Here is a 57,671-nt window from a genome sequence, read left to right as displayed (position 1 = left end):
CAGCACAGGGAGCTGCTCCGCATGGAAGGCGACGCAATTGCCCATCTGATAGACGACCTGGTCGTATCCCTTGCGTCCCGTGAACTCATTCAGGCGGAATATCCGGATACCGCTTTCACCCGGGACAGGCTCTGTGCACGTGGTGTAAACGTCAACTTCGATTTTCTTCTCGGCCAAGCCGTGTGCGAGATCGAAAGCGTAGTCAGCGATCCCCGTTCGTTCACTTGGCCATGGTGTGATCAGAGCTAGTCTACGAAGCACGGCGACTCTCCTGTGTGATGAGTTTCCGGCCAACGATCACTTCCGATGAATCAGACTCGCTCTCTTGCCTCGATATCCCGCTTACTTGGCAGTCGAATCCGCAAACGCGAAGTGCCGATTCCAATCTCATGTTGTGCCAGTGATTGCCAACCATGCATCCAACAACGACATAACCGCCCTCCGCCAAAGCCTTGTAGGAAAGGGAAAGCAGCTGAATCAGCTGTTCATCTTCCATCTCGTGGATTGCCAGGTTGACGACGATCCCACCGCGAGAATTATCCAGGGAATTGGCTAGGACGTTTAGGGTGGAATCTCGCTTCGGCACGCTTTCTGAATTCAATACTGCAGGTTCTGATAAACCTCGTGAAGCTGGAACGGAGTCGACTTGGATATTGGCCGTTTGACACCCCTTTAGAATCGGCTGTGACGACTCTCCAACGATCAGCCAGTTTTGTTTATGTTGGCTTTCGTGCATCGTGTCCATTTCACGGCCCAGGCTGACAATGGCTTGTTCCAGCTCCCTGGAGGTTGCCTCTTGTAGCCTTTGGCTCACAAGCGCCTGGAGAGCAACGACTTGCCGATTTGTGTCTCGGTCGGAAGTTTCAACACACGCATCAAGATCACACTCGATTCTCTCAGCGATCTTGATGCCTTGGGATGCCAAGGTATTCACGTGCTGTTCTAGCCGGTTAAGTCTTTGGCTTATGGACGCCAAATTCCAGAGAGCCTTGCATGTCGAAAATGGGAAGAGAACATAGCGACGGATACGTTCCTGAAATCGTGACCTGCCCTTTGGACGCTGATCTGCGTTAACGAACAGGCGGACGTTCTTCTTTTGGCCTTCGCGAGAACGTTGAAGCTCAACGATTAAGTTCTCACGAGAGATTTCCCCTGACGTCAGTCTTTCCCGCCAGTGGAGCATGTCTGGGTAGTCGGTAGCTCGCCCCAAAATGAATTGATACGCATCACGCAGAAACTGGATGTCGTCATGCACACTAAGCAGGTCATCGATCGCCACCGCGGATGATGGCTGGGCACGCAAACGATCGCTCGGCCGAATGCCCGTGAGCAGTTTGGTTCGTACTTCTTTTAGCGTTTGATCGCTACACATTGCCGGATTCCTAGTGGCGTGATGAAGAGGTGGCAGGATCATCCAGCATTTGCGAGATGCGATATTGGTCTTGTTCGTGCTGACCAATAATCGAGACGGTGTAGGTCATGGAGTTTCTGAAGAACCACGATCCGAGGGCGGTTTTGATTGCGACATTATTCTCGGTCGCGTTGTCGAGCTTTTCGTTTCGATAGACGGGCATCGAAAACTCGTCGCTTGGCGTATGACGGGAAAGGAATTCCAAGACCTCGTTGCGTCTCTCTTCGTAGGTCGGCACAAAGCGGTACATCTCGAAGTCGTAGTTGTCGAGTACGAATAGGTCGACCTGGTCAGGCAATGGATGCTTGAACATGACAACGCGCTGCTGCTCTCTTCCTAGGGCGGACTGAAACCTCTCGGGGATGGCGATGACGGCATCTTCCGGTAAGGTAGCCATCTTTTCGCGCAGGGCTGCTTCCACTTGATAAAAGGAAGCAGGACCATGATTCAAAACGCGTGTCGCCAAGAAAGAAGTTCCGTTGATAAGCGTTACGCCGAGAATGGTGACGGCGACGAACTTGTGAAATCGTAGGCTCTTCGAGTCCAATGCCAACGCGCAATAAATCGCGATGGTGTAGAGAGTCAGGATGGGGGCATACGTTGGGTTGAAGTAGCCAGACAAGTAGAACAAAACGAGTGTGATCAGCGGAATCGAAGTGACAAATCTTGATTCCCAGCTGCGCATCAAAAGGGGCAAAGGCAATACGATCGCCCAGATCAGCGTCGCAATCATGCAATGAGAAACCATTGCCGGATTTTCCACTGGGATCAGGTAGTCCCACAGACTGGAGGTCGCCGCACGATCCGCTAAGGCAAGTGGGGTATGCCAATAGACGTGCCCTAGAAAACTTCCGATCGATGGTCGTGGCTGGGATGCTCCTCCAACATTCGGTAGGAGCTGAATCGTCGCACCGATCCACCAGGCTCGCAGGACTTGGTTCAGCAAATAACCAGCCCCAAGCATACCGAGCGAAAGGACCGTAAACCGGTTTCCGAGATAGTTCCTTCCGAAGGCTGTTAGGTAGATCACCAAAAAGAAGCAAGGAAACAGGCTCAGCAGATGATTCATCGGGAGAGCCAAAAGTGCCAATAGTAGGAGTGCTTGAAACGTCCGAGTCTTCTTAACGCGTAGTTCCGCCAAACACCAGCAAGCCAGGCTGCTCATTGCCAGCCATGATATTTCTGGGCGGACACGGAGAATCGTAAAGACTCCCTGATACGAGATTACGATCGAAAGGGGCACGAGTATGGCCAAGATGGCTGAGCGATCGGGTAAGAGTCGCTGAAGGGTTCGTGTGACCGAGAAGATCAAGAGGCACCCGAAAGCCAGTGACGTGCACCTGGCGGCCAAGGGAGTTGGGGCTCCTAAGCTGCCTGCAAGATAAGCGAGATGAAATACGAGTCCCGAATCTCTTTGGGTACTGACCGGAACCGCCGACATATAAATGGCTTCATCCGCGTGAAAATCAATTCGCGGACTAGCAAATGCTAGCAGTGCGGCACCAAGCCCCGTAACGAGGATGGGCAAAAGAACTTCGTAAAGCCAAGGTCGCCCCAAATTCTCATCGGAATGAGGCGATAGGCACGGATTCGCCGAAGCATCAGACAAATCGTGGTCCATCGCATACATCCTTGCTTCGACGGCAGTTGGGAACGGGTGACAATTGTGAATCTAGAATTGGGGCAAGCTATGCTAGAATAGGCTCAAAACTAGGTCAACCTGAATCGGAAATGTCACGGGAATTGCGCTCTTACCGCGTGACGGATTTGAGCCCCTGGGATGCCTGCTGAGCATCCGTGTCTTGCTCTCCATACGACGGCTGTTGAGTTGCCAATTCATAAACGAGTGTGTTCGACAAATCCAAGAGTTGGGTGTAGGTCGTTCCTGGTGGCGACTTCGGAATGATCTCTCTTTCGATGTAGTCTGACGTCTCCGCAAAGGCATGTTTGGAGGCTAACCGCTTGGACACGATCAGCAAGATCGCTTGTCCTTGTGTCCCCTTTTGGCCGAGTTCGAGAATCTTGATATAAGCATCGGACCGGATCCCAATCTCACGAGGATTCGGTCTAGTCGATGAAATGGATTCATTTGGGGGAAAGAATGCCAAGATTCTCTCCGGCGTTTGTTGAACCAATTTCGCGTTCGTCGAGTTTGCCAGGGCAAGTCCACCGAGATGAGAGACTTCCCAATAGTCGAGAACTAAATCATAGTCCTGTTTTGAGAGTAGCTGATTGATGGCACGCTCGACGTCAGCATGTTGAGAGACTGCTGTGGCCTGCCATGATTTCATCTGGTAACGCTCTATGATTTCGGGAACCTGAAACGCCAGGTTGATCATCACAACGATCGCCAAACCGGAAATGAGTTTGTGGTTGGGACGCGTTCCGTGGATGCTCCATAGAACGGCCATCAGCGTCATCGGGATCCAGCCGAACCAATACCATCCAAGAATGCCGCCGCTGCTAAGGATCATTCCCCAGGCACCGAGGAAGGAGATGGACAATACGAAGGAAACAAACGGGCTCTTACCCCATAACAACGCTACTAGCAGAATCAGAGCCAATGGGCATAGTCCCCATTGAACGAGACCACCGGCCATCACGCCGTCCCAATTCCATACGTCGTTGCTGAGCACCGTCTTGGCCGTATCCCATCTCCAGGCACTTTCGCTACGCATTCGAAGGATATTGTGCAGGAAGGTCGAAGGGTTCAGCACACAGACGGGGTTGATCAACACGAACCCGGCAAACATCAATCCAACCGCTTTAAGCATTCGATTGGCGATATCAACTCTTGGTTGATTCAGCCAAATGCTTGGTCGACCAAAGGTAATCAGGAAGGCAAAGAACGCTGTCGGAAGCGACGTCATTTTAATCGCGACAGCGCCACCAATGAGAATCCATGAGATCACCCCCAGCTGCTTGTGGTACGGTACGCGGTCTTTGAGTTCGTGACGCGAAGAAAGATAGAGCAGAACCACGCCCCACACCGCGAAGGCAAGGGAAAAGGTTTCAGGCCCGGTGATCTTTCCGCACCACCATGCCATCGGCATGGTCAGCCATAGCGCCGCCAATAAGTACCCCAGGTAGCGGATCGTCAGGTTGCCAGCAATCGCAATGGCAATCGGAAGAAATGCAAAGGCAACAAATGCGAATAGACGCATGACCCACAATGCGTTCGGGCCGAAACAATCAATGAGGTTTACGTAGACGGTCCAGTAGGTCGCTCCGTAGCCAGCACCGTTTGAGCGGAACAAGGAGGCCCAGGTCGACTGCGACGACGGATCGCGATACATGCCGTCCGCCCAGATATAGAAGGCAATTTCATCGGCAGCAAATGCTGGCAACGAGGCGATCCGAGCCCATGCTCCCACGGCAGCGATAAGCACAGCAATCCCTAGGACATGGATCCAATTGTCCCGCAACCAACTGGGTGAATTGCTGTACAAATTCATGAGAATGGCACTCCGTTTTGCCATTTCAAACAGGCGGTGAGTATCTCCGTTGAAGCGGATTGCTCACGGGAATATCAGGCCGTCAGTTTCCGTTGATTAGGGGCAAGTGTACTTTGCATGTTTGGGGTAGATGTTTTTGACGCTTGAAGGCTAAGGACTTGGTTTCGCAGCGAATTCCACTGAGCAAGCAAGTTGTCCGGCAGCTCGCTCTGGGCCTCGGTCATACAAGCTCTGACCTGATCTTGCCAAACCCCATCATTCGCAGCACCTTCGACGATCGATTGGGCAATCACGCTGGCGACTAAGGGGAGTGCTTTTCGTGGTTTCAGTGATCGTGAAATCTGATGCACAGGCACATCGACAAGTGTTTGTGCGCGATCCAACGAGCTTGGCGATTGAACGATAATCGATCTCGCCAGCTCTAATACTTGCCTGGCATTCTGTAGGGCACTATCGGACAAAATGGCAAGCCCCGGATACTGTTGCATCAACGGAGCCATGTAGCTGTGGTCTACGTCATCGACAACTTGGTAAATGAAGAGGTCGTACGCAGCAATCGAATTCCGTTTACTGACCTCTTGGTCCGTGATCACGAGAAACTGACTAGCGATGTGTGAGTCGACAATAGGCTGCTCGGAATCAACAACGACGTCGATGTCGTACTGATTGCCTAGCTGCGACAAGAGCTCCAACGTGCGATTTGCCAAGTCGGATTCCGGGGCGGTGATTGGCCAAACCCAGGCCAGCCGAGGACGTCTTTTCGGTGGGCGAGCAGTGATCGGTGAGTGCTCAAAGTGTCGGGCCGCGCTTTCGCAAGTTCGCTCCCAGGAAAACTGCTGGGCAAATTCGAGCCGCTCGCTCAGGTTACTCTCGCGAGGCTCCGCCAAGCACTTCAAAACCGCTTTGGCCAATTGTTGCGGTGAATAAGGATCAGCCATGTGGCTGACCTTGCCTCCAAATTCAAGCAGTGAGGAGCAATTGGAGCAAACAACAGGAGCACCACTTTGCATGGCTTCCAGTACCGGCAGGCCCAGGCCCTCGTAGAATGAAGGAAAGAAGAACAGCCGGCAAGCCTGGTACAGGGCCTTGAGTTCGTTCTCGGTGACTTGGCCAGTAAATACGACCGAGTCAGCAACGCCGCAGCGTTCGGCAACACTGGCATAGTGTTCGGTATAGGGAGACCACAAGCCACATGTAATCACGAGTTGGTGACGCTTGCGAAGTTCAACCGGAAGCTGCGCGTACGCCTCCAGGGTTCCTTCCATGTTCTTGCGATAGTCGCAGCCACCCACATACAGGATAAAGTCTTTTTGAACGTTAAGGCGACTCAGTTCTGCGTGAGGGTTTTCATCATCACGTGGGAGCCGGAAATCGCCATTAGTAGCCCCGCGGATGTTGACGGTATTGGGCGAATTAGCGACGCCCAGTCTAAGGAAATCGTCACGCGTCGATGCCGAGTTGGCAAGCAGATCGTCCATCTGGCAAAGCTGACGAAACCGATGAGGATAGCAATCGAGTTCGACGGAATTGGTCAGATACTGCTGGCTGAACAAGAGCGGAATCACATCGTGGATGATCGCTGCCGTTCGGGCCGGCCGTGAGGTCTTAAATGTGGGTAGAACGGCATCCTGCTCAAATAGGTTGCAGAATACGATCACGTCTGATTCTTGACTGCAAAGCCAATCGGCGTAGTAAGCCTCGTTGAGCGAACGGTTCGAGGTAAACTGGCGACCGCTCGGCAATGGAGGCGTAAATGACTTGATAGAAAAATTCCGACGCAAGTCTTCATCGACGGGCAGAAGGTGCGAATTCTCAACGAGTTCGATCTGCCAATCCAGGCGTACCGATCGAATGCCTTCGATGAAGGAACGGGAGTATCGACCGACGCCACGCGTACGTGAGTTGGTCGTCTGCAGTGCCTGGGCGTCGATCAGTAGTCGCACGTCTTACCCCTTCCCAGACGCGGCGCGATCAAGATCTTCCGGCGATTCAAGAGCGTGTTGTTCATACAAAGAGAGCATCCTGCGAAGCTCGATTCCGGGAGCCACATCAGGAGGGATTCGTGAAGCCGCTGACCGCTGTGGAGCATCTTTCGTTTCCCCTTCACTCGCTTTGCCAGAGAGCTTGCCGAAGGCTCGACGAAGTTCTCGCAGAATCTTCTGCGTTATAGAAAGTTTAGGGCGAGCGATACTCGAAAGATTTCTCCACGGAAACGAGTCAATATCAAGAACTCGGTAGACGCCTTCATCGGTTGGGGCACCGACTTGGACAAATCGGCGTGTCTCTAAGCCCAACTCGAATATCCGAGCAAGACGCATCGCATCGTCATGTGAAGGTCCAGAGCTTCGCGGATTCTCGGTCATACTGCGACTGATGTTGTGTAATTAGGCAGAGGAATTCTCCCGCACATGTCGCCGAATACGCGAAGCGGAATACCAAATTGAACCGCTATTACAAATTCGGTGGGGGGTGAGCATTCTAGGGCAAGCCATCCCTTGGGGGCAATGCGAGTTGCCACTGCCCAGCGATCTGGTCAGCAGCTCGAATCACTACGCCATGCTTTCGTTTGCCCAAATGCTCTCAACTACTCGGCTTGCGAACGTACCAGGAAGGGAATTCGCTTTCGACGATCTCTGGCTTTTCATCTGTCGTGAATAGTTCCAGGCCGTGGCGTCTTGTAAATTGATCGACCACTTCAACCGTCTTGGGCCATTTCGGGTGGTAATCATGGCCTGCAAAAATGCCGTTGGGTTTCAGTTTGTTCCACCAGGTTGTTAGTGTGCATTCCCCATCCTGGCCGAGATGGGCGTATCCATCGAGATAGATGAAATCAAACGCTGCGTCGGCGAACAGGTGGCTCGCTTCATCAAAGGTCATCTTCAAGACTGAACTGCGGACACTATGACGGGAAAGAAGCTGATGGGCGGCTCGGGCTTCGTTATCGTCGTGATGGTCCGTCCAACGATCGACGGAAAAGAGAACACGCAGATCACTGTGTTCCAGTAGGAAATCGGAGTAAGCGCCGGCTGCTACCCCCAGTTCAATTCCTAAGCCATTGAGTGAAAGTTCACGAAGGAGGTCTGGGAACTGTTCTCGTGATCGAAGTTCGCCAAGCTTGACCGGTGTCTTGCTCTTTACGTTGCTCTTGGCAACCACATCGGTATTCGTTGGCTCAGGCGGAGTCGGAATCTTTGCTTCGCCGATCTGAAACCACGGCATTCGCTTCTTGATGCTCCTCGCATACTTTCGTAGATGTCGCCAACTTTCCTTGGGGGGATTCGCTACGCTCATATCCTGGCCTGGTTGAGAAGGTGGTGAATGGTTTGATTCGGCGTGCGGTGAGGTCTTGAGCTGATAGTTTTCCTCGAGGGTATGCAGCAGTTCCAAGGCAAGGGTTCTCACTGCGATATCGATACCTCGAGGACAATAATCGCTTTGCTCGATGACATTTGAAATAACTTGGATAACCGATGACATAGACGTGCCATTATTGGGCACGCAGTAGTAATGCTGCACAAAATGGTCGTGTTGGGCATTGCTCTCATCATGCTTCAACAGAGAGGTCAATGCCTCGGTCATGTTGGCAATCGGCACGGTTTCGGTGCCTTCGAAGTGATTGGGATTGCCTGTTTCGAGAATAGCAAAGGGCTTGCCTGCCAAGGCGGCCTCTAACACAACCGTACTTAGCGTGCAGATCACCGCATCACACGCGTTTATCAATCGAGGCGTCGAGAGTTCCGCATAGAGACTCACAAATTCGTCGATGACCACGACGTTGGGAGGCATCTTGGCAAAAGTCTGGTCGTCATAGTCGTGAACGGGATGCATCTTGCAAATAAACAAAGTGCGAGGCATTTCCCTTGCGGTTTGAAAAAGCTGGGGAAGTACTTCGCTGCCCTGGCTATGCAAAGGCCAGTGTAAATTGGTCGCCACCACAACGCTGTGATCGAAATTGGTTGCCCACTCTCCTAAGAGGTTGGCGATATCGACACGTCCTCTGTCTGCATAGGCATCAAAGCGAGGGCAACCAACGTAATGCATCGAGTGGCGTGGAGGGGTGTTTGTCTCGGACTGATTTTCCAAGTCGAGGTGAAATGGCTTTTGACAATCCTCGGACCAAGCCAACAAGTGATCGCAGAAGACCGTATGCGTGTCCGGAAACTCGGCATGGGGCCAAAGACCATGCTGAAGTTGGAATGTCGGGATCCCCGCTGCGCGAGCACATTCCAGGATGGAGGAATTGATTAAGTGGTTTTTCGTAGCCGTCGAATCAACGGCAGTGACTAGTACTTCTTTCGTCGAATCGGATGTTTGCCATTCCACCTGATCAATCGACGTAAGGAATTCATAGTTAATCTTCCTGGCGTCAAGGTAAGCCAGGATCGACTGTAGTCTCCGCTCCTCAAGCGTTCTGTAGGCACCGCCACGAATAAGTACGCGGAATTGATCTTGGGGGATTTGATCGAAGAATGGCTGAAATAGCAGGAACTCCTGGTAGTGCCCAAGAAGAAACGTGAACCGAGCGTTCTTGGGTAAATCGGTGCGTTTCTTGGATTCGGCCCCCAGAATCGTACGAGCAAAGAGATCGAATTGCTCAAATGAGGTGTCTAAGTCGGCCTTCTTTTTCAGCAGAAGACATGTTGTCTTGCCACTTGCCGGGTCACGAAATGGGTTAAGCTTCTTCCAGTGCGTTACCGACCAAGTATCACCTCCGGCGGTATCACTGTTAGGTTGGGTGAAGTCCGTCCACTCGGAAAGCGACTCGACCTCAAATCCCAAGGCTTCTACCAGACGCAACCAGGCGCGTTTGGGTATCACCGTTTGATGCTGACGGTTGTAATCGTTTGAGGGGTCTGTTTCTATGGAGATTAACAGGTATTCCTGGCAGATCTCACGAAGATTCCAGAGGGCACTACTGACTTGGTCACGTCCAAGACCCGGAAGCGTGCATAAACAACTGGTCAGGTAGCCAGCGGAAAGTTCGGGCATTTCCGCCAGCATCATTTGGATTTCAGAGCCGGTGGCTACCTTTTTAAGATCGAATGCATAGGACTTTGTGGTCTCATCTTTATAAGATGATCCAATCGCGATGCATGCCGTAGATTCCGCCTTGAGTTCCTCAGTGACTTGGTTTCCGCCAACGCCAACCTCAACGACCTGATTCAGATCTAGCTTTGAGAGCGTTTTCCGGATCACTTGCCCGATTGTACCGCCGCGAACATGAAAACGTCGCTCGGGGCCTTGCAGTGATTTGTGATCAACGATCATTGATGACTAGAAAACCTCTTGTTTGCGCACCGAGGTTTCCTCTTGAAACCCTCTACGGAAAAAATTTTCCCTATCGGTTTAGCGTTAAAGTGCGGTCCAAATCAATAGAGAATTGAATTACGATCTCACAAAATGAAGGGGTGGTTAGACCTGTTTTGAAAGGTAAGTCGCCTTCAGATGTCTAAAATGGGAGGACGGACATTCGAGATTTTTCGGGTGAAGTGTGGTACCCCTCCAGAACAACGATCTCTTGGGAATCTGGTTTTCACCGCGAACAAAGTCATTCGATAAGTTAGCGGTTATCCGAACATGATCGATTCTTTGATTCCCAACACCAATCTGCAAGACCGGCAGATTGGTGTCATGCTAGCACTCGATCAACTTTTCACGAATCACCGCGGCGTAGATTGGGCAAGTGATTCGCTTTTTTGGTTGACGCTGCCAGGTGGCTGTCTTGAACCTTTAAAAGTCGTTAAGCATCGACTCCAGTTCGCTTTCGATATCCGTTTCCAGGCGGTCGATCTTGTTATTAATCGGAGTGTTCTCTTCCTCTTTATACCAGTCCGGAGCTGGCGGAAATTTGGGGGAGATCTTGGAGACCGTAGACGTATTCTGCAGCACGATTCGATCTCCCTGGTCGACATACGTAACGATTTCATAGGTGTCCAGCTGGCCATGAACCGGCTTCATGGTCGTTGGACCGCGTTGGATACGCCCATCCGGTAAGTAGGTCGTGTACGTCCCCTCATATTCCATGCGGGTAAAAACGTGACCCGTGTTCAAGCGGAATTGTACCGGGACGTGTTTCATTGTGCTGACCGCCTTTCCGCCCGCGCTGTTACTGACGTAGACGTTGAAGTGATATGCGTCGGTTTCCTCGATCCTGATTTCCTGTTTTCCACCGTGGACACGATAGCGACCACTGAGCTCGCCCGCATGCAGAGCAACTGCACTGCTGATTCCAAAAGCGAAGGCCAAGGCCACGATCCGTTGTTTTGTAAAAGGTGACATGATTCGTTCCCCCGAGTGTGTTGAACTGTTTGACTTGTCGTACACCAGAAGATTCCCGATGCTGGCAACTTCCGGACAGACTTTCTTGAAAATCTGTGATTGGGTTCTTCTACTAAATGGCAAAACGAAAAAAGCCCTCCTGCTCGTGTGAACAGGAGGGCTCAGGATGGTTGCTGTTGTGTCTCTTATGGGTCACCGATCAAGTCTTTTCGCCACTGATCCCAGATGTCGTTGGGCTCTTCACCGGTGAGGTCTCCGCCGGGCTTAATCGGTCGAACCGGCTTGACTGGTTGAGGCGACGGATTCTTTGCCAGTGGTTTGTCGTACTCGCTCGGTTTGGTGTGCCTGATACGCAGATGTCCATCGACGAGATAGACGTGAAGGTGCTGCCCCGGCTTGTACTTGCCTCGTTTCAGGAATTCGAGCGCAGTCTTCATATCCGATTTGACCGCGTCCCCCCACACAGTGATCGTGGTCTTGGGATACTTCGCATTGACCTCGTTTTTCCACGACTGAACCTTGCGATGGAGACGAGTTAGCCTGTCCTGGGCTTCGGCCGTCTGTCCCCGCCGCTTGAGCTGGGCGATATCACCCAGTTCTTCGCGAACGCGGTCTTTCATAATCTGGCGAATCTTTTCGGCTTCCGCCGGAAAGATATTGCTGAACTTGATTTCGTACGAGGTGAACCAATCGTACTTGTCTTGCTTGACGTGCTTGGGCGGAAGCGTCAGTAGATTCTGTGCCATGGCCGAGCTGGATAGGCTGATGGCCATGACAAGTCCTAGAATGATTGCTTGCGTTTTCATTGTTTTCCCCTGTGTGAATTTCGTAGTGATTTGTGGTTTCACTAGGGAGATTGCCAAGGGGCGAGATATCCGGACAAGGAATCTGAGAAAAATCTGGGAGGGGAATCATTCGGGCGCTGAGGGGGGCGATTTGCCTGTTTTTTCGGTAATTAATGTGGCAAGCTGTTCTTTCCAATGTTCGGCATCTGCCGCTCGCTCGTCCGTTTCATAAGCCTGAATCAGTCTTTCGCAAGCTCGTTGGGCATACCACTGGCGATTCACTGGTAGCCCTGGAGTAAGTTCGACCAGGCGATCGTAGGAATCGACCGCCTCTTTCTCAGTTGCTTCGTTCAAGGTATTCAGTTCTGCCTGACACAGGGCATACATGATCTTGCAGCGTGCCAGGTCCTCTGGGTTGATCTTGCTTGAGAACAAGACGATGGCGATTTGTCCCATTGCCAACGAGTAGAGTTCGCTTTCGATGGATGACGAAGCCATATCCGCCATGGTCCGATTAAATTCAAATCGACTTTGCATATTGGTAACGGGCGTCAATTCCAGACGATAGGTCAGATAGCGTTTGGAGCGGGTGCCGTCCTTGATCCACAAGAGATCGGGAATCAGTCGATCGACCACCTGCAGCACTTCAAAACGCGTCGCTTCGTTCTGCAACTCGGCGTTCTCAATGTAGGCTTCTAGGAGTTCCACGGCACGTTCTGGCCGGTTGGACGCTTCACAGGCATACGCAAGATAAGAGCGGGCAAGCTGGGTCTGCAGCGCATCCTTTCCATGAATTTTGATGCAACCTGCGATATTCCGTTCTCCCAGTTCGATCGCCTTGTCATACATGCCTTGGGCATAGTAGCACTCGGCAAGCTTGCCCAGTGTCGCTATCGTCTCGTGATGATTCTCGCCAAAGGTCTGAATCTGTAGGGTCAAGAGGTATTCGTATTCGTATGCCGCCGCTTCCCAATACGAGTAGCTCTTGAGATTGTCGCTAATGTGCTTCTGCAAGTTGATGACTTCGTACGTTCGTCCATCTTCCAGGTAGACCTCGCGGAGATTTCTCCCGATCGCATAAGAGTCTGGGTGATTTAACCCCAGCGATTCCTTCGCACGCCTATACAACGCTTCCAGAATCGTTCCGGCCTTCTCATACTTCTTTTGCCTTTGGTAACTAAGGGCCAGGTGTCGCCAAACGACATACCGAATGTAGTCGGCTTCGTCGAAATGTTCTTGGACGACCTGCTGTGCCTCTTCCAGGAGTTTCGTGCCCTCATCCAGTCTTCCAGCGGCCGACATCGCACTTCCGAGGGCGCTCATTGAAGAAACCGTTCTGGTGTCCGACTTCCCAAGTAACTCGACGCGCTTGTCGAAACTTTCCTGCAGCATCGGGATGGCTTCGTCATGCCGTGCAACGTGATCAAGGCATACCCCGGTGATATGTTGTAGGGCAACTAACTGAAGCTGTTTGTCGAGGCTGTCTTGTTGTTTCTTCAGGCGTGCGATGCGCTGGTTGCCGAGCTGAATCGCTTCGTCGATTTTGTTGAGATGTCCCCAGGCCCACATCAACGCCAGGTTCGCCTTGTCTGCGTCAAGTGCGTCGGGGTCCAAGTACAACTCGCTTGTCTCGACGGCCTTCTGAGCAGCGTTCTCCGATCGCACGTAGTCCCCCAGTCCGCGATATGACTCGGCCAATGCAGTGAGCAGCTTCACGCGGCTTTGCGGATCTTCTTTAAGGCGTTCATCCAGTTTCGTTTCCGCGGCAATCAGCACATCGAGAGCTGACTGACTGGCGACGCCTGTAGCGGCCGGGTTGGCCGAATCAAAGGAATCGACGAATAATTCGAGAACCGATTCGGCTCGATGGGCAGCTGCTTTGGCGTTGTCGCGGGCTTCTTCCGCCTCTTTCTGGCGGCGTTTCGCTTCGTCCGCTTTCTCGATCGCAATGCTTTCCTGTACTTTCGCTGCGCGTTCGGCGTTCGTGGCGCGAACTGCTTGCCATACGGTTGCGCCCACACCGGTTATCAACAGCAGTAGCATCAACACGCCCGAAACAACCAGCACGCGATTCTTCTTGGCAAACTTCTGCAGCCGATACGACGTCGATGGCGGTCGAGCCGAAACGGGTTCGTCGCTGAGAAATCTCGATATGTCGGCCGCGAACTCGCTGACTGATTCATAGCGACGTTCTCGCTCCTTCTCAATCGCTTTCATCACGACCCAGTCGAGATCGCCTTGCAGCATCTGATGCAAGGAACCAACACTGATCCGCCGTTCAGCCGACACAGTATCGGAGTTCGTGTCCTGTTCCAGGAGGCGTACGCTTGGCCGTTTTGGTTCCAGGTCGCGAATCATTTCCAGTACGGAAAGCATGCCCCGATCGTTTAAATCGTTACGCTCAAGTGGCGTTTGCCCCGTCAATAGTTCGTACAGCATGATTCCTAACGCATACACATCCGTCCGCGTATCGATATCGTGCTTGGTGGTCGAAGCCTGTTCCGGGCTCATGTATTTGAGCGTTCCCAGCACTTGCCCTGCCCGCGTATGGACCGTGGCATCCGTCAGTACGTCTTGGCTATCAAGTGCCTTGGCAAGTCCAAAATCAATCACTTTCGGAATGTGGTGTCCTGCTTCGTGCATGACAAGCACGTTGGATGGCTTCAGGTCGCGGTGCAGAATTCCCTTCTGATGGGCGTGCGCAATTGCGGAGCAGATTTCGAGAAAGAGTTCCAGGCGTTCGCGAACGGTTAGGCGATACTGTTCGCAGTAACGATTTAGGGGAATGCCATCGACATATTCCATCGCGAAGAAAGGCTGGCCGGTCGCGGTCGTCCCTCCTTCGTAGATCCGAGCAATGTTTGGATGCTCCATGATCGCCAGGGCTTGGCGTTCCGCTTCGAATCGGGCGATCACTTCCTTCGAGTCGAGACCAGAGCGGATTAGCTTAAGGGCGACATAACGACGAATCGGTTCTTCCTGCTTGGCCAGATAAACCGAGCCCATTCCACCTTCCCCGATTTCTTTTAGCACCTTGTAATGCGCGATTTGGGGAAGGGCATTTGAATGATGAGGTGGAGAAGTTGAAATGGGATCAGGCGTCGGAAGTTCGTGCTCTTCGCCCAGTTCGCGCAGCCGCGTCCTCATCTCCGGGTAAACGCCTTGGTAATGCGTGACATCGGGACGGTCCCCATACTTGCGGCGAATGACGAATTCTTCTTCGGCCAGTTCACTGAGGGCTGGCTCGGCTTTCAATTGCGGAAAGCGCTCTAAATAGGCATCTAGCAAAAGGGGATCGCCGGCGGGTTGTTTTCCGGTCGAGGTCCTTTTCCAGCGAAACTCCATATCGATGATGACCAGTTCTTTCAGCGTGCCTTCAAACGCGGAGTCATTGGCCGAAGGGAGATAGGCTTCGATTTGAGGAACCTCGGTGCTCCAGGCTACCTCAAACTGCTGGATCAGATCGTCATGAATGTCTCCGGACATGGTGAATTTGCTTTAGCTGCTCTCGTCCATTGTTAGCCACTTGTCCTGCAGGCGTTTGATCACTCGCCGGACCGTCCGTTCGGAGCAACCCAGTTGTTCGGCGATTTCGTCATTGGTGTATTGCTGTAACTTTAGATCGAGGATCTGGCATTCCTGCTCTCCCAAGCCCGACAAGAGGGCCTGCATCTGGTCGACCATTTCGGCGGCATCCAGTGGCGACGATTCGGGAGAGGCAAGTTGGCCTTCCGGATTGCTGCCATCGGTATTGCCAGCGGAAATGTCTTGTTCGCGATTCATCCCCCGTTTCTGGCGCGAATGGTCTCGCGCTGCCCGGCGGGCTTTGGTCAGGGTAATCGAACAAATCAAACGCCACAGGGTGTCAGCGTCGGGCAGATCAAATTGCCCCGCAGACACCCGCCGAAAGAAAGTCCGACAAGCGGACTGCACAATATCGTCGGATCCCACTCGCCGCTGCAGTCGGGTGGAAAGCTGTTTCTGGGCCACCGATTCCAGCAAGGGGCCGTAACTTGTCCAGAAATCACGACATGCGTCGTTGTCGCCTGTTCGTAGGCCTTCAATCAAACGATCCCAATTTTGCTCATCTTGCATCCATATCCCCCCATGTTTGCTAATTCTGAGAAAATCACAACTTAGGTGTCCGGTCAACTAAGAAGTTGGGAATTCCCTTATAGAGGCCAACCGCCACAAAAGTGTTTTTGGGAGTCATTCATCATGTTCGCCACTGCTCAACCACGTGCATCTCTCGAATGTTATCGCAGTTCTGGCAAAGTCGCCTGGACAATTGCTGGGGCAGTTATTTTGACCGGCATCGCGGTCTTCGCAGGTGGTTTTTACGCGATGGTGCTCGGTGCGTTTGCGGTTTGTGCCTTCCTTTATGCGACATTTCAAGCCTTAGACAGTCGTGTGCAGTTGCAATTGTCTCAAAGTGGAATCTCTGGCTCGCGACTCGGTGGCTCGACGATTCCTTGGGATGGGATTCGCCGGATCACCGTCGTGCAGGAAACCGAAGGAATGCGAATCCGCAACTTCGTGCGATTTTCGCTCATCAGCGGAGAGCAGAAGGAGCTGGAGATTAGCGGGCTGGATACTTCGGAAGAGGTCATCCTGAAGTGGATCTCCGATGCCCTTGAGCTTCCTCAGGAATAAGACATCACACAAACTTCAACCACCAAGATCGAGGAATATTACCATGGCCATGCCACGTGACTCTTATGTCTTCGCCACGATTCGATTGTTCCTCGTTGGAGGGTTCCTTATCGTACTTCTCGGAGTGTCCTTTGTTCTTCATCAGAATAAAGGACCACAATGGAAAGTGCCTCAGCGACCGAATTATAACGTCCAATACCGGACCAATACACGAGACGATGCGCGACTTCGCAACACGTCGGCGTACCAACGATATCAGGCTTCCCAGTCGCAGTGATTGACGTCCGGCAGAGTTGCCTGCGACTTCGCTCGCCTATGATGTGATAGAAACAGTTCAGCGAGCAGGCAGGGCGTCATCTTTTGCCGCGACATTGATCGAGGCGTTGCTGCTCTTCTTCTGCCAGATTCGTCCACCAAAGATACCGTAGCGGATGGCCGGATTGATAGGCACGTCTAACATGACTTCATATTGGTCGTCGAATTCAGGCCAGATGTCGCGGAACCTGGCTTCCTGAGTTTCGCGATAGGTTTCCACGAAGAACTCCGGAGGCTGCGAGCGTAGTCGTTCGCACAGAGCCTGGAAGTCGTCCTCGGTGGCATGGGACGCGAAGGTCAATTCCGGATACTCTAGGTCCGCGGGCTCCATCTTCGTCAATGGATACAGAACCCAATAGTGCCCACTGACGATCATGCGATCATCCGGATTCGCGTTGGTTCTAAGCTTGTCGGCAAGCAGCAAATAGAAGTCTTCTTCTTTCAAGGAATTGTCCCAATTGCCATCGACCATAATTGGATAAAAGTGCCTCGACTGGCGGGCCATTTCAGAATATCCGTGTGTCGACTGATAGATGCCCCAGGCGGCAGACAGCGTTAGCAGTCCGGCTGCAATTCCTAGTGCGACACGTGGCATTCGATTTTCATTCTGGCTTTTCCATAGCTCTAGGGCTTGATACAAACCAACAGCAATGAGAAGCGAGCAAGCGAGGCATCCCTGAGCGAAGTGATACATAACCGGACACTTCGAGAATACTTCCGGTGCAATGATTGCCAGGAATAGAGCGGCAACAATCAAAGTCCCGAAACGCTTGTAGTAGATCGTCAGGGGAATAGCAATGACGGCGGGAATCAGAAACCACCACTGAGCCGAAATGAATCGGAATGCGGTCTGGGTCACCATGGCTCCACTGCTGGGCAATACCTTGAAGACTCCGACTTGCTTCTGGAATGCGATGAGCGTCTCGCCCACCGAGCCAGAAATGAAATGTAGCAAGCTCAGGCCAAGCAGCCCTCCGATGACCATGCCGGCCAGGCACCACGCCGCCCCGCGCCATCGTTGTTGGACGAACGCGTACGCGAGTATGGGAATCGGCACAAAGATCATCGGTTCACGCAGCAACGCGACAAACGGTATGAGCAGTCCCGCGATAAACATTGCCCGCAGTGATTTCGACTGGATCAAGATCAGCGACAGCAGCAGTAAGGCAGTCGCGGCCGTGATCGAATTTCGGAAGCCGAAGTTGACATACTGATTGACGACAACAACATACGCACTGGTGACCAGCGTCGCGATCCAGGCATTGGACATGCGATAAAGAAAGAAACCGAGCAGGCCGGCACCGATGGCCGCTACGATTGCATCGACGACACGTGGACGAAACAGGGGAGCTTCAGGCGAGACACCAAATCCCTGGACGACCAACAGTGGATATAGGCCAACTGGGGCCAATGGACGCGCTTGCAGGCCTCGGTGCATTCCGATCGCCACATAGGAACCTTCATCGGTGCACGGCGGCCCACCAATCATGAGAAATCGCAAAACGAGCGAAATGCTCAGTGGAATGAGAGCCGCGAGCAAGACCCCACGCTGGAGTGACAAAGACTTCCAATAAGATGTTGGCTCGGAAGCCAGGGCGTCCGCCATCGGAGTACCTTAGTCTGAAATACGGAGATGTGCGGTAGGGGCTAAACGGGTTGACGTTGGGTCAGTGATCGAACCGCAGAAACAATCTGGTCGGCCGTCAGACCATACTCGCTTCTCAAGAATGCATGGCCACCTGCCGGCGTTGTACGCTCCTTGCCGATGCAAACCATCTTCAGTTTGGCAGGTAGGCCTTCCGTGGCAACAAGTTCGGCCACAGCCGAGCCTAGGCCTCCAATTGTGTGCTCTTCGACCGTTACAAGGTTGCCGGTTTCGTACGCCGCTTTCTGAATGGCGTTTGAATCGAGCGGAGCGATTGTGGGCACACTCAACACGCGAACGTTGATTCCTGAGGCTGCCAAGTCGTTGGCCGCCTCGACGGCAGTCGCCAGCAAGCTACCGGAAGCGAGAACGGTGGCCTGATCTCCATCTTGAACTTGGATTGCATGTCCAAGCGTTAATTCAAGCGGTGTTGGATGAACGGCCGTTTCTCCCCCTTTGCCAAGTCGCAAGTACGCGGGGCGACGATCGCGGGCCAGGGCTGTGACCGATGCTGCCGCTTCGATCGGATCCCCAGGCGAAACTACGAGCAAGTTGGGAAACGCTCGGAGGGCGGCAACTTCTTCAATTCCAAAGTGTGTAAACCCAGCCGCACCGTAAGCAAAGCCCGCCCCTACCGACACAATGCGAACTGGCAAGTCGTGATAGGCGACATCGTTGCGGATCTGCTCCAGGCAACGAAGCGTTGAGAAATTGGCAATCGAATAAACGAACGGGATCTTTCCCTCTTTCGCGAGACCTGCTGCGACACCAATCATGTTCTGCTCAGCGACGCCGCAGTTGATATAGCGTTCGGGAAATTCCGCGGCGAATGGATCGAGTACGGAAAAGCCCAGGTCACCGCACAGAAGCCAGATTCTGGGATCCGCCTTCGCGGCAGCAAGCAATGATTCGATAAATGCTTTTCTCACGAGTTGGGATCCTCGAGAATGCTTTGTGCGAGTCTTACGTCTTCGTCGCTGGGCGAGCGGTAGTGCCAGACCAACTGGTCTTCCATATGAGGAATGCCCTTTCCCTTCACGGTACGGGCAATGACCACGCGCGGAGGTCCATTCGGATCGACGGGACGGGATAATACCTTCTGAATCGCCTGATGGTCGTGGCCGTTAACCTCGGTTACATCCCAGCGAAATGCCTTCCACTTGTCGGCGAAGGGTTCAAGGTCGAGCACGTCGGCGGTTGAGCCGTAGCTTTGCCAACTGTTTGTATCGATGATCGCCGTGAGTCCCCCGAGGCGATGCTGGGCAGCAAAGAGTGCTGCTTCCCAGGTCGTCCCCTCGTCGCATTCACCATCAGACATCAGTACAAATACGCGATGATTTGATTTGTCAGCCCTTGCTGCCAGGGCAATCCCACAACCGACCGGCAAGCCATGCCCAAGTGAACCGGTCGAGAATTCGATCCCAGGCACACCATGGGAGTGAACATGCCCAGCAATGGGACTTCCATTCTGGCAGAACTCGCGTAGCTTCTCTTCGGGAATGAAGCCGGTCTCCGCAAGTACTGCATAGATCACAGCCGCTGCGTGTCCCTTGGACATGATAAAACGGTCGCGATCGGCCATCTGTGGCTGATTCGGATCGTATCGAAGGATGCTGCTGTACAGGACCGCAATCAGATCGCAACAGCTTAAGTTCGATCCAATGTGCGAAGTCCCTGCATCGTGACACATCTGTACGCAGTGCTTGCGAATGCGTCGAGCAAGGCTTTCACTTCGATCGGTGGAATGTACGGGTATGATCATGGGACAACTACGCTGCGAGTGATCGTTTCGATCTCAGGACTTGCTTCAATTCGTAGCAAACACGGGCTACTTGCTTGTAGGTCAGACAGACACCGCTGGGCAGATTGATGCCACGTTGCGAAATATCGGCAGCCACTCGTCCGGTGGTCTGTTGTGGTTCGTCCCAGATAGGGAAGGTGCTCATGGGTGAGAACACCGGCCGCGTATCAATCTTTCGCTGCTTCAATTGGTCGGTTAGCTGTTCGCGGGTCATTCCGCAGTCAGGATCGACAAGGATATTCGACATCCAGTAGATGCTGTGGGTTCCGGCTGGTTCTCGCATCAACTCGATGCCGGAGACACCATCGAGCATTTCTTCATACCACGCGAAGACTTGTCGTTTGCAGCGAATCAACTGTTCGATGCGTTCCAACTGGGCAAGCCCGAAGGCCGCTTGAAGATTACTCATCTTGTACTTCCAGCCAACCTTGTCGATTTGAAACGAGCCAGGTCGTCGGCCATGATCCCATAATTTCATCGCACGCTGGTACACCTCTTCGGAGTTCGTGACCAGCAGACCACCCTCACCGGTGACGGCTAACTTGGCTCCTTGGAAACTGAAGCAACCCGCGTCTCCCCAAGTGCCCGCCAGTTTGCCGTCACAAGTCGTCCCCAGGGCAGGGGCGGCATCTTCAATGATCTTGAGGCCATGCTCTTGGGCAATGGCGGTGATCTCCGTCATCGGTGCTGACTGGCCGTAGAGATGAACCGGAATCACGGCCTTAGTCTTCGAAGTGATCTTCGCTTTGAAGTCGTTCGCATCGAGACACATCGAGTCGTAGCGAACGTCCGCGAAAACGGGTCTTGCTCCGACGTATCGGATGGCACTGGCCGTGGCAATCCACGAGATCTCCGGTACGATCACTTCATCACCAGGACCAATCCCTGCGGCCAGCAAACTGAGGTGCAGGGCACCGGTACAGGAAGAAGTCGTAATGGCGTAGCGAACGCCAAGATAATCGCACGCATGCTGCTCGAACTTCTTGAGATAGTCGCCCCACTTCGAGTTCCAGCCGGTACGTGCGGCATCAGTCGAGTACGACACTTCTCGGGAAGAGACGGATGGACCTGCCGTTAAGATCCAATCATCAGCGGAGGCATCCTGTGCTGCGTATTCCATGCGATACATGGTGGAGTCTGGGGCGTCGCTATCGTCCGCTTCCAACTCCAGAAAGTCCACTCGCCCGTTGGACTCATGTCGTCGTAGCGGGATGGTCGATGTATTTTGGAATCCAAGTTTCTCGTAGAAACTGATCGCGTGATCGTTGTCCGCAAACACACGCAGGAACAGGCTGTTCGGTTTCGCTTCCGCTTCTACCCAACGGATTAGTTTACTGATGGCCTCTCCCATAATCCCGGGAGATCTGTTTTCGCCGCGAACGATATTGTCGAGTTCAAGGTTGCCGGCGTCGTTGTCGCAGCCCGCGAAACCAGCGTGGCCGACTGGTCGCCCATAGCGATCTAGGACCAGGAACAGCACGCGAGCGTCATTTTCCAAGATCGCCTTCTTCAGCCACGTTTTCGTGCCTTCGAGAGTGACCGCGAAGCGGGTCGGGTAGGCGGTTTGATTCGCGTCTCGCCACTTCGCGAGCAGGGAAATGGTTTCGTCATCGCCTGCGTGAAATTCGCACAGCGGAACGAGATAGCCGGACGACTGCTCAAGCGGCATCGCGATGGTCATCAGGCTGGAAAAGTCATCGATCGACTTCAGATGGCGAACGTCATCAAGCCAGGTTTGCCAGCAGCCTTCAATCGTCTTGCTTTCCCGTTCCATGGATGTCCTCAATCGCTTTCCGTGCAAGTGGTTCGAGGCGAAGTGCGTTACGATGCTTTGCGATTTATCGCCAAAGATGGCACGACACTTCTTTCGAAGTTGATTCGTTCTTGTTCAATCACAATGGGGCGCCGCCTGACCTGGGAATGAATGGCCGAGATATACTCGCCCATGAAGCCGAGAAAGAAGAGTTGAACTCCGCCCAGAAAAAACATGCCCACGATAAGCGTCGGAATACCGGGGCTGGGAGTCTGTTGGCCGGTTGCCATAGCGATGATCGCTGCAATGCAGGATACCAACGCAAACACCAGACTAAGTCCGGAAGTGAGGAACCCGATTGCCATGCAGACTCGCATCGGGACATTGCTCAATGAGATGAGTCCATTGAGTCCGATATCGATCATGCCGTACCAATTGGCTTTGGAAACTCCCCGCTTTCGAGCCAGCATGGTGTAGGGGACACGAGCTTGCTTGAATCCGCACGCAGCAATCAATCCGCGAACGTACGGATAGTAATCCTCAACCTCGGCAAGGACTTGGGCAACTTTGCGATCAATGAGCTGAAACTCGCCGCTGTTGAGCGGGATGTCCACATTGGCCAGCCAGCGGATTCCGCGATAGTACATACGACGGATGAAGTGCAGTACCGCGCCTTCTTGGCGATCGGCACGAATGCCATGGACTATGTCGAACCCTTCTTCCCACTTCTTTACGAACTCGACAATGATTTCCGGGGGATCTTGCAGGTCCGCCGCAAGACACGGAATCACGGCGTCGCCGGTTGCTGCCTGAGTCGCGTTCCAAAGTGATTTGAGGGGGCCAAAGTTGCGAGAGTTCACGATGACTTTGACGTGGGGGTCTTCAGCGGCGATCTCTCGCAGTATCGCAACCGTTGAATCTGTCGAGGCATTATCTGCGAAGATGTGTTCGTATCGATAGTTCGACAGCGGGCCGCGAAACAGTTCTGCTACGGCCGCGTGGCATTCGTGAACCGAGTCTTCCTCGTTGTACGCCGGCGTAACAATACTGATGAGACGGCGATCATCCTGATTCGACATTTCAAAAACCTGATCGGCGAGCAGATGGTTAGCTTGTAGGGATCTGATGGAGCGCGTCGATCACATATTCCCTCTGAGAATCATCAATGCCGGGATACACGCCCAACCATAAAACCTGATTCATAATGAAGTCGGCGTTGGGCAGATCCCCAACGGTGCGGCGGGGCGTGTCCTTGTAGGCCGGCTGTCGCAATAGATTGCCTCCGAACAGAAAGCGGGTGCCAATCCTTGCTCGGGCCATCGCTTGCGCGACGTCGTCTCGGCTGATGGGGCTATCGGGTCGCACAGCCAAGGGATAACCAAACCAGCTAGGTTCCGACTCCGGCGTTGGCTCCGGTAGAATGAAGTATTCTTGCAGGTCCTGGAGACCTTCACTGAGTAGCTTGAAGTTGCGGTTTCGGGCCGTCACAAACCCTTCCAGCTTGTCGAGCTGCGAAACACCAACGGCGGCCTGCATGTCGGTTGCTTTCAGGTTGTAACCGATATGCGAATAGATGTACTTGTGGTCGTAGCCAGGTGGGAGCTGTCCCAATTGCCAGGCGAATCGCTTGCCGCAAGTATCGTCTTCGCCAGGAGCGCACCAGCAATCGCGTCCCCAGTCACGGAACGACTCAACCAGCTTCTTAAGCTTGGGCGAGTTCATCACGACGGCGCCTCCTTCTCCCATCGTGATGTGATGGGCAGGATAGAAGCTAAATGTCGCTAGATCACCGAATGTTCCGCAATTCTTTCCCTGATAGGTCGCACCGAGCGCGTCACAGCAGTCCTCGATCAGCCAGAGATTGTGTTTGTCTGCGAATTCGCGAACCTCGGCCACTTGGAACGGATTGCCAAGCGTGTGGGCAATGAAAATTGCCTTGGACTTCGGCGAAAGGGCTGCTTCGAGTTGCGAAATGTCGATGTTGTATGTTGGTACATGAACATCGACAAAAACCGGTACCAATTGGTTCTGAAGAATCGGGTTGACGGTGGTTGGAAAGCCAGAAGCGACGGTGATCACTTCATCACCAGGGCGAAGCTGACGATCTTCCAGTTTCGGTGAAGTGAGTGCGGACAGGGCAACCAGATTGGCGCTGGAGCCTGAGTTGACCAGTAATGAGTATCGTGTCCCGACTACTTCGGCGAAGCGGCTTTCAAACTCTTCGGCGAATCGGCCAGCGGTAAGCCAGAAGTCGAGCGATGAATCGACCAGCGATTTCATGTCAGCTGCATCGAATACCCGCCCCGAAATCCGTACCGCATCTTTGCCAGGGCGAAACTCCTTCTTGGGATAGGCAGCGTCGTGGTACTGCTCGACTAGACTTAGGATCTGCGCACGAAGTTCGTCAGGAGATCTCGACTGGTTACTCGTCTCGACGACGCCAACATTGCTCATACCAAAATCCCCTGAGTCTCCTGGTAGGCTTCCAAGTCCTCCAAACAAGACGCGAGCATATTTTGCGATGGATCTAAATGAAAACGCTTGTACCACCGAACGGTACGTTCGACGGTTTCCTGAAGAGACCAGCGTGGAAACCAACCCAGTTCCCGCTTGGCCTTCGAGTTGTTCAGTCGTAGGTAGACCGATTCGCGGAGTGGCTCATCGGGAATCGCGTTCTCCCAGCCACCACCATTCCAAGCCTTGCTGAACTCACGGACCAATCGCTCGACCGTAACGGCCGATTCGTCTTCCGGTCCGAAGTTCCAAGCCTGGCACCAGCGAGGACTCGGTCGACGAATCATCTCTGCGGCCAGGTGGAGATAGCCAGAAACGGGTTCCAGCACATGTTGCCATGGTCGGATTGCATGCGGCATGCGCAGCTGCAGCATGTCTCCGCGATGAAACGCTGCACATAGGTCAGGAACAATACGGCACGCACCCCAGTCGCCACCGCCAATGACATTGCCCGCCCGGGCCGTTGCAAGACTGATGCCATGCTCTTGTAGCGAGGCTGGTGGAAAGTAGCTGGCTCGATAGCTATGAGCGACGACTTCCGTCGCTCCTTTACTGGCGCTGTAGGGATCGTTGCCACCCAGCGGGTCGTCTTCCTTGTAAGGACGGTTTTCGCCTAAGTCGCGATAACACTTGTCGCTGGTGATCACGATCACGTGACAGGGACGTCCGATTACGCGAACGGCTTCCAGCAGGTTCACCGTACCCATGACGTTCGTCTGGTAGGTGCTGCGTGGATCGGCGAGCGCTGTGTTCACGATAGGCTGGGCTGCCATGTGAAGAATAACATCGGGTCGAGCTTGATCGATTGCGGTCTGCAATTGGTCAAAGTCCGAGAGATCCGCACGGGTATCCGCAGCTAATCTTGAAGCGACCTGCGACGACGTGAAGTTATTGTGATTGGTTGGCGGATCGAGAGCATATCCGTAGACTTGGGCTCCCATTTGGGAAAGCCAGAGGGAAGTCCAGGATCCTTTGAACCCAGTATGTCCGGTCAGGAAGACGCGTTTTCCTTGGAATTGGGTTTTCATGCCGCTTCCCTCTTCAGCCAAGGCGTGTCCTTGGTGCGCCACATCTCGTCGAGTACTTTCCAGTCTCGGAACGTATCCATGCAGTACCAGAATCCATGGTGCTCATAGACGGCCAGTTGGCCATCGCGAGCACATCGTTCCAGTGGCTCTCGTTCCAGCACGCACTGGTCGTCTGCCGTGAGATAACGCAGGAAGTCGAGTTCCATGACCATGAACCCGCCGTTGATCAAGCCTTGACCAACTTGTGATTTTTCGCGGAAGGAGGTCACGCGATTGTTCGTGATTTCCAAGTCGCCAAATCGGCTGGGAGGGCGAATACCGGTCATCGTTGCCAACGCACCTTCGGCAACATGAAACTTAATCAGCTCGTTGATGTCGATGTCCGCAATTCCATCCCCGTACGTCAGGCAGAATCGTTCGTCGTCGACCAGAAAGCGAGCCGCACGAGCAATTCGTGCTCCGGTCATTGCCTGTTCGCCGGTGTCAACGCACGTAACTTTCCAGTCGCGGGTTACGTCACATCGATTATGTAGCTGCAGGGATGAAGGATCACCGAGCCGAATCGTGAAGTCCGATTCCATGGCCTCGTAGTTGAGGAAATAGTTTCGGATCATATTGCCTTTGTAACCAAGGCAAAGTGTGAAATCGTTCACTCCGGCCGCGGAGAAGATATTCATGATGTGCCAGAGGATGGGGCGGCCACCAATTTCCACCAAGGGCTTGGGCAAGACCTCGGTGAACTCGCGGAGTCTCGTTCCTTCACCACCGCATAAAATCATTGCTTTCATTCGATCGGCATCTTTCGCGGTTGTGATTTCTCTGGGGGAATACACCAGAGAGCATCGAATCCGTTCTTACCTCCGATGGCGGTCGTCCATCCTGCTGAAATCCCGCCCTCGAAATCTGACTACGAAAAGCCAAGTTCAATTTAGTGAAAAGGATCGTATCCGGTATACGATTTCGCAACAACGCCAATTCAATGGCAGAGACCCCCAGCAAAGACGGGCAAATCGAGAGTAAACCACCTGTTTTTCCGGCGTTCTAACCAGTACTGCTGTAAGCCGCAGCGATGGATCAAACACGATTGATTTGAGACCAGTCGGCACGTCTTCTTTGGACTGGGGCGATGACCAAAGCCAGCTTGTTAAGTGAGTACGGGATCAAATTGTCTAAGCGGGTGATGAGCGTGGAGCCAATTGAGAGTTCAAGAGACATCTCCGCCAACAAATACAAAATCAAGGGTATGTGTAAGTCACTATTGAATAATGACTTACGGTAGTGTCTGCGCGATTTGAACGCTTCGGTCTGAGTTCCGAGTGCTCTACGGCGGCAGACGCGCCATCGCGGCTTGAGATCGCATCTAGAGCGCTTGTTTCAAGGCGGTTTAAAGGAACTCGGGGTGACACGATTGCAGCGAACGCACCTTTGTCCCAAACGTGATGGTGATTTCCACCAGGGTAGGGCGCCCCCTTTTCGGGATGTGGGAGTTCTCAAAACTAGCCCAAGATACAAGCATAAGTGAAGGCCGATATTTAACAGATATCTGGCTTCGGCTTGTGTTGTGGGACGACCGATAGATTGGTCCCCATAGAGACACGGAGAATATCATGTGTTTCTCTGCCGAATCGAGTTTTGCGGTTGCTGGTCTATTGTTACCGGCGGGCGTGTACTGTGTGCGGAAAGCTCTTCGTGAAGAGCCTGCCTATCTGGGCTTCGCACTGATTCCCTTCGGCTTCTCCATTCAGCAGGCGGTCGAAGGGCTCGTTTGGCTGGGTCTGCGATATGATGCTCCCGTTCTGAAGGCCTGGGGAGCGACGATCTACCTCTTGTTCGCTTTGGCCATATGGCCGATTTGGTTTCCGCTATCGGCGGCCTGGGCGGAACCTCCAGGAATACGACGCTGGATCTTGACGGCATGGACGACGGTTGGGTCACTCTGGCTGTACCTCGCTTGGTTTCCTGTATTGAACGATCCAAGCAAGATCCGTGTCGAGGTGATCGAGCATTCGCTGCGCAACCGTTACCCGGATAGTTTTCTGGCTTCAGGGCCGTCTCAATGGTTTATGACAACCATCTATATGGTCTGCACCGTGATCCCGCTTCTGCTGATGTCACGATGGCGAGAGATGATCGTGCCAGTCGCGATTGGCTTGTTTAGCGCGATCATCTCTGGCTGGTTCTACAACTACTCCTACACATCCGTCTGGTGTTTTTTCGCAGCCGTGCTTTCGATGTACTGCGTCTATTTCTTTGGGACATTTGGCTCCTCGCACAATCACTTGCGACAACATGGAGGCATTTTTGCTGAGCGAGTCGGCATTTCGCGCGCTCCACCGAGATAAGCAAACCAACGACGAACAATACTCACCCCTCTTTGAAAGTTAGAGCCATGAACGTCAAAACGATTTCACTACCAGTTGTCCTGGGGACGCTACTGTTTTGCACCTCTTCCGTCTTTGCGGATTGTGGGCAAATCCTTGTTACGACCCGAGTCCACGTGCATGTTGGCGTAAGCGTGCGTGCGACGACTTACTATCCACCTCCGACGGTTGTCATTCGTCGACCCGTACCACCACCGCTGGTCGTCAATCAAACCCAAACGCAGTCACAAAGCCAGACCGTTGCTGCAGGCGGCGGAATCCCGGCCTATCGAGGTGACGATCCAGAATGGAATAGTATCGCTGCCGCCAAGGCAGTCGGAAAAGGCATCCGCACGTTCAAGGAACCACGACAATTTGCCGTGATCGCTTGGAACGGTGAAGAGGAGATCCTCACGCTTTCTACCGAACAGCAAGCATTCAAAGGAGAAGGGGCAGCGCTCAGCGTGTTGCCTCTGCCCGGGAAGCCGATCGAGATCAAGGAAGGGGATCGCGAATTGTTTGCCAATTGTAGTGCTCTTCTGGCCAAGAAGTTGGTTGGATCGGCCAAGAAGCCTGTCATCGCGGAAGCGAAGATCGGCGCCCACAACATCTTTGTCATCGAAGCCGACAGTACCGATCAGTTTGTCACCGAAGTGGAAGCCTACGTGAACAAGAAGTTCGGCGAGGATGCCCAACCACTTATCACGGGGCATATTCGGGAATTGATCGACCGGTATCAGAAGCTGGGCTTCCGCCATTTTGCCTTCGATCTCGTTCTTAATCGGACCGAACTCGATGTCAAACAGGCAATCCAATACCGTTTCGTTTCCGACTACGTGTATTACCCGCTCTACATCAGCCGAGCAGGCGGAACAGGAGCGACCACGGTTGAGGCGATCGTCTTCACTCCAGGTGGTCTTACCCAAGTTCGCAAAGGCGCCCTGCCAGCTGACGCGATCGTGAATACGAGTTCGGTGCAGTTCACCCAGGCTGAACTAGCGGAACAAAACAAAGATCTTGGTGAGTTCTTTGGAGCAAAGGGGGCGCTAGGCCGGAAGTGGACGATCTCTGGCGACCTTAGCAGCTTTACCGGTGACGTGATGATGAGGCCGTAGTCGTACCTTTAGACGAAACGGCCGAAAAACAACGTGTGCCTCCGACGAGACTTCGGTCGGAGGCACCATGCTCACAAGCGAATGCGACTCGACCCCAACTTGGACCCATGGAGAATCATCATGTTTTGGAAACGATATACGATGCTGACGGCAGCAATCTTGGTGCTGTCCGGCCTGTCTTCGGCATATGGACTCGATGGGAACGATGCACGACGTCTTCACGCTTTGATCGTTGCCGATACGGCCGATACGACCGTGGGACCATTGGTCGACATTGACAGGCGAAAGTTCTACGAAATGATCACCGCCGAAATTCCAGGCGTACGTCGCGGGCCGGTCGAAGTGCTCAAAGGGAGCGCTGTGACCAAGGAAAACCTGTTGGCCAAGGTGGATGCCATGGAGGTGCAGAATGACGATACGGTTTTGTGTTACTTCACTGGGCATGGGGCATTCATGAAGGAACGCGGCCAAGTCCTGCGAATGTCGAACGGAGAATTGTTGCTGCGGAACGACTTGCTGGAACGGCTGAAAGCGAAAAATGCCCGCCTGACCGTCCTGATCACCGATGCCTGTAGCAACGTGATCGAGCCGCGCGCTTTGGCTGCGATGTCGATGGCCCAAGGGATCGATCACGACGCATGTCGGTATCTCTTCTTTCGCCACCGAGGCATTGTCGACCTTCATGCGGCAGCTCCAGGGGAAGAAGCCGTCGCGTTGAATGAGAGTGGCAGCATCTTCACTTCGGCGTTGATCGATGTGATCAATCAGCCCAACATGGCGTTCCGCGGAACTCCGATCACTTGGCGAGAAGTCGTGGGGCAGGTAGCACTCCGCACGAAGGAAGCCTTCAAAATGCAATACGACGCGAGCAAGGACTTTCGAGTTCTATTTCCCAATCAGAAGACGCAGACCGTCAAAGTCGCCAGTCTGGGCGAACCAATCGCGACCCCGATCCCCAAAGTACCGTGGCGGCTAGGTATCCGTGTGAGCAATACCAACGGCCAAGGCGTTCGTATCGACGAAGTCTTTAAGGATTCTCAGGCGGAGTGGGCAGGTTTTCAGGTTGGAGAGGTTCTTTATCGCATTGAAACCGGTTGGGGAAATCCACTGGTGACCCAGATCAGAAATACCAACGACTTCATGCAGACCTTCTGGTCGGGCCAGGCGGCGCTTCAACCTGACGTCCACAAGTTCTACCTGAATAATCCCGCCGACCGTACGTCGCGGACGGTCAAGGTTCGGATCCGTGACATCAGCGTTCGCCGCTGACCAAGGAGTCAAACATGTTCGGAAACCTCTTGCAGCTCAGCGGCATCTCTTGGGCCCTGGTTTTGTTGACTGCGTGGCCTGGACTGGGGGAAGAGATTTCGACACAGAAAGAATCACCGCTGGCAATTGCGGTCAATCAAGTCGGGTTTGATTTGCTCTACGCTCTCGAACTGGAGAAGGACGAGGATAACCTTGTTTACTCGCCCCTTAGCGTTTCCGCGTGCCTATCGATGCTCGAGACGGGAGCGCGGGGGCAAACCGCCGCAGAATTGTCCGCCGCCACACGCTTTAACGGCCGGCGTGCGGAGTTGGCGGCTGCCTGGTCGCAGTTGTTGGGTGAGCTTGATTCGGATCAAGGAGACTTCACCCTTCGCTATGCGGCACAGCTTTGGGGTGCAACCGGATACGACTACCAACCGGCAATGTTACAGATCCTACGCGAGAAATATCGAGCAGAACTCTTTCTCCTCGATTTCCGTAGTGAGCCGGAACAAGCCCGACGCGAAGTCAGACAATGGATGCAGCAGCAAACAGGCAGTCAGATCAAGTTCGACGACGCCATTCCGATTTCGCCCGATACGATGCTGCTCGTGACTAGCTCGCTCTATTTTCGAGATAGCTGGACGCATCCATTTCTGCCACAACTCACGCGCGAAGCGGCGTTTGGAAAGACGAAGGGCAAAGAAGAATCGGCACCGAAGGTGTCTCTGATGCACCAAATCGCGAGGATCCGCTATGCCGAGAATTCGCAGTGCCAACTCGTGGAACTCCCCTATCAAGGTGAGCGGGTCACCTTTGTCGTCGTACTTCCCAAGGACGTGGACGTACCACAGTCCGAAGAGCGGAAGTTGAGTGCGGCCGATTTAAGCCGTTTGCGGTCGGACGCGAAGGAAATGAGCGTCGAGCTATTTCTGCCTCGTTTTCAGATAACAGAAGGTAGTTCGCTGAAGCAAACGCTCAACCGACTTGGCGTTCGGACAGCTTTCAGTCCCGAGGCCGATTTTACCCCAGTCGCTGGGAAGTCGAACTTGTACCTCCAAGACATCCGTCATCAGGCGGTGATCGACCTCAACGAGTCAGGCACCGAGGTCGCGGCGGTTACGACTGCTTTTATCTCCAAAAGTGTACGCGAAGCGGACGCGGTCTTCCGTGCAGATCATCCATTTCTGTTTTTCGTGATCGATGATCGAACAGACGCGATCCTGTTAATGGGGAAGTTTGCCAAACCATAGATGCGGTCCCAGGCCGACCCCATGGCCAAACCCACCGTACTCTTTCTGCCAGCGATAGGATGTCTGCTCGGTGGCACCGTTCGCCTTGCCTGAATTCTTCTACTTGTTTGTGGCATCCCCTGTGCGATATCGTGGGGGCATCTCGTCCGTGTTGATGAATTCGCAGGGAACCAGATTGGTCCGCCTGACCTACACGAATTCCAGAATCTGTTTCAAAACCTACCCAATACGCCTCCTACCTGATTCACCAGGTAAACCAACAACGAATTAGAGGAAATCGTAGCATGACGTGGCCTGACTATGCGGTGTTGGTGGGGTACTTCGCGGTGATGATCGTGATTGGCATCATCTCCTCGAGAAGCATCAAGGGGCAAGAAGACTACTTCATGGGGGGGCGGGGCTTTGGCAAGATCCTGCAGACTTTTGCTGCCTTTGGTGCTGGCACAGGTTCCAGTGACCCGGTCAATACGGGCCGCACCACGTTCACCTCAGGTCTGAGTGGGATGTGGAGCGTGATGTACTGGCTGTTTGTGACTCCCTTCTATTGGATCACAAGCGTATGGTACCGGCGAATGCGGCACTTGACGCTGGGTGATTGGTTCGTTGAGCGGTATGAATCCAAAGCCCTGGGAGCAGCCTATTGTCTGTTTGGACTTCTGTTCTTCATGGTTTATGGGTCGATGTTGTTTTCGGCCATCGGCAAAGTGGCAGCGCCACTGGCGAATATTAACGCCATTGCGATTGGCGAAACTGAGATCCCCATCGAGTACTTCCTGGTCCCGATCATTGGTGTCGTCGTGCTGGCCTACGGAGTTTTGGGCGGCCTGCGGGCAGCCTATTACACCGATCTGATTCAAGGTATCTGCATTATTCTGCTTTCGATCATGTTGATACCTTTTGGCCTGAATGCGTTGGTCGAGCAGTTCGGCGATCCCAGTCGCGATGGCATGATGGCTGGTTTTCGTATTCTGCACGAGCAACTGCCCCAAGAACACTTCGACTTGGTCGGGTCGTCTTCGATGAGCGAGTTTCCCTGGTATCGCGTTGTGGCCATCGTGCTGATCAACTTGATGGGCATCGTCGTTCAACCGCACTTTATCGCGACGGGCGGCGGATCGGCCAAGAGCGAGTGGGATGCCCGCGTGGGTCTTGTCGTGGGAAATTTCCTCAAACGCTTTTGCACAGTGGGATGGATGCTTACCGCCCTGATTGCGTTGGCGCTCTTTGCGGGGCACCCCGAATTGGCGGGCGATCCCGACAAGACCTGGGGAATCGCTTCGCGGGAACTGCTTTCCCCTGGCTTAACTGGATTGATGGTCGCCTGCCTGTTGGCGGCATTGATGAGCAGTGTCGACGCTTACATGATTGTCGGTTCCGGTCTCGTCGTGCGAAACGTGTATGCCGCCTACATCAACGAGAACGCATCGGAAAAAGAATGTGTTCGGGTAGGTCGACTTACCGGTAGTGTCATTGTCGCCGGTGCCGTGCTGATCTCGCTGCTGATGATGGACGTGTTCGAGCAATTGCAATTGACCTGGGTGCTTGCGGTGTCGTTTGCCGCTCCGTTCTGGATCGGCATGTATTGGCGGAGGGCGACCGCTTCGGCCGCCTGTGTCACCGTGGCGTACTGTGCCATCGTATTCTTTATTGCCCCCAATTTGTTGCCATTTGTACCAGGAGTACGTACGGCGGCCCCTTATACGATCACCAATGACTTCGTGGAGACAACAACCACTCGGGCAGCGGCGCCATCCGATGTCGCTCGCCGCAATTTGGATATCGAATTGTGGCGTGACCAACAGGAGCAAGCACAACAACTGTTGGCGACCGCCAAGGAAGATAGTGATGCGGGAGGGATCGCCCAACTAGAGCAGCAGATCGCTCTGCTTGAAGCAACAGGTCCTAAGGCCCTGGCCGTCGGCGATCAACTGACTGAAGTAACGCGAACAGGAGGACAACCGATTTTTTGGAGCGGTGGTGTCTCCCCGATCGATGAGAATGGCAATCCAGTCGAAGGTATTGAGTTAACCGTGGTGAAAGAGCAACGCCTGGACGAGAATTCGACGCAGAAGGTGATGCGTTACCCAGAGGACATCACACTGCGTGCCTCAGGCAATTTCAAACTCGACCTGCTGCTCTTTCAACTGCTCGGCGTTGACCTGCGGTCTAAGAGCAATGCGGCCATCGACACGTTAGGTCTACTGCCGAAGATGGCCGCCCCCATGCTGGTCATGATTCTCTTCAGCCTGTTTACCAGGCGGAACACCAAGGATGCGCTCGATCGACACTACGCTAAAATGAATACACCGGTCGATCCGGATCATCAACGAGACCAATCGAATCTGGAGGCGGCAATGGAAGACCCCTCTGCAATCGAACGTCACAAGATTTTTCCCGGCAGTGACTTGGAGTTTTACTGGCCGTCTAAAGTCGACCTTACGGGCTTTATTATTTGCGTCGCGGTCTGCTTCGGGATCATTGCGATCGCAGGCTGGGTAGCAGGCATTGGCGGGTAGCAGGATCAATGACGATCGCTCCGACGCTTCAATTTAACCGACGACTCGTTGGGGGTGGGGTGTCTCACGTACGCCGAGCCCCACAATTCACTTCAACCGACTGGAAAAGAAAAGATGAATCGCACTTACCTCGTCGTTGCCGTTTTGATGTGCTCTCTGACAGTCGGAATGGGACAAGCCCGAGCGACTGATCCGGTTCCCGTTATCTTCGACACCGACATCTCCGGTGACGTCGATGATGTGTTGGCCTTGGCCATGCTGCATACGTTGGCCGATCGCAGCGAGTGCGATCTTAAGGCCGTGACCATCTCCAAGGTGAATCCGCTTACGGCCCCGTTTGTCGACGCGGTGAACACGTTTTATGGCCGCGGGCAGATTCCTATCGGCGTTACTCGCGACGCTCAGAAGCGGGAAAGCAAATATCTGTCACTCGTGAAAACGAAAGATGAGGGTGAGTTTCGTTACCCGCACGATTTACTCTCCAGTGATGATGCACCGGATGCCGTGACCATATTGCGAAAGGCCCTTGCCGCGGCGGAAGACAAGTCGATGGTGCTGATCCAAGTGGGGCTGGCCGCCAACCTGGCCGACCTGGTCGAATCTCCGGCGGATGAGATCAGCGATCTGACGGGCAAAGAACTCATTCGCCGGAAGGTACGATTGACCTCGGTCATGGCAGGCGCTTTCTCGCCGGTCAACGGCAATGCCCATTACCTGGAAGCGAACGTCAAAAATGGGATCGGCTCGATGCAGCGTTTTGCCGAGATGTGGCCGCACGACTCCCCCGTGGTATGGAGCGATTTTCTGATCGGAATTGCCGCGCCCTATCCGCGAGAAAGCGTGGCCCGGGACTTCGGCTACGTGCCACACCACATTGTGCGGGAAGCCTATCTCCTGCACAGTGGCCCCAATCATGACCGGCCAACCTGGGATTTGACCAGTGTGCTCTACGCCGTGCGACCAGAAGATCGCTACTTTGGGCTTTCCGAGCCGGGACTGGTTTCGGTGGATGATGACGGTTTCACGAGATTTCAGCCTCAGGCCAACGGCCGCGATCGCTACTTGACTATGGACAAAGATCAGGCCATTCGCGTCATCGAGACGCAACGTGCGCTCGTCAGTCAGCCGCCGCTCGCTAAGTAGCGCCCAGGCAAGCGGCGCCGTTTTAACTACGCGTTGAGTAACTCGTGTACGATTTTCGCCGGTTGCCCGTCGGTCAGTGTCTGGTCCCGTTCGCTCCGGCGGAAGGTAAGTTTGTCATGCTCCAGGCCGAACAGATGGAGCAGTGTGGCGTGATAGTCGAAGTGATTGACGACGCCTTCGATCGCGTGATGTCCCCACTCGTCCGTCTTACCGTGGACGTAGCCTCCGCGGAAACCGCCACCGGCAACCCACATGCTGAACCCGTAGGTATTGTGGTCGCGGCCAATCTTATCGGGGCCTGCGTCATTCTGAACGACCGGCAATCGTCCCATTTCGCCCCCCCAGTGAACGACCGTCTCGTCCAGCAAGCCCCGTTGCTTCAAGTCGGCGACCAAGGCAGCTGACGGCTGGTCGACCTTCTTGCAGGCATTGGGCAACAACGTTGTGATACGACCGTGGCTATCCCATAACTGATTCGCGGTGTAGACCTGGACGAAGCGAACGCCTCGTTCAATCAAGCGTCGCGCGATCAAGCAGCGGCTACCGTAGTCGGCCGTCTCCTTTTGATCGATCCCGTACATCTTTTTGGTTGCTTCGGTCTCTTGCGACAGGTCAAGTGCCTCGGTCGCCGCCAACTGCATCTTGGCGGCCAACTGATAGCTGGCCATCCGTGCTTGAAGGTCAGAGACATCCGCAAACTGCTGGACGTGGCGTGAGTTCAACTGCTCCAGGTACTCCAGCGATTTCTGCTGCGCAAGTCCCTTCAGGTGAGCCGGCGGCGTAAGGTCTAGAATCCGCGGTTCGGTCGGCCGAATGACTGTTCCCTGATAGATCGACGGTAACCAGCCGTTCGACCAGTTTTCCACTCCCAGCACCGGCAGTTGTCCAGGATCGATCAACGCAACGAACGCCGGCAGATTGTCGGCTTCTGATCCCAGGCCGTAGGTCATCCAGCTTCCTAGTGTCGGTCGCCCCCCGGTGATACGACCGCCCTGCAACGCTCGAATCGATTGGCCGTGATTGTTCACGCCCGTTTTCATCGAGCGAATCAGGCAGATGTCGTCCGCCACCGTTTGCAGGTGGGGCAATAGCTCCGAAAGCTCCATCCCACACCGTCCGCTGGGAGAAAACTTCCAGGGAGATGCGAACACCTTGGAACTGGCCTGGGCTTTGTTGTCTTGCTTCAGTTCGCCCGGGAATTCTTGCCCGTCGTACTTTTTCATTTCCGGCTTGGGATCGAACAAGTCGTGATGGCTGGGTCCTCCCTGCATCCAGAGCGAGATCATCGCCTTGGCACGCGGCCGCTTTGCCGGAACCTTGGGCGTTGTGTCAAAGACCTGAGGCCCAAGCGGCGGCTTTACCTGTTCGGCGGCCCAGGCTTCCTGCTGCTGCATCCAAGAAAACGCCAACGAGCCAAGACTCATCGCGCTAGTCGCCATAAAATGGCGGCGACTGCCGGCGGCAAGATCGTGGGGTGAGGTCATGTTTTTTCTTCCTGTTACTGGACGTACAAAAACTCGTTGGAGCTAAGCAGTACCTGGCACAACACGGCAAGCGCCTCCTCATCGGCGGAACGATCCGGCGGCTTGTCTCCCTTAGCCTGATAGGCCGTCTGCGTCTTTAAATCTTCCGCGACCGACTGAACGAACGCCTGAGCGTCGGTCAACTCTTGCTCTTGGATCGCACGGCAATAGATCAGTCGCCAGGCGGACTCGATCCGTTTGGCGGGATCGTCGGGAAACGCTTGCAACAGTTTGGTCGCCGATTTCCGCGAACGGTCGATCAGTTCAACGCTGTTGAGCATCATCAATGACTGCGTGGCGCTGGTCGAAGGTCGACGTTGATCGCAATTTGGACTCATGGCCGGCTGATCGAACGTCTCCATCATGCTCAAGGGGCGACTCCGCCTAACCTGAATGTAAACGCTCCGCCGCAGATCTTCCCCCTTCATATCCACTGCCGCACCGGGTCGCCCCGCGTTGGTGTTCTCTTCGCCAACCACGATGCGGCCCACGGCGTCCGGCATGACCGGAACCGGTGGGCCGAATTGTTTCGTGTTCAACTCGCCGGAGATCGTCAGCAGGCTGTCGCGAATCGCCTCGGCGTCGAGCCGTCGCAGTCGGGCGCCCCCGTACCATTGATTGTCGGGGTCCTCAGCTTGAAGCGCCGCATCGTCGCGAACCGCTTGTCGCCATGCAGTGGTGGTTAAGATCAGCCGGTGCATGTGCTTCAAGTCCCAACCGCTCTCGATGAACTCGGCTGCCAGCCAATCGAGCAGTTCGGGATGCGTCGGTGGATCGCCTAACACGCCGAAGTCAGTTGGCGTGGTGACCAGACCGACGCCGAAGTGGTGCATCCAGACGCGATTCATAATCGCTCGGGCAGTCAAGGGATGCTTGGGATCGGTAAGATAGGTGGCCAGGGCCAATCGCCTGCCGGAGGTCGACAGATTCGAAGACGAAACCGGGATCTCTGGAAGGTCCGACGCCTGACGGACGATCGTCAAACCGGCCGGCGTCAGCTCTTGTTTCGGTTGCGCGTAGTCGCCTCGATAGAAGAGTCGGGTGGCCGGAATCTGTCCTGGCGTCTCAGTCAGTGCTCGCACGTATTCTTGTTTCGGCTTCTTCGCGCGAACGTCCGTCGCCTCCTTCTGCATCTTCTTCAGTTCATCTGCTGCCTTCCGATTGTATAAGTAGAGCGAACCAGCGGAGACGTTGAGATTCGGATGCTTGCGGAAGATCTCTTTTTGCTCCGGCGTCCGCTCTTTGGCGTCTGTTGCGAAACCCGTTCGAGCCAATTCGTGAATCTCGCCTGGCAGTTTTGCCAGTTGCTCTTCAAACGTTGTCTGGATGAACTCGTTCCGTTTTTCGATGACGGCGGCGTCGATGACTTTCGCCTCTTCTTCAATCTCGGCGGCCGTCTTTCGATCGGCGTCGGTGTAGAGCGAGATGAGACGCTGTTTGGGGTTTTTCCATTTCTGCCAATCGAACGCCGGATCAAAGACCGCGCGGAAGCGATAGTAATCGGCCTGCGAAATCGGATCGTAGCGATGGTCGTGGCACTGGGCGCACGACAACGTGATCGACATCAGCGAAGAGGAGACGATGTGAATCGTATCGGCGATTGTGTCGTTTCGTGCTTGCTGAGCGTCATCCACCGCGCCACCGGTTCCGTCGGGCGCCATCCGCAGAAAGCCGGTCGCTGCGAGCAGTTCGACATCTTCGGGAGAGAGGTCGTTCATCGGGGATGAAACCAACTCGTCGCCTGCCAATTGTTCACGAATGAACTGATCGAACGGCATTCCGGTGTTGAACGCCCGAATCACGTAATCACGGTAACGCCAGGCATGCGGACGTTCGGCGTCGACGTCGCTATACCCTTCGCTGTCGGCGTAGCCGGCGACATCCAACCAATGTCGTCCCCAGCGTTCTCCGTAGTGCGGCGAGGCGAGCAGTTTGTCGACCAGTTTGTTCCATTGCGCTGGATCTTCGCTTGCCTGCAACTCCGCAGACCACTGCGGCTCTGGCGGGAGCCCCAACAGGTCGAGCGACAGTCGGCGGACCAGCCGATCCGGAGTGGCGGGCTTATTGAACTGATGGCCATGTTCTTCCAACTTCGCCAACAGAAAAGCATCGATCGGATTCGCGACGGCCGCAGCATGCTTCACCTGCGGAACTTCCGGCCGCTTAATTGGCTGATACGCCCAGTGAGCCCGCTCTTCGTCGGTGATCAGATATTTATCTCCGAGCGTCTCCGGTTCTGCGCGGGCAGTCTTGGCACCGCCGCCGATCCAACGTTTTACTTTCTCAAGTTCCTCCGCCGAGAGCTGCTTGCTGGCGTCTGGCGGCATCTCGTGCGCTTCGAGGCGTTGGTAGAGCAAACTCTCTTCCGGCTTACCAGCGACAATCGCCGAGCCGGAATCGCCTCCCTCGACCATCCACCGTACCAAGCGGAGATCGAGACCACCTTCGACGGTCTCTTCCTCACCGTGGCAGTGAAAACAATGCTGCTTGAAAATACCGCGGACGTCGGTCTCGAAATGGACCTCATCTTGGGCGTAGCAGTTTGCAGCGAACGCAATCAATAATGCAGCGGCGATTCCACGAGACATCATGTTCACCTGAGATTGCCTGGGAAGGGAGGGGTGGAGGAAATTGCGAGAGAATCGCAGGCGGGAATTTGGCGTGGCTTTCAGTATAGTGCTATGGGAAGAGCGAGTCACCCCGAAACAGATCCGCCCGAGAGGTCCGGAGGCTCTGCCCTGAGCCGAGAAGCTACGGCAGACTTGGCCACAAGAAAGGCCTTGCAAGTTGTTGTCCTGCAAGGCCTTAGCCAGTCTGGGTGATGCGAATTGAGGTTTCTTCCGAGAATTAGTCACCAAACCATGGGCAAGTGAATCGACGCAGAAGAATCAAGAGTTGGTCGAAAACAAGTCCTGCGATACCGAGCAGGGCCAGGTAGGTGTAAACGATATTCATGTTCTGCAGACGTGATTGCATGCGGAGCGTATAACCGAAACCCTGGTCTGCCAGAGCGAATTCGGCGGCAACGAGAAAGACCATCGCCGGACCGATCTGCAGGCGGGCGTTTTCAATGATTCGTGGAAGAATCTGGCGGAGGACGACTTCCCACACGACCTCGAAGTGGGATGCACCGAGGGTATACGTTTTGTAGAGCGTATGCTCGTCCACATCTTTTTGAGCGGCCTGAGCAATTGATTGGGCGAGTGTTGGAAAGATACCGAAGGCGATCAAGGCCACAAAGATTTGGATACCGGTGACCCCGAAGAATACAAAGTACACGGCAAGCATCGCCGTTGGAGGTATCTTCGCCAGAAACGCGATTGGGGGCATCAGACTTGCTTCCACAATTGGGAAACATCCCATCGCCAGCCCGATGATAAACGCGAGCAGGATCCCTAAGCCCACTCCGATCGCCAGGCGCATGGCCGATGCCTTGACGTCTGCCCACAAGTCGACGCCTCCTTCGCCGGTGGCAATTCGCTTCCATCCTTCCTGGAACTGGCTAAAGTTCGGTAGCGTCTTGTTACGTGGGTTCTCGACATGTGCTCGATGCGAGATCCACGCGTAACCGATAAGCAGAACAATGAAACTGACAATCCCCAAAACGATACGCGTTTTCTGACTGATTGGGCGGCGAATCATCCTGCGGTCTCATAGGGGTGGATGAGGAGTCGAAAGCAAAACAAGCGAAGGCACGAAGTTTACCCTCGTGCCTTCGCAAATAACAGTCGTATCGGTGGATGCCGGACTATTTACCCGACTGAACTTGCTTCATGTAGGAAGGGTCGAAGTTCAGCTGAGCGGTCGCATCACCGAAAGCCACTGACGGTTTCTCACTGATGATGTCGTGTGAAACACAGAAGTCGACGACCGTGGGCATGGTCTTGGTTTGAAATTCTTCCTTTTCAAACAAGGCGATCCCTTCGTCGGCGTTCTTGTACATCTTGGTTTCCTGGACAACGATCTCCATGTCTTCGACACCCAGGTTCGAAAACTTCTCGCCAAGTGCGGTCAGCGTGTCATTGCGTGTCGATTTATCCTCGAGCATGCCATTGACCTGGTAGAACGCGTCGATGACGGCATGGGCAAACTTGTCGCCCCCTTCTTTCTCAAGCGAACTCTTGGCGACGACGACCATGTCGATGATCTCTTCCGGGATCTTACGCGAGTCAAATAGCCGCTTGGAGCCCTCGCGATCACGCAGGGTCTGCATCACGAACGGGTTCCAAACCATGATCGACTTCAAGTTCTCATCGCCCGACTGCATGGCCTGGGCGGCCGAGCCTGGGTCCATGTTCTTGAACTCGAACTGCGAGGGATCTTTGCCCTCCAGCTCTAAGCAGCGCTCAAATGCATACTGCGAAACCGACTTTTCCAGACCGTAGGTTGGTGTTCCCTTCAGGTCATCGATCGAATCGATTCCTACGGCGATACAAGCATCGGCACCGACGCTGGTGGAGGTAGGCAGAATGGCCACCGAATCGCGTCCGGTTGCCGGGGCGAGGCTGTCCATGTTTGTCATGCACACAGCATCGACCTGCGAACTGCCATATTGTGCCAAGCAAGGGTCGTAGTCGGCCTGGATCAGGACGATATCAACGCCCCACTTCTTTTCGACCTCGCCCAACTCTCCCTTTTCTTTGTTGATCAGACCCTTCTCATGGGCAACGCCGAAAACGGACCAGCTGGGATACTCACTCCAGGCCAGGCTGAAGACGGGAACCGACTCGCCGTCATCGGTCTTCGTCGTTCCACCACCTCCTGTGTTACAACCTACGACACTAAAAAGCATGGCTATGCATGCAAAGCCCATCAATGTACGCATTCTTAACTCCTTCGTTGTGTGGGGCGTATGTTCTTTCCGGGTATTCGTTACGCTTCCGGAATTCTTGTCGATTCCTGAGAGCCCTTGTCGGTGTCTGGCGAGTTTTTCGTCAAGCCGATCAAAGCGTCAAACTCATCGTTGGCTTGGCTCTCATTGGCGAACTCCAAGAACTCTGCCTCGGCCTGCTTGGTATCAAGGCCGGCCAGTTCGCGACTGACACGTGCATTGGCAGACGCCTTGTTCCGCAACTCGCGCAGTTCGCGAAGCTCTTCGCTCGTGCGATCTTGTGAAAGGCCTGTCATGAGATCGGCAATTTGCTGCTCTTCTCGAGCGGACAGGATCGTCGCCACAGCTTCGTGCTTCTCTTCGCCAAGCTTTTCCAGATCGCGCATCTGCGTCTCGATCTGTAGCTTGTGGCGATTGATGTTCGCTAGAAGCTGTTCGATGTCCGACTCCAACTCGCTGATGCGGGCCTGCTTCTCAGTGAGCGTCGTGCTGAAATCGCGAAAGGCCGTTTGGCACTTTTGATACTCTGGATCGGCATGGGTTGCCGCAGCGTCGCCATTGTGTCTCTCGGCGACCTGACGAGCTTTGGCTGCCGCACCGGCCTTCAGCTTTTCCAAGCGTTCGACTTCTTCGGTCAAAACCTTGAGCTTCTGCTTCTTCGATTCTTCCTGGGCAATCATCGAAGCGATCGCGTCTTTGTATTGGTTGATCTGGCTCCGCTTTTCTTCGATGATTCGATCGTAGTTGGCGGAGACCACGCCGGGATTCATACGCAGTGCTTCGCTGGCCTTTTCGACGCGGAACGTCATCAGGTACCAAACGGCTCTCATGTATTTGCCGACTGCTTTAAACATAGAAGCCCTCTTTCAGCTTTGATGTGAAACGTTGCAGTTTACGTTGGTGATTTTCAATTGTCGAATATTAATATTGCGGGCTGCCGATCGAGTTCGCTCTTAAGCTATTGGGGCAGGCAGCTATTCGTAGTCGACCTCATTGTATTGAGGTTTCCCAATGGCGTTGATCGCTTCGTCTGCCCGTCGAGCCGCCTCGATCGTTTGATCGAGCTCTTCTCGCAGCTTGGCCAACTCGTGGTCACTTTCCTGCATTTGAAAGGCATGATATTGTTCGACTGTCCGCGTCACGTGGTTCACCGTGAGCACGACTTCGTCAATCGCTTTGCGGCGTTCCTTTAGGAGGGGACGGCTGGCACTTCCAGGCAGTTGCTGCGCCTTCTCCCAAAGTTCCAGTGAACGCTCAAGTTGCTTGACGGCTGCCTGGAACAGTTGTTCGACCTTTGCTCGAAAAATGATCGCCGTGTGACCTTTCGGTGCTTCAGACTGCAGTGAGTCGTACAGCCGTCGGAGACGAAGCAAGCACTCTTCACTTCGAGGGTCATCGTCCTGTTCCAGTCGCCTGGCCAAGTCCGTTAGCTTTTTGTCTTGCTCTGCTTTCTCCTGCTCAGTCAGGTAGGCATGTGCCTTCGCGGTCAGTTCTTCGATTCCAAAGATCAGTCGAGTCGCTTGAATTCCCAGCCCGGTCATCACGCCGACGAGTCCGATCAGGTTCAACGCAGTGTTTCCGTCGATTCCCCACGAGAGCAACCAGGCGCTCATTCCGCCAACGATTGGAACAATCGTCCAGGGCGAGACGAACAGATCGAGCAGCACCTTCTTTTTTACGCTATCCATGAGTCCAAACGAGTCCAGTCCACGGCGTCATGCCGCGGTCAATAAGGGAGTTCGCCAAGGACAAAGGAAACGGACGTACTACCACTCGGCTCGACCCCGATCGCACGTATTCGATCGGTATCGACTCCTTTTTCAACCAGGTACCGCTCAACCTCTTTGGCCCGCTCTTCCGCCAAGCGTGCGTTCGCCTCTAGGTTTCCACGTCGCGATGCATTGCCCCGCACAATTACATAGTAACGCGTCGACTGGAGCGTTCCCACTAGTTCATCCAACAACAAACGGCTGCGCTCGGTTAACTGGACCGTTCCGCGGGCAAAAACCAGGGTCGGAGATCGAGCCGTTCCGGCCGGAACCAGCGTACTCCACTGGTTGTCCGTCAGTTTGGGCATCGCGGTGCCACGAACCTCCTCTATTTGTCCACCAGGGTGAAAGTTGACCAGGTCGTTCAGAATAGAATCGTTGTACAGGTAATTGGGGTGACCATCGGTCGGGTCCTTCTCGATCGAACCAGACTCAACCAGGACTCGCGTGACACCGGCGATCATGTCTTCGAGATGCGGGAGCTTGGCCTGCGAGCGGAGCCCGATGTGGGCGAGATTCTCTTGCGTATTCTTCCACCATACTCCTTCAACCAGCCGAGTTGCCTCGTCTTTTGACAAGGACGCGCCGCTCACCGCGGCATCTTCCATCACTAGCTGAATGCGACGATCGGTCGAGTGGAACGCGTGGTTGGCAGTTAGGTAGGCGCGGACAACATCGACGACTGTCTCGCGATGCTTGGCCACGAAGTCATCACTGGCCACCAGGACATCGACAATCGCCGACGGGAAGCGGGAACTATCGACCACGACGTGGACGCGATCATTCTTGAGCATCTGCGTCACGTACGGTTCCCACAAGACATAGGCCAACTTGTCGCCGGGTTTCGCCGCGTTGTATCTCTCGAACACCGCCGAAGCGTCTTTAACTCGGATAAACGGGTCTTCGCTTAACTGATCGAGCTCGAACCGCGACTGTACGACCCGGGCCAAAGTCTCGCTGGGCGAGTCGGGCGTGAGAACGAACTTGGTCTCAGGCGTATTCAGAGCATCGACGTTCGGAAATGTATCGCGATAAGTAACAATCGCATCCGCTCCTACGGTCTCATCAACGATTGCCACAATCGTTGCCGGCAAGTCCTCCGCCTGGGCCGACGCTTTAACCAATGCGTCGATCGTGAAGACGGCCATGTCGGTCGAGCCATCTTTGAGAGCAGCAAGCCGCTTGGGATAATCGGCTCCATCATCCTCCAGGTCGAGCTTGATCCCTTTCTGGCGGAGTTCCTCTTGGAACTCAGGCGACCGAAAGACGGCGTAGCCACTGAAGCCGTCCAACGCGATCTTCACCTGGGTCTTGTAGTGGCTATCCGACCCGCCCCGCCGCAGCATCTCTTCCCGCTCTTGGCGAGCCTTCTCGGCGGCGATGCGTTCTTGCTCTTGCTGAGATACTTCGACGACCGGTGCAAGGAATAACTTCCAACACAACACGGCTGCCGCGAATAGAAACAGCCAAACCAGACTAGCGACAAGCAGCTTGGCTTTCGACACGTAGAATCTCCTGGCTTATTGACGGAATAGGGAAGCGACTTGGTCTTATGGTAATTGCTATCGCTTCGATTTTAGATTAGCGAATACAGCTCGGGCTATCGCGGCAAAAATAAAAATGAATACGAGGATCTGAAACATCGAGATAGGCGATTTGTCCTTGGGCGGTGGCGGCGAGCGGTGGCCTGAATTCGCTGGAGCCGATGAGCCGTGGCTTGAAGTCGAGCTTTCGTCAGGAACCCAATCTTGCGATTTCTCGATCGGATCGTTGCTGGCGGCGGTCAACGCAGCCAGAGATGCCATCGCCACCTGATCGGGCAGGGCAGCGAGTACTTCGAAGTCGGTTTGACCGGCGGCATCATCTGGACTTGCCGAACTTTCACCGAGAACGACATCGCCAATTGCCTTGGCCAGGGAATTCGGATCATTCGCATTGCGGTAGGTGCTGGTCTGAGTTGCCAGGCTATGCTTTTGCGCCATGTTGACACCGATCACGTCGATCAAAATGCCTCGGGCCTGAATTGACGGCAGATACTGCTGGACCAGATCAGGATCGCTTGCCTCACCATCAGAAACGATCAGCATCTTATAGGTGCCGTAGCGATTGGCCTCGCGCAGCTGCAGCAGAGCATCGGCTGCGACCTTCATTTTGGCCCCCAGGGGAGTGTTGCCGTCCGCGTCGAGCGATGCGACCGAGCGTTGGAGATTGGCCCGATCGATGGGCCCAAGGGGGATCAACCAATCTCCCTGAGGACCTGGATTGAGTAACAGGACCCCTACTTGGGAAGTTGCGGGAGACTTATCAAGGACCTGCATTAGCGCCGACTTGGCCGCGTCAATCTTGGACTCGCTTCTGTTCATCATGCCCTTCATCGAGCCTGAGTTGTCGAGAATCACGACAACATTCAATTGCCTGCTGGCATGCAATGTACTTGTACCGATGGTGAGCATTAAGCCCACGCACACAGACATCAATAGACGCGACATGGCGATTCTCCCTCAATAAGCTTCCCATTTCCTTGCGAACATCGCCCGATTAAAAGTCGAAGTCTGTCTCACTGAGATCTTCGGGGTTCACCTTCACAATACGGAATTCGACGCGCATATTCTGCTTGGCCTCCGCAATGCTGGAAGGCTTCGAGATCACCGGGTCCGAGATCCCGGCTCCAAGGGGTTGGAGCTGCGATAGGTTAACATTCACTCCTCGCTGTTCCGCATATTGCGTGATCGATTGCTTGACCTGCTCAGCTCGTGCTAACGAGAGATTCAAAGCGGCCTGCATCGTCTGGAGTGGGCTGTCAGAGGCACCTTCAAATGCGCCCGATTCGATCAGCTTGACCATCGCAGGCGTTTGATTCAGATCCAGCTCTTGGTTTCCGTTTTGCGTTTTCAAGTAGTACTTATACTGGCCCTTTTGACCCGTACGAACGATCAATCCCTTCTTCATACCGACGGTAAGAAGCTGCACGAGAGTTTTCGTGGGATCCGCATGACCGCGGATGACCACGGCAGCGCCGCCGAAGGTACTGGCCGCTTGTAGTGCGCGGTCAAACTCCGAGCCGTAACGGTCGACCGAGAAATCGGTTTGGTTGGGCTCGAATGAAATCGTGAAGCTGACGATCGTGTCGCTGTCTAAGTCGTCCCCGGGGAACGCCGTGATGCTTTCGCCTTTGACGATGCGCTGTGGTTCGACGTACTCGACACCTGCCATCGAGGCGATCTTCTTATAGTCGAAACCGGCAGGATCGAAGCCTTTGCGTGTCTTGGCATAGCCCCACTTGGTTGCCAGGTCGAGCGCTGCCGTGAGCTTTGGTTGAAAGCCGCTCAGGTTGCCTGATTGATTAAAAAAGGCGATCTGGCCAGGCAGACCGACGAAGTTACAGTCCAAGAGTAATCCGTGGGCGTCCACCTCGAGTGTTGGCAAGACTTCTTCGCCGAAGATCTTCTGGCAACTGGTCAACAACTGACGGTATTCGGAAGACATCCGCTGAGTCTTCTCGAAATCGTCTCGCATCTTTTTGACCTCAACGGTCCCTTTCAGGTAGCCGGCGACGAATTTCTCGACCTCTTCACGGTGTGACTTGTACCAATCGCTACGCACGGCATAGACGTCGGCGATCGATCGCGTCATGTTTTGTGTCGAGACCAGCACGTGGGCACCTTCGACGGTTCCCTCGGCACCCGTTCCTGCTGAATCAACGCCACCAGTCAGGCCAATCATGTCAGGCGTGATCACGCAGCAGGCATCAATGGAGGAATCGGTGCGGAACTTTTCAGCCGCGCCATCAGGCCCCGTCAGGTCTTTGACGAAGACGATCTCAACGTCTTCATTGGTTAGTTGAGCGGCAGCAAGGGCGTCGTACAGCAGACCGACATGCGGGCCGCCTTGCTGGCAAGCGATTTTGACCTTCTTTCCTTCACGCTTCAGGTCGTTGAGCGTCTTCAGTTCTTTGCGAGAGACAATATGGTCACCAGCACTCCAGGAGAGCTGCATGATGATGACCGGCTTGGTGCGTGGGTCGCTGCCAATCACTTCGCTGGCTTGACCCAGCATTCGGAAAGTGCCACGCAGATAGGGCGACTTGCCGCCCATGTAATCTTTTACCTGTTGGACGAAGTCATCGCCGGCCGTCAATTTGAGCTTCAGGCCGCTCTTCCCATAGATCGAATCCGGCGTGGTATCCAAGCCGCCATTGGCATAAAACGTCGCGGCATCACCGCCCCAAGTAATGTAGGGAACGTTTACCGGGCCGGAATTCTGTACCTCTTTGACATCCAGCGGCCCGGTAATCCCAGAAAACAACTCTTGGGAGTGGACATTAGATGTCGTGAATAGGACGCACAGAGCGAGGAGCCAACTTACCTTGCCGAACATAGAACCTTCTCCGTTATGGTTTACTCACCAGAGTGTTCGTCTCAGTCGCGAGAATATTGGTCGGAATTTGAAGAGATTGCATGCAACCGCTCCCATTTAATTTAATGGATCGCCGCACGCGACCCAACTAGCGAATGCCTTGCAGCTCAAGTTCGCGAATTCGCCGCTCCCAGGCAGAGCGGTCTTCATCCGTAACGTCTGGTTCGGGAAGTAGCGAGCGGCGCGTGCAATTGACGAGCGCCTGCAGGGTTTGGTACTCCCGGGTTGCACCGATATCTGGGGAGATCTGGTCGTAGATAGCGGCCTGGACCTCCTCCCATTTCTTGGGCTCTAGGGCCTGTAGCAGCGATCGAAGCGAGGCAAATGCCGCAGCGGAATAGTCCGGGGGAAGCAATTCTTCGTCCAATTCACGCGCCAGATTCTCTACCGGCGGCGTCTGGGCACCTTCCAGCTTGACTGAGGAGAGTACCCAATGAACGAAAGCCGTACGATCGTCCTCTCGAGGATCTAGTACCGGAATGATCAAATCCCCCACGCGTCCGGGACGACGAATGTCTGGGGACAGCAGGTGAATTCTGGCCGTCATCAGTAGCCATAAGACTCGTCCACGCAACTGCGGGTCGCTCATCATCGCTTGGATCTTGCCGGTCAAGCGGCGTTCGGTATCGTGAGCGTTGGAGTCGACACGGCCAAACTGGGTGTCTGCTTCATCGACGAAGATGACGACTTTTTCCAGGGCATCCAGCATACGGCGAAGACGCTCGAAGATGACATCCGTCTGGCCGAACCACTTACTGCGAATGTTTTTCAAGACCAGCACTGGAAGGTCGAGTTCGGCGGCAACGGCCTCGAAGATAAACGTTTTACCGCTACCGATCGCCCCGGCGACTGCTGCACCTGGCAGTGCCTTGTTGCCCTTGGCTTTGAAACGCGGAATTAACTCGCGCCGCAAGAAGTCTTTTAGCTTGGTGAACCCAATAACATCGTCAAGGCTATGGCCAGGCTTTTTGAAGTCAACGACATCGTCCCCTAACTGAGTTCGGATGTAGTCTTCTACCTTCTCGAAGACGCCGTCAGCAGTGAGCTGTTGGCCGGTGTAGGCGGCGCCGGCTAATAACTGCCGCAGTACCTGTAGCGACAAACCAGCCGTGCATTCTCCCAAGGCCTCTGGCGTCGACCAAAGCTTGGGTGCCGGCTGCTTCTGGTCGATGTAGCGCGTGATGAATTCGATCCGCTCCTCTTTCGTGGGCGCGGGGACATCGATGCTTAGTACCGATGGCATCCGCGAGACACGGCTATGCACGAGCGTACGCGACTCGGCCATCAGCAGGACCGAATCCGATCCATCGATGAACTCTGGATCTCCGAACCAGTCGTGAACGATGCTGATCCGATGCAGTTGACGGTCGTTCAGCGCTGCCAGACTGCCTGCTTCTGGCAGCAGCATGTCGGCCGCTTCGACGATGATCAGCAAGTTCTCACGCAAGGCGGCCCTCGAACAGATCGTCAGTTGACGAAGAAACTCGAGTGCCAGCGTAGGATTGCCGGTTGACTCGCGCAGATTCCGATCGAATTCATCCTGGTAGAACTCGAGACTGGAACCTTTCTGATGGAGTTCTCTTAGTGCGAGCGTGTTGGCATCGACACCGGTCTTCCACTCCACCCAGGCACCGCGGAGCTTGCTATGGGCTTCCTTGTTCATGCGAACGGGGCCGTTCAGCTCGTAGACCAATTGCAGCAGGCCAGACGTTTGCGTCTTCTCCAAAAGAAATGGATTGAGGGGAACGTAGGAAGAACCATCCCATTGCAAATCGTAGATGTTGCCGCAAACGAGCACACTGCGCGTCTGGCCGGAGTTAAGCAGCCGAGCCAGTTGGGTAAAGAAAGGAGGAGACGTGCTCATGGAGTTAAATCATCCTGGATATCGCCCCACAGGATTTTGTGAAACGCGTGAACCGATTGCTCTAGCTTCGACGAGTATCGACCGCGATCAAAAGAAATCGATTGGAGTCCTCGTTGACTCGACTCACAGATCTCGATGTCTTCTTCCTGAATGGCATGACTCTGAGCGATCGACTTGCGAATTGTCCGCTTCGCATTCCACTCGTCGACATCATCATAGTCCGCGTAAAAATCGAATACGACCTGGCATCGATCCACGGACAGCGGAATAACCAAATTGGTATCCATCATTCGCCCGTAACGATTGATGAAGAAGTTGGGGTAGAGCCACGCATAGGCGACCTGTTCTCCCAGACGCTGGTCCTTGCCGCTCGACTCGCAGATTTGAATGGAGGCGCGTTCGAACAATTCCGTCCGATAGCCGCCGAAGTCGAGCCCCTCGGCCAACTGTTCGTGCGCGTAGGAAACGTGGTAGCCTCCATCGAGCGAGTTGTCGACAAATGCCTTCCAGTTGCAGTTCAGTGTATAGACTTTTCGGTGGATCCACTTCATGTGCTCGAAACCAAGGCACTCGAGTGGTTCGATCATCTTGCCGATGTCCGATTCCAGGTTCCGCGGATTGTTTTCTCCACCCAGAGGCCCGTCCAGATCAAGCAGAATGAATGGTCCCCACTCGCGGACGCTCATCGGTGGGAGCGAGAATTCTTGACGATCAAAGTTCTCGACACGCCCCATGTGCGGAGCTTTCTTCAGCTTGCCGTCTAAGTGGTACGTCCAGCCATGGTAAGGACAGACAAGCTCACACGCCCGTCCCGACTCTTGGGCCACGACGGCCGCGTGATGTCGACAAACGTTATGCATCGCCCTAAGATTTCCGTCGTCGTCACGAAGTACGACATAAGGATTACCTACCAGGTCACCGGTAAAGTAGCATCCCGGATCAGGCAACTGATCCGTACGACCGACCACGATCCACGACTTTTCGAACACATGCTTCTTCTCGAGTTCGAAAAACTTGGGATCGGTATACCAGGTCGACGGTGGCGTCGGCGCGGCTTCGATAGGCAAGGTCGGATCGAAGTAAAACTTGGACTGAGATTCGCTGGGGGTAGACATGAGAAATGGTTAAGCTTTCGACTACTGGCTTGAGCGCCTCGCAGAGTTGATAATTGCTGTGAATCCTATTCGATAACCGAGCACCTTTCTTGAATCGTTGGCATGGCTAATCTGGAAATCCTCGACGTCTCGCACTCGTATGGTCCCAAGAAGGTCCTCAACCACGTCAACCTTCGCGTCGGTGCAGGGCAGGTTGTCGCGTTGGTTGGGCCCAGTGGCTGCGGCAAATCAACACTTCTGCGAGCAATCCTCGGAACGCATCCGTCAACCGAAGGCCGTGTGGAAGTTGGTGGCGAGCTGGTCGACCGACCAACACGCGACGTGGGAATCGTCTACCAGCACTACAGTTTGTACGAATTCTTAACGGCTCGCCAGAATGTAGCGTTTGGTCTCATGCTGGATCAAACTTCGACCCCTTATCGCTGGTTTAACTATCTCAATTGGCGAAAGCTACGCCAACAACATTTGCAGCAAGCGGATGAATTCCTGGAGAAGGTCAACTTGCTGCCGGCAAGGGACCAATACCCATCCCAGATGTCTGGCGGGATGCGGCAACGTGTGGCCATCGCCCAGGCCTTGATCATGCAACCGAGCGTACTCTTGCTCGACGAACCATTTGGGGCATTGGATGAGGCGACACGCGAAGAACTGCAACTGATGTTATTGCAATTGTATGAAGAGAATGTGCGTGCCCGACAGGAAAATCGCGTTCCACCTTACACGGTGATCATCGTCACCCACGAACTGAATGAAGCACTTTTCGTAAGTGATCGCGTCGTTGGCCTATCGCAGTACCACGCCGATGGAGAAAACGGAGCGACCATCGTCTACGACCGACCAGCTCCCATTTTCACGCCGGATCAACCGAAAGACATCGGGGCATTCGTCGAGCAAAAAGAAGAACTGATCCAGGCCGTCTTCAGCCCGAGCTACCAGAGGGATCATCAGAAGTACATCACCTTCTGGAAAGACCACGACAAAGATGCCGTCGCGGCGTCGTCATAAGCGGCCGCCTGGCCAAAAAGAAAAGCCTCGCAAGTCATTTTCCTGCAAGGCTTTAGAAGGTCGGGGTGACCGGCGATTGACATTTCCTAACGACTTCGCGAGGAGCAGCCTGCTTGGGCTTGTTTTGTCGCAAAGCATTGAATTCACAGAGGATATGTTCTTTGAGACTTGCGAGTCCTAGACAACTCTTCAATAGCTAATCGACGAAACTCATTTTCGCGCTCTCGACGGAGGGGCCTTTTAGGCCAACGGTCGCTAGGAGTGTCGTTTATGTTGACTTCGAATGCTGGACTGCCACCAAAGAATGGGGTGGTCTATCAGGTTCTCATCGTGGCACGTATCAGTACGGAGCACCAAGATCCACGTAGCCTGAGCGATCAGGAAACGCTTTGCCGTCAGTGGGCCGACAGCAATGTTAGCGGACAAACCAATGTCCGCGTCATTGAAAGTCAGGGAAGTGGAGAACTACTTGATCGTCAGGAATTGCGAGACCTCGAGACCGCGATTGAATCGAACAAGTATGATTTTCTGATTGTGGAAGACGTTGGGCGAATTTGTCGGCGTCATCGCGTCCATGACTTTTTGGAAATGGCCATCGACAACGATACGCGAGTTATCGCGATCAACGACCATATTGATACGCTCGTTGACGACTGGAAACTGAAGATCAGCTTTGCCTCCATGCATCACGAAATTTCGAATGCAGATACCGGCAAGCGAATTCGGCGAACTCTTCGGAGCCGGCACATGCAGGGCTTGGTCGTCCAGTGTTTGCCGTATGGATATATCAAACCGCATCCTGGGGCCTCTGATCAAGAAGTCACTAAAGATCCTGCGGCCGAGCCAATTATCGAGGAGATTTTCTCTCGGCTCGAGAACGGAGTGAGCTATTCTGAAGTCGTTGATTGGTTGAATGCTGAGAAGATTCCAACCGGGAAGTATGTCAGCTCGAATCGCTGGACTGTTTCAACGCTTAGAAACCTGGTTTATAACCCGCTGTTGAAGGGCGTTCGTGTTCGAAATCGCGTGAAGTCAAAACGTATCAACAAGACTGGACGACGCAAATCGATCAAGGCAGCTCCGGATGAGCTGCTTGAGCGTTATTGCCCTCATTTGGCATTCGTCGAAACTCATCGATACGACGCTCTGATTCGGTTCCTTGATAAAAAGAACGCGGCTTATCGGCGAAAGAAGGTGGACGGCCGCGACCCAAGGGCGATGGTTCCCAAAAAGCGAACTCGCTTTCCTGGTCAACAAGTGTTTTGTGCCGTTTGTGGGCACCCGATGCGATGGGGCGGTCATGGTCAAGTTGATCGCTTGGTCTGTAAAGGCGCTAAGGAATATAAATGTTGGCAAGGTGCAACCTTCGACGGAAATTTGGCTTCCGAGAAGATCCTTGCCGCCGTGTTTCAAGCCATCGAAGCGCTACCGGGCTTCACCGAAAACCTTCAAAGCCAGGTCATTGAAGAGTCACGGGCGTTTACCGACGCACGAGACTCTGAGAAAAAGCAGATCCAAAAGCGGATCGACAAGCTTAACCGTGAGATGGGCAACCTGATTAAGTTCGTGAAGAGTGGCAACCACTCAGAGGCCTTAATGAAAGAGATCGCGGAAACCGAGAAGCAACTGGATGAGGCGAGTTTTGAGATGCAAGAACTTGACGCACATCGCAGCTTGGTGCCCAAGCTCCCATCTTCCGATAAGGTGCGTGAACTCGCTATGGATGCCATCACAAAAGGTCTCGATTGTCCTTACCGATTGAGTCGTGTGATGCGAACGCTAGTTCCGCGTATTGAGGCTCATCCGGTGCGACTCTGCGATGGTGGAGCGATCGTTGTTCGAGCAACGTTTGAGCTTAATCTTTGTCCATTGTTTCCTGGGTTGAATGAGTTTTCGTTGGCTCGAGAGGTCATGACTCAAACGCTGGAGGTGGATCTCTTTGAGCCAGTCCAGCGTGAGTTGTGCCGTGAACAGGTTGTCGAACTTCGTAGTAAGGGCATGTATCAAAGGGATATCGCCGCCCAACTGGATATCACGCAGCCTGTGGTCCAAAATGCTTTGACACTGCAGGATACGATGGACACCTTGGGCCTGAAGGATCCATACGTTCCTGTGACGGAAGCACCAACTGATTTGGGGCGTATGCGACGGCACTTGCATCCTCGCTTCAAATTTCAACCCTATGATACTGGCAGCTAGATCTAGCTGTCATCAGTCGCCCTAACACGCTCTGACTACCCTCTGCCCATGTCCTTATTGGTCATGGGCTTTTTTATGCGCCGACCACAATCAGGGAATTCAATCATGCCTCCAAAAACGGATTCTGATGCTGACAAGTCCTTCGTTGAGCAAGTTGCACGAGCTCAGCATGAGTTCACTAGCATCCTCGCGCGATGCGTTGCGAAACGACTTCTGCAGGAGACCAAAACAGACGCCAGTAACCAACCAAGAGCTAAAAAAACGTCCAAACCGTGTCATAAGAACTGAGGAGGATTTAGCCCTCGGTTTTCTAGTCGATCCCATTTACCAGGAGAAAAGGAGTTTTATTCATGTCCAGTTTGGTCATTGCTTTGACATCGATCACGCTACTTTTCGCGATCGTAGCGCTCATTCGAGAGAGACGGCTCGTTATCGCGCTTCGTCAAATTCTTCGCCGTCTTGTGGAGCGTTTGAAGAACGATGAAACACACCATCGTCACTAGGCTACTGCCTTTGCTCGTTCTATCGCTGTTCTGCGGGTGCGATGAAGACGAGTATCGAAAACTGGCCGAAATGGCCGAGCGGCATAACCTGAGTCAGGAGGAGCAACGTCGGCTGATGGTCGAGCTTCAAAAGGAAGTTGCGAACGGCTCGAATGATCTGGTGACCGCAGATGCCCATGCTCGCGAAGCATGGGTCGCACTTCATCGGGAAGTCCAACAAGAACGAACTGAGATTGGACAACAACGCGATCGCTTGGAGGAGGATCGGAAAGCGTTGGCAACTCAGCGACAGCATGATTCACTCATCGCCGCGACCATGCTGACGTGCAGCAGTGTCGTGGTTTGCACGTTGCCGCTTGTCTTGTGTTTGTACTTACTGAGTCGACCTCAAAGCACTGGTGATGATACCGAAATCGCCGAAGTGTTTCTCAATGATGTCGTCGCGAGCCAACCACTGTTGCTGCCAAGACAAGGTCCCTCGTCTTGTAATCAGATCCAGAAACTCGATTCACCTAATGCCAATTCGCCAACAGAAACGGCAGATTAAGGAGCAAGAATATGTCACATGTTGTCCAGGTTAAAACCCGAGTCAAAGACGTTGCCGCATTGGGACTTGCCACCCAGCGTCTGCAATTGCCAGAACCAACCTATGGCACTGCTAAGTTCTTTGATGGTTCTGCTACAGGATGGCGAGTATCACTTCCCGGCTGGCGTTACGACGCCGTTTTCGATGTCGAAAGCGGAAAAGTTGATTTTGACGACTACGGAGGCCGCTGGGGTGAGCGAGCGGAACTGAACCGGTTGATCCAGGCGTATGGCGTCGAAAAAGCGAAGCTGGAAGCTCGAAAAAAAGGCTACTCAACTTCGGAACGCCAGTTACAAGATGGAAGCATCCGACTGTCCATTCAGGTAGGAGGTACAGCGTGAGAACAATAGAAATCACATTCTCTTCTGAAGGTGATTCCAAGATCGAAACACTTGGATTCGTGGGACGCACATGTCGAGAAGCAAGCGCTTTTCTGGAAGAAGCCATCGGAGAGCGTACCGAAACTCTCGTCAAGCCAGAGTTTTACTCTCAAGCGACAACGTCTCGCCAACAGCAACAATCGAACTGATCGATTACTGTCACATAGGAGCAAACAGGTCATGTCGCTTACGGAACAATTGTCGGAGCACATCGAGGCGTGTTTCGCAGGTATCTGGGTTCAAAGTCACGAACCAGATGAGGTCCTGATGGAAATGGGCCAGCTTTGTCGACAGCAAGATTGGAAGTTGTCGACATGGAATATCAACCAAGGGATTAGTGCGGCAGAGGGAAATACCAGTATTTCTGCTACGGATCCACTTAGTGCGATTCAGGCGATCCCATCACTGGCCGTACCGGGAGGGACGTCCATCGTTGTCTTGTCGAACTTTCATTTCTTCGTTCGTGGAGCGGAAGTTGTTCAGGCTCTTTCAGATCAAATGTCACTCGGGAAGCGAAATCGTACGTTCGTCGTGATCCTTTCCCCGGTTTGTGAGATTCCAGTCGAGCTGGAGAAGATGTTCGTCCAGATCGAGCACTCGCTGCCTCAACGTGATCAACTGGCTGAAATTGCTCGCGAGGTTGCTACCGAGGAAGGAGAACTGCCCGAGGGGGAAGCATTCGAAGAAATCTTGGATGCCGCGGCCGGTCTGACGCGGTATCAAGCTGAAGCCGCCTTTAGCCTGTCAATTGTGCAGGAAGGAAGGCTAACACCTGAGATTCTCTGGACGCAAAAAGCTCAGGAACTAAAGAAGTCGGCGGGCCTTACGCTGTATCGAGGTAAGGAAGACTTCAGTTCGCTTGAAGGTCTCGACGCACTGAAACGTTTTACCAAGAGAATCTTGGAGCAGGCGGATCGAGGGGACCCACTACGCCAGCCACGGGGAGTCTTGCTCTTATCGCCGCCTGGAGCGGGAAAGAGCCAGTTTTGCCGATGCCTCGGTCGGGAAACGAATCGCCCAACATTAGTCTTAGATGTAGGTAGTTTATTCGGCAGTCTCGTTGGGGAAACCGAACGAAGAATTCGTCAGGCTTTGCAGGTGATCGATAGCACAGGGCCATGCATTGTTATGCTTGATGAAATTGAAAAAAATCTTGCCGGAGCAGGGGGGAGTGGCCAGAGCGACTCGGGCGTAGCGGCAAGGGCTTTCGGGACATTTCTGACCTGGATGAATGATCGCTCATCCAACAGTTTCGTGGTTTGCACAAGCAATTCGATCGAACGGTTGCCACCGGAGTTTGCAAGATCAGAACGGTTCGATGCAGTGTTCTTTGTCGATTTACCGAGTCGAGAGGAGAAAGATCGTATTTGGCAACTTTACAAGGAGTTGTTTCAAATCGATGGTGAACAAACCTTGCCAGATGACCAAGATTGGACCGGTGCCGAAATCAAATCGGCTTGTCGTCTGGCCTGCCTATTGCGAGTATCGCTCGCGGAAGCTGCTCAATACGTCGTCCCCGTGGCAAAAACGTCAGCTGAGTCAATTCGGAAATTGAGAGAGTTTGCCAGCGGTCGCTGTCTGAGTGCCAGCAAGGACGGTATTTACCGCTTTGAGACATCCGCTCAGCGAAGGGGGCCAGCAAACCCACAACTGAATTAGAAATTCTTTGGACCCAACTTATTTATTGCAGAGCCTCCTCATCATTTTCGATGGGGAGGCTCTTAACTTTTTATGGCAGGAGTTCATTCATGAGTACAAGCACGATTGAAAGTCACACGGCCACCTTACCTCATCAGAGAGCGTCTCAACGCCTACGCACAAAAATGGTGCCGATGCGGTTGTCCTATTCCTGGTTCGGCACCCGCAAGTCGCTAAGCCGTGAGCAGAAGAGTCAGGCGGCCAGCGCTTTTGGAGCCGAAGGGAAATTTCTGAGCGCTGGAAAAAAGCTGATCGACACCAATGATCCATCATTCCGCGCCGTTACTTCGATTCGTGGTCAAGCGACAACCTATTTCCATGGGATATCGCTTGCATATCCAGAAGCCGGTGTTCGCTTGGTCCGTGAAGACGATGTGGCACGGGTTAACACTCGCTTGGCCGCGTATCGACAGGATCTGTCTGAAGCGGTGCATCAACTCGAGATGCAGTACGAAACTTTGAGAGACGCGGCCCGGGAACGACTCGGCAGTCTCTTCGATGAAAAAGA

At 53.9% G+C, this 57,671-nt stretch carries 44 protein-coding genes (2 of these 44 cut by a window edge); 14 read left to right on the top strand and 30 right to left on the bottom strand.

Going from position 1 to position 57,671, the window contains the following annotated elements; genetic code table 11:
- The 11 genes from PSR63_RS07605 to PSR63_RS07555 all read right to left on the bottom strand — a co-directional run.
- A protein-coding gene (locus PSR63_RS07605; RefSeq protein WP_274332113.1) for a glycosyltransferase family 4 protein crosses the window boundary here: on the bottom strand, positions 1–261 show its 5' portion. The gene continues 924 nt to the left of window position 1, outside the view; only the first 261 of its 1,185 coding nucleotides appear in the window; it begins with the start codon at positions 259–261; its stop codon lies off the left edge, out of view.
- Entirely contained in the window at positions 251–1,372 is a 1,122-nt protein-coding gene (locus tag PSR63_RS07600) for a DUF4214 domain-containing protein (RefSeq protein WP_274332111.1), read from the bottom strand. The genes PSR63_RS07605 and PSR63_RS07600 overlap by 11 nt, the downstream gene beginning before the upstream one ends.
- A 10-nt stretch (positions 1,373–1,382) precedes the next feature.
- Positions 1,383–3,032, bottom strand: coding sequence for a hypothetical protein (locus PSR63_RS07595; RefSeq protein ID WP_274332110.1), 1,650 nt, complete (start codon positions 3,030–3,032; stop codon positions 1,383–1,385).
- 130 nt (positions 3,033–3,162) lie between these two features.
- Entirely contained in the window at positions 3,163–4,866 is a 1,704-nt protein-coding gene (locus tag PSR63_RS07590; protein WP_274332109.1) for a hypothetical protein, read from the bottom strand.
- 74 nt (positions 4,867–4,940) lie between these two features.
- Positions 4,941–6,809: a glycosyltransferase family 4 protein gene (locus PSR63_RS07585; protein WP_274332108.1), complete on the bottom strand. Its 1,869-nt coding sequence runs from the start codon at positions 6,807–6,809 to the stop codon at positions 4,941–4,943.
- 3 nt (positions 6,810–6,812) lie between these two features.
- Entirely contained in the window at positions 6,813–7,229 is a 417-nt protein-coding gene (locus PSR63_RS07580; protein WP_274332107.1) for a hypothetical protein, read from the bottom strand.
- A gap of 217 nt (positions 7,230–7,446) precedes the next feature.
- Positions 7,447–10,134 (bottom strand): class I SAM-dependent methyltransferase, encoded by a 2,688-nt coding sequence (locus PSR63_RS07575; RefSeq protein ID WP_274332106.1) that lies wholly within the window; start codon positions 10,132–10,134, stop codon positions 7,447–7,449.
- Between the two features lie 462 nt (positions 10,135–10,596).
- A complete protein-coding gene (locus PSR63_RS07570) occupies positions 10,597–11,145 on the bottom strand; it encodes a hypothetical protein (RefSeq protein ID WP_274332104.1) in 549 nt (182 codons plus the stop codon).
- A 185-nt stretch (positions 11,146–11,330) separates the two neighbouring features.
- The gene (locus tag PSR63_RS07565; protein ID WP_274332102.1) at positions 11,331–11,951 is read right to left on the bottom strand and encodes a hypothetical protein; all 621 of its coding nucleotides are present in this window, start codon (positions 11,949–11,951) and stop codon (positions 11,331–11,333) included.
- Between the two features lie 105 nt (positions 11,952–12,056).
- Positions 12,057–15,416: a serine/threonine-protein kinase gene (locus PSR63_RS07560; RefSeq protein ID WP_274332101.1), complete on the bottom strand. Its 3,360-nt coding sequence runs from the start codon at positions 15,414–15,416 to the stop codon at positions 12,057–12,059.
- Between the two features lie 12 nt (positions 15,417–15,428).
- Positions 15,429–16,025 carry a sigma-70 family RNA polymerase sigma factor gene (locus tag PSR63_RS07555; protein WP_274332099.1) on the bottom strand — a complete coding sequence of 199 codons (597 nt, stop codon included), beginning with the start codon at positions 16,023–16,025 and terminating at the stop codon, positions 15,429–15,431.
- Between the two features lie 123 nt (positions 16,026–16,148).
- On the opposite strand from PSR63_RS07555, the gene PSR63_RS07550 reads away from it, so the two are divergent.
- Positions 16,149–16,583 carry a hypothetical protein gene (locus PSR63_RS07550; RefSeq protein WP_274332097.1) on the top strand — a complete coding sequence of 145 codons (435 nt, stop codon included), beginning with the start codon at positions 16,149–16,151 and terminating at the stop codon, positions 16,581–16,583.
- 334 nt (positions 16,584–16,917) lie between these two features.
- On the opposite strand, the gene PSR63_RS07545 is transcribed toward PSR63_RS07550, so the two are convergent.
- Genes PSR63_RS07545 through rfbF form a run of 8 tightly spaced genes read right to left on the bottom strand, consistent with a single transcriptional unit; the run spans position 16,918 to position 26,427 of the window.
- Positions 16,918–18,504: a hypothetical protein gene (locus PSR63_RS07545; protein ID WP_274332095.1), complete on the bottom strand. Its 1,587-nt coding sequence runs from the start codon at positions 18,502–18,504 to the stop codon at positions 16,918–16,920.
- A 41-nt stretch (positions 18,505–18,545) separates the two neighbouring features.
- Entirely contained in the window at positions 18,546–19,472 is a 927-nt protein-coding gene (locus PSR63_RS07540) for a transketolase family protein (protein ID WP_274332093.1), read from the bottom strand.
- On the bottom strand, positions 19,469–20,305 hold the full coding sequence (locus tag PSR63_RS07535; protein ID WP_274332091.1) for a transketolase: 837 nt from the start codon (positions 20,303–20,305) through the stop codon (positions 19,469–19,471). The genes PSR63_RS07540 and PSR63_RS07535 overlap by 4 nt, the downstream gene beginning before the upstream one ends.
- A gap of 7 nt (positions 20,306–20,312) precedes the next feature.
- Positions 20,313–22,118, bottom strand: coding sequence for a bifunctional GNAT family N-acetyltransferase/PLP-dependent aspartate aminotransferase family protein (locus PSR63_RS07530; protein ID WP_274332089.1), 1,806 nt, complete (start codon positions 22,116–22,118; stop codon positions 20,313–20,315).
- 47 nt (positions 22,119–22,165) lie between these two features.
- Positions 22,166–23,176 (bottom strand): glycosyltransferase family 2 protein, encoded by a 1,011-nt coding sequence (locus tag PSR63_RS07525; RefSeq protein WP_274332087.1) that lies wholly within the window; start codon positions 23,174–23,176, stop codon positions 22,166–22,168.
- Between the two features lie 28 nt (positions 23,177–23,204).
- Positions 23,205–24,551: a lipopolysaccharide biosynthesis protein RfbH gene (gene rfbH, locus PSR63_RS07520; protein WP_274332086.1), complete on the bottom strand. Its 1,347-nt coding sequence runs from the start codon at positions 24,549–24,551 to the stop codon at positions 23,205–23,207.
- Positions 24,548–25,639, bottom strand: a complete 1,092-nt coding sequence (gene rfbG, locus PSR63_RS07515) for a CDP-glucose 4,6-dehydratase (RefSeq protein ID WP_274332085.1) — start codon at positions 25,637–25,639, stop codon at positions 24,548–24,550. Before rfbG ends, rfbH begins: the two co-directional genes overlap by 4 nt.
- A complete protein-coding gene (rfbF, locus tag PSR63_RS07510) occupies positions 25,636–26,427 on the bottom strand; it encodes a glucose-1-phosphate cytidylyltransferase (RefSeq protein ID WP_274332084.1) in 792 nt (263 codons plus the stop codon). The genes rfbG and rfbF overlap by 4 nt, the downstream gene beginning before the upstream one ends.
- Positions 26,428–27,246: 819 nt before the next feature.
- On the opposite strand from rfbF, the gene PSR63_RS07505 reads away from it, so the two are divergent.
- The 6 genes from PSR63_RS07505 to PSR63_RS07480 all read left to right on the top strand — a co-directional run bounded on the left by PSR63_RS07505 (position 27,247) and on the right by PSR63_RS07480 (position 35,274).
- Positions 27,247–27,981, top strand: a complete 735-nt coding sequence (locus PSR63_RS07505; protein WP_274332082.1) for a DUF6629 family protein — start codon at positions 27,247–27,249, stop codon at positions 27,979–27,981.
- Positions 27,982–28,028: 47 nt separating this feature from the next.
- Positions 28,029–29,114: a hypothetical protein gene (locus PSR63_RS07500; protein WP_274332081.1), complete on the top strand. Its 1,086-nt coding sequence runs from the start codon at positions 28,029–28,031 to the stop codon at positions 29,112–29,114.
- 120 nt (positions 29,115–29,234) lie between these two features.
- Entirely contained in the window at positions 29,235–30,383 is a 1,149-nt protein-coding gene (locus PSR63_RS07495; RefSeq protein WP_274332080.1) for a caspase family protein, read from the top strand.
- A gap of 14 nt (positions 30,384–30,397) precedes the next feature.
- Positions 30,398–31,615, top strand: coding sequence for a serpin family protein (locus tag PSR63_RS07490; protein WP_274332078.1), 1,218 nt, complete (start codon positions 30,398–30,400; stop codon positions 31,613–31,615).
- 284 nt (positions 31,616–31,899) lie between these two features.
- Positions 31,900–34,131 carry a sodium:solute symporter family protein gene (locus tag PSR63_RS07485; RefSeq protein WP_274332076.1) on the top strand — a complete coding sequence of 744 codons (2,232 nt, stop codon included), beginning with the start codon at positions 31,900–31,902 and terminating at the stop codon, positions 34,129–34,131.
- Positions 34,132–34,278: 147 nt separating this feature from the next.
- Positions 34,279–35,274, top strand: a complete 996-nt coding sequence (locus PSR63_RS07480; RefSeq protein WP_443111114.1) for a nucleoside hydrolase — start codon at positions 34,279–34,281, stop codon at positions 35,272–35,274.
- 26 nt (positions 35,275–35,300) lie between these two features.
- Here the strand turns inward: PSR63_RS07480 and PSR63_RS07475 are convergent, their stop codons facing one another.
- The 11 genes from PSR63_RS07475 to PSR63_RS07425 all read right to left on the bottom strand — a co-directional run bounded on the left by PSR63_RS07475 (position 35,301) and on the right by PSR63_RS07425 (position 50,792).
- Positions 35,301–36,758, bottom strand: a complete 1,458-nt coding sequence (locus tag PSR63_RS07475; protein ID WP_274332074.1) for a DUF1501 domain-containing protein — start codon at positions 36,756–36,758, stop codon at positions 35,301–35,303.
- Positions 36,759–36,772: 14 nt separating this feature from the next.
- A complete protein-coding gene (locus tag PSR63_RS07470; RefSeq protein ID WP_274332072.1) occupies positions 36,773–39,388 on the bottom strand; it encodes a PSD1 and planctomycete cytochrome C domain-containing protein in 2,616 nt (871 codons plus the stop codon).
- Positions 39,389–39,644: 256 nt separating this feature from the next.
- The gene (locus PSR63_RS07465) at positions 39,645–40,439 is read right to left on the bottom strand and encodes an ABC transporter permease (RefSeq protein ID WP_274332071.1); all 795 of its coding nucleotides are present in this window, start codon (positions 40,437–40,439) and stop codon (positions 39,645–39,647) included.
- 106 nt (positions 40,440–40,545) lie between these two features.
- On the bottom strand, positions 40,546–41,622 hold the full coding sequence (locus tag PSR63_RS07460; protein WP_274332070.1) for a hypothetical protein: 1,077 nt from the start codon (positions 41,620–41,622) through the stop codon (positions 40,546–40,548).
- Positions 41,623–41,669: 47 nt separating this feature from the next.
- The gene (locus PSR63_RS07455) at positions 41,670–42,482 is read right to left on the bottom strand and encodes a PspA/IM30 family protein (protein ID WP_274332069.1); all 813 of its coding nucleotides are present in this window, start codon (positions 42,480–42,482) and stop codon (positions 41,670–41,672) included.
- A gap of 120 nt (positions 42,483–42,602) precedes the next feature.
- Positions 42,603–43,316, bottom strand: coding sequence for a hypothetical protein (locus PSR63_RS07450; protein WP_274332068.1), 714 nt, complete (start codon positions 43,314–43,316; stop codon positions 42,603–42,605).
- 38 nt (positions 43,317–43,354) lie between these two features.
- Positions 43,355–44,902, bottom strand: coding sequence for a phosphate ABC transporter substrate-binding/OmpA family protein (locus PSR63_RS07445; protein ID WP_274332066.1), 1,548 nt, complete (start codon positions 44,900–44,902; stop codon positions 43,355–43,357).
- Between the two features lie 57 nt (positions 44,903–44,959).
- Positions 44,960–45,886, bottom strand: a complete 927-nt coding sequence (locus PSR63_RS07440; protein WP_274332064.1) for a vWA domain-containing protein — start codon at positions 45,884–45,886, stop codon at positions 44,960–44,962.
- A 49-nt stretch (positions 45,887–45,935) separates the two neighbouring features.
- Positions 45,936–47,774, bottom strand: a complete 1,839-nt coding sequence (locus PSR63_RS07435) for a hypothetical protein (RefSeq protein WP_274332062.1) — start codon at positions 47,772–47,774, stop codon at positions 45,936–45,938.
- A gap of 127 nt (positions 47,775–47,901) precedes the next feature.
- The gene (locus PSR63_RS07430) at positions 47,902–49,677 is read right to left on the bottom strand and encodes an AAA family ATPase (RefSeq protein ID WP_274332061.1); all 1,776 of its coding nucleotides are present in this window, start codon (positions 49,675–49,677) and stop codon (positions 47,902–47,904) included.
- Entirely contained in the window at positions 49,674–50,792 is a 1,119-nt protein-coding gene (locus PSR63_RS07425; RefSeq protein ID WP_274332060.1) for an aromatic ring-hydroxylating oxygenase subunit alpha, read from the bottom strand. Before PSR63_RS07425 ends, PSR63_RS07430 begins: the two co-directional genes overlap by 4 nt.
- A gap of 102 nt (positions 50,793–50,894) precedes the next feature.
- Here PSR63_RS07425 and PSR63_RS07420 point away from each other — a divergent pair, with 102 nt between their 5' ends.
- The 7 genes from PSR63_RS07420 to PSR63_RS07390 all read left to right on the top strand — a co-directional run.
- The gene (locus PSR63_RS07420; protein ID WP_274332058.1) at positions 50,895–51,797 is read left to right on the top strand and encodes an ABC transporter ATP-binding protein; all 903 of its coding nucleotides are present in this window, start codon (positions 50,895–50,897) and stop codon (positions 51,795–51,797) included.
- A 270-nt stretch (positions 51,798–52,067) separates the two neighbouring features.
- Positions 52,068–53,996: a recombinase family protein gene (locus PSR63_RS07415; RefSeq protein WP_274332056.1), complete on the top strand. Its 1,929-nt coding sequence runs from the start codon at positions 52,068–52,070 to the stop codon at positions 53,994–53,996.
- Positions 53,997–54,476: 480 nt separating this feature from the next.
- Complete coding sequence (locus tag PSR63_RS07410) at positions 54,477–55,046, top strand: hypothetical protein (protein WP_274332054.1); 570 nt, start codon at positions 54,477–54,479, stop codon at positions 55,044–55,046.
- An 11-nt stretch (positions 55,047–55,057) separates the two neighbouring features.
- Positions 55,058–55,426, top strand: coding sequence for a DUF1257 domain-containing protein (locus tag PSR63_RS07405; protein ID WP_274332052.1), 369 nt, complete (start codon positions 55,058–55,060; stop codon positions 55,424–55,426).
- The gene (locus tag PSR63_RS07400; RefSeq protein ID WP_274332050.1) at positions 55,423–55,614 is read left to right on the top strand and encodes a DUF2997 domain-containing protein; all 192 of its coding nucleotides are present in this window, start codon (positions 55,423–55,425) and stop codon (positions 55,612–55,614) included. Before PSR63_RS07405 ends, PSR63_RS07400 begins: the two co-directional genes overlap by 4 nt.
- A 31-nt stretch (positions 55,615–55,645) precedes the next feature.
- Complete coding sequence (locus PSR63_RS07395; protein ID WP_274332048.1) at positions 55,646–57,124, top strand: AAA family ATPase; 1,479 nt, start codon at positions 55,646–55,648, stop codon at positions 57,122–57,124.
- Positions 57,125–57,213: 89 nt separating this feature from the next.
- Positions 57,214–57,671, top strand: the beginning of a protein-coding gene (locus PSR63_RS07390) for a hypothetical protein (protein ID WP_274332046.1). The gene runs 493 nt beyond the window's last position; the window shows 458 of its 951 coding nt (coding positions 1–458); it begins with the start codon at positions 57,214–57,216; the stop codon falls past the right edge of the window.

Source organism: Bremerella sp. P1, from assembly GCF_028748185.1.
Taxonomy (GTDB): domain Bacteria; phylum Planctomycetota; class Planctomycetia; order Pirellulales; family Pirellulaceae; genus Bremerella.
The sequence above is the reverse complement of the archived record's forward strand: the minus strand, read 5'-3'. Positions and strand labels throughout refer to the sequence as shown.

Bases quoted from the DNA above. Each gene is read 5' to 3' on its own strand.
- rfbF (WP_274332084.1), bottom strand. From the start codon at position 26,427: ATGAAAGCAATGATTTTATGCGGTGGTGAAGGAACGAGACTCCGCGAG.
- PSR63_RS07525 (WP_274332087.1), bottom strand. From the start codon at position 23,176: ATGTCGAATCAGGATGATCGCCGTCTCATCAGTATTGTTACGCCGGCG.
- PSR63_RS07530 (WP_274332089.1), bottom strand. From the start codon at position 22,118: ATGGAACGGGAAAGCAAGACGATTGAAGGCTGCTGGCAAACCTGGCTT.
- PSR63_RS07555 (WP_274332099.1), bottom strand. From the start codon at position 16,025: ATGCAAGATGAGCAAAATTGGGATCGTTTGATTGAAGGCCTACGAACA.
- PSR63_RS07425 (WP_274332060.1), bottom strand. From the start codon at position 50,792: ATGTCTACCCCCAGCGAATCTCAGTCCAAGTTTTACTTCGATCCGACC.
- PSR63_RS07470 (WP_274332072.1), bottom strand. From the start codon at position 39,388: ATGATGTCTCGTGGAATCGCCGCTGCATTATTGATTGCGTTCGCTGCA.
- PSR63_RS07500 (WP_274332081.1), top strand. From the start codon at position 28,029: ATGAACGTCAAAACGATTTCACTACCAGTTGTCCTGGGGACGCTACTG.
- PSR63_RS07395 (WP_274332048.1), top strand. From the start codon at position 55,646: ATGTCGCTTACGGAACAATTGTCGGAGCACATCGAGGCGTGTTTCGCA.
- PSR63_RS07495 (WP_274332080.1), top strand. From the start codon at position 29,235: ATGTTTTGGAAACGATATACGATGCTGACGGCAGCAATCTTGGTGCTG.
- PSR63_RS07410 (WP_274332054.1), top strand. From the start codon at position 54,477: ATGAAACACACCATCGTCACTAGGCTACTGCCTTTGCTCGTTCTATCG.
- PSR63_RS07420 (WP_274332058.1), top strand. From the start codon at position 50,895: ATGGCTAATCTGGAAATCCTCGACGTCTCGCACTCGTATGGTCCCAAG.
- rfbG (WP_274332085.1), bottom strand. From the start codon at position 25,639: ATGAAAACCCAATTCCAAGGAAAACGCGTCTTCCTGACCGGACATACT.
- PSR63_RS07475 (WP_274332074.1), bottom strand. From the start codon at position 36,758: ATGACCTCACCCCACGATCTTGCCGCCGGCAGTCGCCGCCATTTTATG.
- PSR63_RS07545 (WP_274332095.1), bottom strand. From the start codon at position 18,504: ATGGCGGACGCCCTGGCTTCCGAGCCAACATCTTATTGGAAGTCTTTG.
- PSR63_RS07430 (WP_274332061.1), bottom strand. From the start codon at position 49,677: ATGAGCACGTCTCCTCCTTTCTTTACCCAACTGGCTCGGCTGCTTAAC.
- PSR63_RS07595 (WP_274332110.1), bottom strand. From the start codon at position 3,032: ATGGACCACGATTTGTCTGATGCTTCGGCGAATCCGTGCCTATCGCCT.
- PSR63_RS07570 (WP_274332104.1), bottom strand. From the start codon at position 11,145: ATGTCACCTTTTACAAAACAACGGATCGTGGCCTTGGCCTTCGCTTTT.
- PSR63_RS07535 (WP_274332091.1), bottom strand. From the start codon at position 20,305: ATGATCATACCCGTACATTCCACCGATCGAAGTGAAAGCCTTGCTCGA.
- PSR63_RS07505 (WP_274332082.1), top strand. From the start codon at position 27,247: ATGTGTTTCTCTGCCGAATCGAGTTTTGCGGTTGCTGGTCTATTGTTA.
- PSR63_RS07600 (WP_274332111.1), bottom strand. From the start codon at position 1,372: ATGTGTAGCGATCAAACGCTAAAAGAAGTACGAACCAAACTGCTCACG.
- PSR63_RS07415 (WP_274332056.1), top strand. From the start codon at position 52,068: ATGTTGACTTCGAATGCTGGACTGCCACCAAAGAATGGGGTGGTCTAT.
- PSR63_RS07550 (WP_274332097.1), top strand. From the start codon at position 16,149: ATGTTCGCCACTGCTCAACCACGTGCATCTCTCGAATGTTATCGCAGT.
- PSR63_RS07580 (WP_274332107.1), bottom strand. From the start codon at position 7,229: ATGACCGAGAATCCGCGAAGCTCTGGACCTTCACATGACGATGCGATG.
- PSR63_RS07460 (WP_274332070.1), bottom strand. From the start codon at position 41,622: ATGCGTACATTGATGGGCTTTGCATGCATAGCCATGCTTTTTAGTGTC.
- PSR63_RS07565 (WP_274332102.1), bottom strand. From the start codon at position 11,951: ATGAAAACGCAAGCAATCATTCTAGGACTTGTCATGGCCATCAGCCTA.
- PSR63_RS07465 (WP_274332071.1), bottom strand. From the start codon at position 40,439: ATGATTCGCCGCCCAATCAGTCAGAAAACGCGTATCGTTTTGGGGATT.
- PSR63_RS07575 (WP_274332106.1), bottom strand. From the start codon at position 10,134: ATGATCGTTGATCACAAATCACTGCAAGGCCCCGAGCGACGTTTTCAT.
- PSR63_RS07590 (WP_274332109.1), bottom strand. From the start codon at position 4,866: ATGAATTTGTACAGCAATTCACCCAGTTGGTTGCGGGACAATTGGATC.
- PSR63_RS07440 (WP_274332064.1), bottom strand. From the start codon at position 45,886: ATGTCGCGTCTATTGATGTCTGTGTGCGTGGGCTTAATGCTCACCATC.
- PSR63_RS07455 (WP_274332069.1), bottom strand. From the start codon at position 42,482: ATGTTTAAAGCAGTCGGCAAATACATGAGAGCCGTTTGGTACCTGATG.
- PSR63_RS07480 (WP_443111114.1), top strand. From the start codon at position 34,279: ATGTGCTCTCTGACAGTCGGAATGGGACAAGCCCGAGCGACTGATCCG.
- PSR63_RS07560 (WP_274332101.1), bottom strand. From the start codon at position 15,416: ATGTCCGGAGACATTCATGACGATCTGATCCAGCAGTTTGAGGTAGCC.
- PSR63_RS07435 (WP_274332062.1), bottom strand. From the start codon at position 47,774: ATGTTCGGCAAGGTAAGTTGGCTCCTCGCTCTGTGCGTCCTATTCACG.
- PSR63_RS07405 (WP_274332052.1), top strand. From the start codon at position 55,058: ATGTCACATGTTGTCCAGGTTAAAACCCGAGTCAAAGACGTTGCCGCA.
- PSR63_RS07490 (WP_274332078.1), top strand. From the start codon at position 30,398: ATGTTCGGAAACCTCTTGCAGCTCAGCGGCATCTCTTGGGCCCTGGTT.
- rfbH (WP_274332086.1), bottom strand. From the start codon at position 24,551: ATGAGCAATGTTGGCGTCGTCGAGACGAGTAACCAGTCGAGATCTCCT.
- PSR63_RS07485 (WP_274332076.1), top strand. From the start codon at position 31,900: ATGACGTGGCCTGACTATGCGGTGTTGGTGGGGTACTTCGCGGTGATG.
- PSR63_RS07450 (WP_274332068.1), bottom strand. From the start codon at position 43,316: ATGGATAGCGTAAAAAAGAAGGTGCTGCTCGATCTGTTCGTCTCGCCC.